This window comes from Paenibacillus sp. 01T424, assembly GCF_056398745.1.
In genome coordinates this window covers 1-57,671 of record NZ_JBFTPZ010000021.1, presented here as the reverse complement: position 1 = coordinate 57,671, position 57,671 = coordinate 1, and the positions used below count along the sequence as shown (strand labels likewise).

The 57,671-nt window shown below is 43.6% G+C and carries 50 protein-coding genes (1 of these 50 running past the window's edge); 36 read left to right on the top strand and 14 right to left on the bottom strand.

Annotated elements, in window-relative coordinates; genetic code table 11:
• Window positions 1-336, top strand: the end of a protein-coding gene (locus AC1DPK_RS17095; protein WP_477511118.1) for a DUF1835 domain-containing protein. 699 nt of this gene lie to the left of the window's left edge; only the last 336 of its 1,035 coding nucleotides appear in the window; the start codon falls outside the window, past its left edge; its stop codon occupies window positions 334-336.
• Window positions 337-438: 102 nt separating this feature from the next.
• Here AC1DPK_RS17095 and AC1DPK_RS17090 read toward each other — a convergent pair whose 3' ends face one another.
• Window positions 439-1,332, bottom strand: a complete 894-nt coding sequence (locus AC1DPK_RS17090) for an AraC family transcriptional regulator (protein WP_441885353.1) — start codon at window positions 1,330-1,332, stop codon at window positions 439-441.
• 180 nt (window positions 1,333-1,512) lie between these two features.
• Here AC1DPK_RS17090 and AC1DPK_RS17085 point away from each other — a divergent pair, with 180 nt between their 5' ends.
• The 13 genes from AC1DPK_RS17085 to AC1DPK_RS17025 all read left to right on the top strand — a co-directional run bounded on the left by AC1DPK_RS17085 (window position 1,513) and on the right by AC1DPK_RS17025 (window position 18,155).
• The gene (locus tag AC1DPK_RS17085; protein ID WP_477511083.1) at window positions 1,513-2,370 is read left to right on the top strand and encodes a phytanoyl-CoA dioxygenase family protein; all 858 of its coding nucleotides are present in this window, start codon (window positions 1,513-1,515) and stop codon (window positions 2,368-2,370) included.
• 257 nt (window positions 2,371-2,627) lie between these two features.
• On the top strand, window positions 2,628-4,460 hold the full coding sequence (locus tag AC1DPK_RS17080) for a UbiD family decarboxylase (RefSeq protein WP_441885357.1): 1,833 nt from the start codon (window positions 2,628-2,630) through the stop codon (window positions 4,458-4,460).
• Between the two features lie 284 nt (window positions 4,461-4,744).
• Complete coding sequence (locus AC1DPK_RS17075; RefSeq protein ID WP_441885359.1) at window positions 4,745-5,722, top strand: ABC transporter permease; 978 nt, start codon at window positions 4,745-4,747, stop codon at window positions 5,720-5,722.
• A 67-nt stretch (window positions 5,723-5,789) separates the two neighbouring features.
• The gene (locus AC1DPK_RS17070) at window positions 5,790-6,650 is read left to right on the top strand and encodes a carbohydrate ABC transporter permease (protein ID WP_076270966.1); all 861 of its coding nucleotides are present in this window, start codon (window positions 5,790-5,792) and stop codon (window positions 6,648-6,650) included.
• 72 nt (window positions 6,651-6,722) lie between these two features.
• Window positions 6,723-8,411 carry a type 2 periplasmic-binding domain-containing protein gene (locus AC1DPK_RS17065; RefSeq protein WP_441885361.1) on the top strand — a complete coding sequence of 563 codons (1,689 nt, stop codon included), beginning with the start codon at window positions 6,723-6,725 and terminating at the stop codon, window positions 8,409-8,411.
• A gap of 202 nt (window positions 8,412-8,613) precedes the next feature.
• The gene (locus tag AC1DPK_RS17060; RefSeq protein ID WP_441885407.1) at window positions 8,614-10,251 is read left to right on the top strand and encodes an extracellular solute-binding protein; all 1,638 of its coding nucleotides are present in this window, start codon (window positions 8,614-8,616) and stop codon (window positions 10,249-10,251) included.
• 32 nt (window positions 10,252-10,283) lie between these two features.
• Window positions 10,284-11,861, top strand: coding sequence for a response regulator (locus tag AC1DPK_RS17055; protein WP_441885363.1), 1,578 nt, complete (start codon window positions 10,284-10,286; stop codon window positions 11,859-11,861).
• Between the two features lie 21 nt (window positions 11,862-11,882).
• On the top strand, window positions 11,883-13,727 hold the full coding sequence (locus AC1DPK_RS17050; RefSeq protein ID WP_477511082.1) for a sensor histidine kinase: 1,845 nt from the start codon (window positions 11,883-11,885) through the stop codon (window positions 13,725-13,727).
• Window positions 13,728-13,908: 181 nt separating this feature from the next.
• Window positions 13,909-14,646, top strand: a complete 738-nt coding sequence (locus AC1DPK_RS17045) for a phytanoyl-CoA dioxygenase family protein (protein WP_477511081.1) — start codon at window positions 13,909-13,911, stop codon at window positions 14,644-14,646.
• Between the two features lie 27 nt (window positions 14,647-14,673).
• Window positions 14,674-15,480, top strand: coding sequence for a sugar phosphate isomerase/epimerase family protein (locus AC1DPK_RS17040; protein ID WP_477511080.1), 807 nt, complete (start codon window positions 14,674-14,676; stop codon window positions 15,478-15,480).
• A 23-nt stretch (window positions 15,481-15,503) separates the two neighbouring features.
• Complete coding sequence (locus AC1DPK_RS17035) at window positions 15,504-16,358, top strand: helix-turn-helix transcriptional regulator (protein WP_477511079.1); 855 nt, start codon at window positions 15,504-15,506, stop codon at window positions 16,356-16,358.
• A gap of 43 nt (window positions 16,359-16,401) precedes the next feature.
• Window positions 16,402-16,998 (top strand): YdcF family protein, encoded by a 597-nt coding sequence (locus tag AC1DPK_RS17030; RefSeq protein WP_441885371.1) that lies wholly within the window; start codon window positions 16,402-16,404, stop codon window positions 16,996-16,998.
• Between the two features lie 377 nt (window positions 16,999-17,375).
• Window positions 17,376-18,155 carry a squalene/phytoene synthase family protein gene (locus AC1DPK_RS17025; protein ID WP_076270964.1) on the top strand — a complete coding sequence of 260 codons (780 nt, stop codon included), beginning with the start codon at window positions 17,376-17,378 and terminating at the stop codon, window positions 18,153-18,155.
• Between the two features lie 54 nt (window positions 18,156-18,209).
• Here AC1DPK_RS17025 and mprF read toward each other — a convergent pair whose 3' ends face one another.
• The gene (gene mprF / locus AC1DPK_RS17020) at window positions 18,210-20,858 is read right to left on the bottom strand and encodes a bifunctional lysylphosphatidylglycerol flippase/synthetase MprF (protein ID WP_477511078.1); all 2,649 of its coding nucleotides are present in this window, start codon (window positions 20,856-20,858) and stop codon (window positions 18,210-18,212) included.
• Window positions 20,859-21,097: 239 nt separating this feature from the next.
• Complete coding sequence (locus tag AC1DPK_RS17015) at window positions 21,098-21,316, bottom strand: hypothetical protein (RefSeq protein ID WP_441885375.1); 219 nt, start codon at window positions 21,314-21,316, stop codon at window positions 21,098-21,100.
• Between the two features lie 216 nt (window positions 21,317-21,532).
• Here AC1DPK_RS17015 and AC1DPK_RS17010 point away from each other — a divergent pair, with 216 nt between their 5' ends.
• The 5 genes from AC1DPK_RS17010 (at window position 21,533) to AC1DPK_RS16990 (ending at window position 27,485) form a co-directional block, all read left to right on the top strand.
• Window positions 21,533-21,985 carry a MarR family winged helix-turn-helix transcriptional regulator gene (locus tag AC1DPK_RS17010; protein WP_477511077.1) on the top strand — a complete coding sequence of 151 codons (453 nt, stop codon included), beginning with the start codon at window positions 21,533-21,535 and terminating at the stop codon, window positions 21,983-21,985.
• 80 nt (window positions 21,986-22,065) lie between these two features.
• On the top strand, window positions 22,066-23,478 hold the full coding sequence (locus AC1DPK_RS17005) for an MFS transporter (protein ID WP_477511076.1): 1,413 nt from the start codon (window positions 22,066-22,068) through the stop codon (window positions 23,476-23,478).
• Between the two features lie 225 nt (window positions 23,479-23,703).
• A complete protein-coding gene (locus tag AC1DPK_RS17000; RefSeq protein WP_477511075.1) occupies window positions 23,704-24,360 on the top strand; it encodes an SDR family NAD(P)-dependent oxidoreductase in 657 nt (218 codons plus the stop codon).
• A 151-nt stretch (window positions 24,361-24,511) separates the two neighbouring features.
• Entirely contained in the window at window positions 24,512-25,636 is a 1,125-nt protein-coding gene (locus AC1DPK_RS16995) for an NADH-dependent flavin oxidoreductase (protein WP_441885383.1), read from the top strand.
• Window positions 25,637-25,862: 226 nt separating this feature from the next.
• Complete coding sequence (locus AC1DPK_RS16990) at window positions 25,863-27,485, top strand: MDR family MFS transporter (protein ID WP_441885385.1); 1,623 nt, start codon at window positions 25,863-25,865, stop codon at window positions 27,483-27,485.
• A gap of 67 nt (window positions 27,486-27,552) precedes the next feature.
• Here the strand turns inward: AC1DPK_RS16990 and AC1DPK_RS16985 are convergent, their stop codons facing one another.
• Window positions 27,553-28,017: a MarR family winged helix-turn-helix transcriptional regulator gene (locus AC1DPK_RS16985; RefSeq protein WP_441885387.1), complete on the bottom strand. Its 465-nt coding sequence runs from the start codon at window positions 28,015-28,017 to the stop codon at window positions 27,553-27,555.
• A gap of 106 nt (window positions 28,018-28,123) precedes the next feature.
• Between AC1DPK_RS16985 and AC1DPK_RS16980 the strand changes: the two genes are divergently transcribed.
• From AC1DPK_RS16980 to AC1DPK_RS16965, 4 genes are all read left to right on the top strand, one after another.
• On the top strand, window positions 28,124-28,540 hold the full coding sequence (locus AC1DPK_RS16980; RefSeq protein ID WP_076270900.1) for a MarR family winged helix-turn-helix transcriptional regulator: 417 nt from the start codon (window positions 28,124-28,126) through the stop codon (window positions 28,538-28,540).
• A gap of 54 nt (window positions 28,541-28,594) precedes the next feature.
• Window positions 28,595-29,341, top strand: coding sequence for a GTP pyrophosphokinase (locus AC1DPK_RS16975; RefSeq protein ID WP_477511074.1), 747 nt, complete (start codon window positions 28,595-28,597; stop codon window positions 29,339-29,341).
• Window positions 29,342-29,353: 12 nt separating this feature from the next.
• A complete protein-coding gene (locus AC1DPK_RS16970; RefSeq protein ID WP_144376882.1) occupies window positions 29,354-29,911 on the top strand; it encodes a hypothetical protein in 558 nt (185 codons plus the stop codon).
• A gap of 196 nt (window positions 29,912-30,107) precedes the next feature.
• Window positions 30,108-30,284, top strand: a complete 177-nt coding sequence (locus AC1DPK_RS16965; protein ID WP_161807520.1) for a hypothetical protein — start codon at window positions 30,108-30,110, stop codon at window positions 30,282-30,284.
• 45 nt (window positions 30,285-30,329) lie between these two features.
• Here the strand turns inward: AC1DPK_RS16965 and AC1DPK_RS16960 are convergent, their stop codons facing one another.
• Both AC1DPK_RS16960 and AC1DPK_RS16955 read right to left on the bottom strand, forming a co-directional pair.
• Window positions 30,330-30,998 (bottom strand): SIMPL domain-containing protein, encoded by a 669-nt coding sequence (locus tag AC1DPK_RS16960; protein WP_477511073.1) that lies wholly within the window; start codon window positions 30,996-30,998, stop codon window positions 30,330-30,332.
• A gap of 158 nt (window positions 30,999-31,156) precedes the next feature.
• Complete coding sequence (locus tag AC1DPK_RS16955; protein WP_477511072.1) at window positions 31,157-32,239, bottom strand: Gfo/Idh/MocA family protein; 1,083 nt, start codon at window positions 32,237-32,239, stop codon at window positions 31,157-31,159.
• A gap of 251 nt (window positions 32,240-32,490) precedes the next feature.
• Between AC1DPK_RS16955 and AC1DPK_RS16950 the strand changes: the two genes are divergently transcribed.
• Entirely contained in the window at window positions 32,491-34,206 is a 1,716-nt protein-coding gene (locus AC1DPK_RS16950; RefSeq protein ID WP_477511071.1) for an ABC transporter ATP-binding protein, read from the top strand.
• Window positions 34,207-34,213: 7 nt separating this feature from the next.
• Here AC1DPK_RS16950 and AC1DPK_RS16945 read toward each other — a convergent pair whose 3' ends face one another.
• The 3 genes from AC1DPK_RS16945 to AC1DPK_RS16935 form a co-directional block, all read right to left on the bottom strand.
• The gene (locus AC1DPK_RS16945; protein WP_477511070.1) at window positions 34,214-35,830 is read right to left on the bottom strand and encodes an ABC transporter substrate-binding protein; all 1,617 of its coding nucleotides are present in this window, start codon (window positions 35,828-35,830) and stop codon (window positions 34,214-34,216) included.
• 121 nt (window positions 35,831-35,951) lie between these two features.
• The gene (locus tag AC1DPK_RS16940) at window positions 35,952-36,944 is read right to left on the bottom strand and encodes an ABC transporter substrate-binding protein (protein ID WP_477511069.1); all 993 of its coding nucleotides are present in this window, start codon (window positions 36,942-36,944) and stop codon (window positions 35,952-35,954) included.
• Window positions 36,945-37,134: 190 nt separating this feature from the next.
• Window positions 37,135-38,040, bottom strand: coding sequence for an AraC family transcriptional regulator (locus tag AC1DPK_RS16935; RefSeq protein WP_477511068.1), 906 nt, complete (start codon window positions 38,038-38,040; stop codon window positions 37,135-37,137).
• Between the two features lie 168 nt (window positions 38,041-38,208).
• Between AC1DPK_RS16935 and AC1DPK_RS16930 the strand changes: the two genes are divergently transcribed.
• From AC1DPK_RS16930 to AC1DPK_RS16920, 3 genes are read left to right on the top strand one after another with little or no spacing between them, the layout of a single operon-like run.
• Complete coding sequence (locus AC1DPK_RS16930) at window positions 38,209-38,850, top strand: carbohydrate-binding family 9-like protein (protein ID WP_076270892.1); 642 nt, start codon at window positions 38,209-38,211, stop codon at window positions 38,848-38,850.
• 24 nt (window positions 38,851-38,874) lie between these two features.
• A complete protein-coding gene (locus tag AC1DPK_RS16925; RefSeq protein WP_441881781.1) occupies window positions 38,875-39,714 on the top strand; it encodes a sugar phosphate isomerase/epimerase family protein in 840 nt (279 codons plus the stop codon).
• 37 nt (window positions 39,715-39,751) lie between these two features.
• Window positions 39,752-40,762, top strand: a complete 1,011-nt coding sequence (locus tag AC1DPK_RS16920; RefSeq protein ID WP_339203770.1) for a Gfo/Idh/MocA family protein — start codon at window positions 39,752-39,754, stop codon at window positions 40,760-40,762.
• Window positions 40,763-40,881: 119 nt separating this feature from the next.
• On the opposite strand, the gene isdG is transcribed toward AC1DPK_RS16920, so the two are convergent.
• From isdG to AC1DPK_RS16905, 3 genes are read right to left on the bottom strand one after another with little or no spacing between them, the layout of a single operon-like run.
• A complete protein-coding gene (isdG, locus tag AC1DPK_RS16915; protein ID WP_477511067.1) occupies window positions 40,882-42,018 on the bottom strand; it encodes a heme oxygenase in 1,137 nt (378 codons plus the stop codon).
• Complete coding sequence (locus AC1DPK_RS16910; protein ID WP_477511066.1) at window positions 42,015-43,010, bottom strand: FecCD family ABC transporter permease; 996 nt, start codon at window positions 43,008-43,010, stop codon at window positions 42,015-42,017. Before AC1DPK_RS16910 ends, isdG begins: the two co-directional genes overlap by 4 nt.
• Before the next feature lie 20 nt (window positions 43,011-43,030).
• Entirely contained in the window at window positions 43,031-43,972 is a 942-nt protein-coding gene (locus AC1DPK_RS16905) for an ABC transporter substrate-binding protein (RefSeq protein WP_477511065.1), read from the bottom strand.
• A 340-nt stretch (window positions 43,973-44,312) separates the two neighbouring features.
• Here AC1DPK_RS16905 and isdC point away from each other — a divergent pair, with 340 nt between their 5' ends.
• The 6 genes from isdC (at window position 44,313) to AC1DPK_RS16875 (ending at window position 52,056) form a co-directional block, all read left to right on the top strand.
• The gene (gene isdC / locus AC1DPK_RS16900; protein ID WP_477511064.1) at window positions 44,313-45,335 is read left to right on the top strand and encodes a heme uptake protein IsdC; all 1,023 of its coding nucleotides are present in this window, start codon (window positions 44,313-44,315) and stop codon (window positions 45,333-45,335) included.
• Between the two features lie 12 nt (window positions 45,336-45,347).
• Window positions 45,348-45,773 carry an NEAT domain-containing protein gene (locus AC1DPK_RS16895; protein ID WP_076270885.1) on the top strand — a complete coding sequence of 142 codons (426 nt, stop codon included), beginning with the start codon at window positions 45,348-45,350 and terminating at the stop codon, window positions 45,771-45,773.
• 137 nt (window positions 45,774-45,910) lie between these two features.
• Complete coding sequence (locus AC1DPK_RS16890; RefSeq protein ID WP_477511063.1) at window positions 45,911-49,237, top strand: NEAT domain-containing protein; 3,327 nt, start codon at window positions 45,911-45,913, stop codon at window positions 49,235-49,237.
• A 115-nt stretch (window positions 49,238-49,352) separates the two neighbouring features.
• The gene (gene isdE / locus AC1DPK_RS16885) at window positions 49,353-50,300 is read left to right on the top strand and encodes a heme ABC transporter substrate-binding protein IsdE (protein WP_477511062.1); all 948 of its coding nucleotides are present in this window, start codon (window positions 49,353-49,355) and stop codon (window positions 50,298-50,300) included.
• A 12-nt stretch (window positions 50,301-50,312) separates the two neighbouring features.
• Complete coding sequence (locus AC1DPK_RS16880) at window positions 50,313-51,296, top strand: FecCD family ABC transporter permease (RefSeq protein WP_477511061.1); 984 nt, start codon at window positions 50,313-50,315, stop codon at window positions 51,294-51,296.
• Window positions 51,286-52,056, top strand: a complete 771-nt coding sequence (locus AC1DPK_RS16875; protein WP_477511060.1) for an ABC transporter ATP-binding protein — start codon at window positions 51,286-51,288, stop codon at window positions 52,054-52,056. Before AC1DPK_RS16880 ends, AC1DPK_RS16875 begins: the two co-directional genes overlap by 11 nt.
• An 865-nt stretch (window positions 52,057-52,921) precedes the next feature.
• Here AC1DPK_RS16875 and AC1DPK_RS16870 read toward each other — a convergent pair.
• The gene (locus AC1DPK_RS16870; RefSeq protein WP_076270881.1) at window positions 52,922-53,758 is read right to left on the bottom strand and encodes a helix-turn-helix transcriptional regulator; all 837 of its coding nucleotides are present in this window, start codon (window positions 53,756-53,758) and stop codon (window positions 52,922-52,924) included.
• 247 nt (window positions 53,759-54,005) lie between these two features.
• On the opposite strand from AC1DPK_RS16870, the gene AC1DPK_RS16865 reads away from it, so the two are divergent.
• Entirely contained in the window at window positions 54,006-54,977 is a 972-nt protein-coding gene (locus AC1DPK_RS16865) for a Gfo/Idh/MocA family protein (RefSeq protein ID WP_179089919.1), read from the top strand.
• 30 nt (window positions 54,978-55,007) lie between these two features.
• Window positions 55,008-55,946 carry an aldo/keto reductase gene (locus tag AC1DPK_RS16860; RefSeq protein WP_441881754.1) on the top strand — a complete coding sequence of 313 codons (939 nt, stop codon included), beginning with the start codon at window positions 55,008-55,010 and terminating at the stop codon, window positions 55,944-55,946.
• 42 nt (window positions 55,947-55,988) lie between these two features.
• Here the strand turns inward: AC1DPK_RS16860 and AC1DPK_RS16855 are convergent, their stop codons facing one another.
• Window positions 55,989-56,801, bottom strand: coding sequence for a helix-turn-helix domain-containing protein (locus AC1DPK_RS16855; RefSeq protein ID WP_477511059.1), 813 nt, complete (start codon window positions 56,799-56,801; stop codon window positions 55,989-55,991).
• Between the two features lie 134 nt (window positions 56,802-56,935).
• On the opposite strand from AC1DPK_RS16855, the gene AC1DPK_RS16850 reads away from it, so the two are divergent.
• Window positions 56,936-57,671, top strand: a 736-nt coding sequence (locus tag AC1DPK_RS16850; protein WP_477511058.1) for a phytanoyl-CoA dioxygenase family protein, incomplete at its 3' end; no start/stop codon positions are given.

Here is a 57,671-nt window from a genome sequence, read left to right as displayed (position 1 = left end):
ACTGGCGACATAAGGCAGCAACTGGTGAAGGAATGGCTAGCGCTTGCAGAGCATGATGAGGTGCTGCGTATTTGGAATCAAAGTAAAATTCAACATGTAGATGAAGATTACTTGGATGATTATTTGTTCGAAACGGTAGAGTCGCTGCTGCAGCATAAACCAAAAGATGAATTTATAAAGGCGGCCAGAGTAGTTGGCCAAGCATTGGGCTATTATGAGCAATGTATTGGAGACAGCTATTTCGAATATAGACTGCGCGAGCTTATTTACGCAGGCAAATTAGAAATCAAGGGAGTGCCTCGTGCAATGAGGTTTTATAGTGTAAGGCTGAAATAAGCTCGCATGCTTTCCCTTTTATTTATCCAGATGGAGCTTTCCCGTCATGTCGACGGGAAGGCTTCTTTGGGCTGTGTATCAGAGCAAAAGTCATGTATTTATTTATAGATTAGATTTTGTAGATTGGCGATAGAGAGTTGGCGTTTGCCCTGTAAATCGTTTGAAAAATATGCTAAACGTATGAATGGATGAGAATTGCAGCTCTTCTGCGATTTGCGAGATCGCTTTCGACGTGCTACGTAGCTCGGACTTCGCTTTATCCAAGCATAAGTGACGAACATATTCTCCGAGGGGAATGCCAACGGCATTTTTGAATTCCCTTGCGAGATGCGAGCGGCTAATATGGATAGACTTTGCTAGCTGCTCGGGATCATAGTTATAGCGAACCTCACGATGCAGCTGATTCATTACTTCAGTAATCGCGTCGTTAAGCGGCCTTGGAGGGGCCTCTGCTGCTAATGCTGGATCAAGAAAATGACGGAGCGTCGTCACAAGCAGCTGTTGAAATAACCCCTCCACCATGGGCAAGCTTAAATAAGCTTTATTTTTAATTTCGGTCATTATATGCTCGAAAAGTGCTTTTACTCGGCTATCTTGATCATGAGCGATTCGTTGAAGCCCAATGCGATAAAATTCAGGATACAAATGGTGGAGCCTCTCCAGCCTAAACCCGATGTAATAGAGCTTGAAAGGCTTATGTTTTCCTGCTAATCCAAAATGGATTTCTTCAGGCTTAGTAAGCAGGAGCTGGCCTTTCTCAATTTCATAAACCGTTTTATCGATTTTGTATTGACTGTACCCTTCATCCACGTAGCACAATTCGAAATGATCATGATAATGAATCGATGTGCTCCAGTTTTCATAATGATTCACACCGAGATAATAAATATGGCTCGCATCAGAATCGAAGGGCAATTCGATTCGAAACTCACCATCGTTTTCAATAACAAGATGCTGTTTGGGCACCTCGTTCTTCAATGAATTATTTTCACTCATTCGCGTATCCCTTCTTCTCTTCAAAACAATTACCTTCGATTATACCTTTTCAGCACAAAATCTCAACAAGCAATAATGATCAAAAACTTTAAATCTATGCATGGGATTAAAAAATACAACGTAATTTAACCGGTTTATAATGATCATATGTTTAAAATATGAATTCATGAGGTGCTTAATATGTCTATGAATGGTCAACTGCGTAAAGATTGTCTCCCTGTACAAGAAGATGTCACATTTTTTGCTGAAAATGGTTACTGGATTTCGCCTATTATTTTCTCTGAGGATGAGCTAGCGGAAATCGTCGCGCATCAGGATCGTCTATATCGCGGCGAATACGAGACTGGAAAAGCACCGGTATGCAATTGGCTGGAAGGACAGGATAATCCGCGGGCTCTGAGGAAAACAGATAATTCGCATTGGTCAGATCTGACACTTCGTAACGTAGCAGTAAACGCTACAATCGGAGGAATTGCCGCTGCCTTGATGGAGACGGAAACGATAAGGTTGTTTCATGATCAGCTGCTGTATAAACCAGGAAGAGGTACAGGCAAGGAAACAGCAAATGTAGGCTGGCATCAAGATTACGCTTACTGGCAATGCTGCGCGGGTCCGACGCTCATTACGGCTTGGGTTGCATTTACGGATGTGGATCTATCGAATGGCTGTATGCAGATGGTGCCGCGCAGCCACCAGTGGGGCTTGTTGAATGTAAATGATTTCTTTGAGCAAAATTTGGAGAAGCAGCAGCAAGCAATGGACATCCCGGAAAATGAAAAGTTTTCAACGGTACCTGTTATAATGAAAGCCGGGCAAGTAAGCTTTCATCATGCATTGACCATCCATGGAAGCGGGCCTAATACGAGTGATCAAGCACGCCGCTCAATGGCGGTTCATCTCATGACGGGTGAAACCAAATATAAATATGATGCTAAGGGCAATAATCATTTTAATGCACAGATGATGAACGGCAGAGAGGGAGAAATATACGAGGGCGAAGCTTGGCCTGTATTGTATACTACAAAAAACGAATTGTAAGGCAAGGGAGGCGCTTTTTAACGGCTGCCTGCCTATACTTTTGTAGTAGAGTAAGTATATAATCAATACTATAAACTTCGTTAATAAGATGATAAAAGTACGCCATTTATGGCGTATTTTTGTTTTTTGCTAATACTTGGCTGCATATAACATTTGATTTTTGATCGCGTTTGACAATAGGCAACAATATGAATTAATTTTAATAAAAAGAGCGTGAGTTTTGATCACCCTATCAGGCTGAGATTGGAGAATTTCAAATGTATCGCAATTTAGAAGAATGTGTCATTGATTTAGAGAAAAACGGACATTTGGTTCGTATAAAAGAAGAAGTTGACCCGTATCTTGAGATGGCTGCTATCCATATGAAAGTTTATGAGGCTGGCGGTCCAGCGCTGCTATTCGAAAATGTAAAAGGCTCTAAATTTCGGGCAGTTTCTAATTTGTTCGGAACGGTAGAGCGCAGCAAATTCATATTCCGCAACACTTGGGAATCGGTGCAAAGTGTGATGGAGCTGCGCAATGATCCCATGAAGGCATTAAAAAATCCGTTTAAGCATGTCAGAACCGGTTTGGCCGCTTGGAAAGCTCTTCCGGTTAAGAAGTCGGGCAGTCTGCCAGTAACTGCGCAGGAAATACAAATTTCGGATTTGCCGCTTATTCAAAGCTGGCCAATGGATGGCGGTGCATTTGTAACCCTGCCTCAAGTCTACACGGAAGATCCAGACAAGCCAGGAATTATGAATTCAAATTTGGGTATGTATCGTGTACAGCTGAGCGGCAATGATTATGAAATGAACAAAGAAATTGGCGTGCATTATCAGATTCATCGCGGCATCGGCGTGCATCAAGATAAAACGAATAAAAAGGGTATCCCTTTAAAAGTAAGCTGTTTTGTAGGCGGCCCTCCAGCACATACGCTTGCAGCTGTTATGCCGCTGCCGGAAGGGCTGACAGAGATGACTGTTGCCGGAATGCTGTCAGGACACCGTTTCCGCTACAGTTATTTGGATGGGTTCTGTATTAGCAACGATGCTGATTTTGTTATAACAGGAGAAATTCATCAAGGCGAGACGAAGCCTGAGGGACCATTTGGTGATCATTTGGGGTATTACAGTCTTACTCATCCTTTCCCTGTCATGAAAGTTCATAAAGTGTACGCGAAGCCGGGAGCGATTTGGCCATTTACCGTTGTTGGCCGTCCGCCGCAAGAGGATACAGCGTTTGGAGAGCTCATTCATGAGCTGACAGGTGATGCGATTAGACAAGAAATTCCTGGTGTAAAGGAAGTGCATGCTGTAGATGCAGCGGGTGTTCATCCTCTGCTTTTTGCAATAGGCAGCGAACGGTACACCCCGTATCAGCAAGTGAAACAGCCGGCAGAGCTGCTCACCATTGCTAATCGGATTTTGGGTACGGGACAACTGAGTTTGGCCAAATACCTTTTTATTACAGCTGAAGATCAAAGGCCGCTGGATTCACATGATGAAGTGGATTTTTTAACGTATATACTAGAACGTATCGATCTTAGCCGTGACATTCATTTCCATACAAATACGACGATTGATACACTCGATTATTCGGGTACGGGATTAAACAGCGGCAGTAAAGTAGTCATCGCAGCATATGGGGACAAAAAGAGAGACTTATGTACAGAAGTGCCCGATGTTTTCAAAGAAATAAGCGGATTTGAGCATGCGCGTATGGTCATGCCGGGAGTTGTAGTCATCCAAGGCTCTACATTTATGAGTTATGCCAGTGCTAAGCAGGAAATGCAATTGTTATGTGATGCTATACAAGAAAAGGGAGCTCTTTCTTCATGCCCTATGATTATAGTAGGTGATGATAGTCATTTCATTAGCGAGACGATTAAAAACTTCCTATGGGTTACCTTTACGCGCAGCAATCCATCACACGATATGTATGGCGTGAATAGTCATTATGAGAACAAGCATTGGGCTTGTGACAATTTGATTATTGACGCTCGTATTAAACCGCATCAAGCACCGCCATTAATTCCAGATCCTTCGGTACTGAAGAGCATCGAGCGATTATTTGTTAAAGGTGCCAGCTTGGGTGGTTTGAACATATAGCTTTACAACACACGACACGCCTTTTAAGGCGTGTTTTTTTTGTCATTTTAAGGCCATTTTTGAAACCATCCTCACCAATTTTGTTTGCAAAAATCAATAAAATGATCGAATTTATCATAAAAGCCTGTGAAAGTATAAAAAATCGGGTTTTTATTATATAGTTTCAACATTTTGACAGAGTTAGAATGTAAATGAGCCTAATGAACGGCATTTGCTGCTGAAGATGCAGGACGCTTCAGTACTAATTTGCAAAAATTATATCAATTTATTATGGGAGGATGAGCATGTCGCAAGCAACAACGAAGGTAAAGTACACAGCGACTCCGCCGGAGAACAGCCCGAGAAAAAAAACCTTTTTCAACCGCCTGATGAAGCAAATGGATGTGCAATTGATGGTGTGGCCGGGTATTTTGCTGATATTCGTATTTGCCTATATACCTATGTATGGTGTATTGACGGCGTTTATGGATTACAACCTTTTTACGGGATCGAGAATATTCGATAACCCTTGGGTGGGCTTTAAACATTTTGAAGCGTTCCTTACTGCACCTGATATCGCTACGGTCATGAGAAATACACTTGTGATCAGCCTTTTAAAGCTATTAATAGGTTTTCCAGCACCGATTATATTGGCGCTAATGCTTAATGAAGTCAGGCATATGGTGTTTAAGAGAGTCGTACAAACGATTACATATCTACCGTATTTCATGTCATGGGTTATTGTAGGCGGCATGGTTATGGCGTTGCTTTCAACTGAAAACGGCAGTGTCAATATGCTGCTTGAAGGTGTTGGAGCGATAGATGAACCGGTCAACTTCCTGTCCCTAAAGGAATACTTCTGGGGCATACTGGTTTCGACCACGGTATGGAAGGAAATCGGCTTTGGCTCGATTATTTACCTTGCTGCAATCGCAGGTGTAGATCCGCATTTGTATGAAGCCGCAGATATTGATGGAGCCAGCAAGTTTAAGCAAATTTATCTCATTACGATACCAACGATTATGCCGGTTATTATCATCTTTATGATTCTAGCAATGGGGAATTTATTAAGTGCTGGTTTTGAAGATATTTTGATCCTTGCCCAGAATCCAATTCTAAGACCGGTGTCGGATGTTATTGATACTTATGTATATCGGGTCGGCCTGCAGAATGGGAAATTTTCTTACGGTGTTGCAGTTGGTTTATTTAGAGCAGTGATCAGCGTATTGCTCTTGACGGCGGCTAACTACCTAGCCCGTAGGTCCGGCAACGGCTTATGGTAGAACATTACTTCATAACTGGGGGCGAAATCAATTGACTTTCAAGCGTTTGAGCTATAACGACCGAGCTATGGTTGTATGCATATATGTATTCCTCATTTTGTTAGCTTTCTCCGCATTGTATCCGTTCTGGAATACACTCGTTGTATCGTTGAATGAAGGAACAGATACAGCCAAAGGCGGCATTACATTTTGGCCAAGGATGTTTACATTTGCAAATTATGAAATTGTTTTTCAAGATGACAAAATTTTAAATGCATTTTACATTTCCTTTAGCCGAACGATCATTGGAACCATATCAGCAACATTTTTGACAGCATTGCTCGCGTATGGCATGTCCAAAAACTATTTAATGGGTCGTGGCTATTATTCCTTTTATTTCATCTTTACGATGTACTTCGGCGGAGGGTTGATTCCAACTTTTCTATTGATTAAATCACTCGGTTTGATGAACAGTTTCCTTGTTTACATTATTCCCGGTCTAATCAGTGTATGGAACATGATCGTATTCCGAACCTTCTTCAAAAGCTTGCCAGTGGGATTAGAAGAGTCGGCTCAAATTGACGGCTGCAGCAACTGGGGAATATTTTTCAAAATGGCGCTCCCGCTGTCTATGCCAGTAATCGCCACACTTGGTTTGTTTACAGCCATTGCCCATTGGAATGATTGGTTTGCGCCATCGATCTATGTTTCTAATCAAGATTTGCTGCCTATTCAAACGATATTGCGGAAAGTATTGAACTCTAATGTTCTAACGGATGCGATCGGAAATGACAGTATTGCTAGTGAGAAAATGGCATCGAAAGCCCTTACCTCCAAATCTCTTATTAGTGCAATGATTATGATTGTGTCTCTTCCCATTATCGCTGTATATCCTTTTCTTCAAAGATTTTTTATGAAGGGTGTTATGGTTGGATCTCTAAAAGAATAGCTTGTTGACCAGCGGTTTAAGGCGAATGTCGCTTTGGACATATATATTAATCATGAGAGGGGTAAAATCAGCATGAAGAAAATGAAAAAGCCGCTGTTAATGGTAGTCTCTGCGGTGTTTCTACTGGTAACTGTACTTGCAGGATGCAGCAATTCGGGGGGCAATGATCCAAAACCAGCAGCAACAGATTCAGCAACGAACACAAATAAAGGGAGTGAGGCTACAGACGCTCCAGCAGATCAAGCATGGGTATTTGGTTCTAGCCCGATTGAATTCTCAGCTTATACGCACTACAGCTGGCAAGATTTTCCTGACACCATGGATGCAAACCCTTTTTGGAAATACCTGAAAGAAAATAAACAAGTAACGATCAAACCGATTCACGCAAAAGGGAACTCTGCACAGCTGATGCAGACCTTTATGGCTGACTCTAGTCAAATGCCAGATGTTATTTATGGTGATCGTTACAATCCGGATATTGAAAGACTTATTGCAAATGATCAGCTCGTAGCGCTTGATCCTTATCTTGATAAGTATCCGAATTTGAAGAAATATCTTAATCCTAAGTCCATGGAACTTCTTCGTTCCGCGGATGGCAAGCTGTACAAATTCCCTAACTGGTACACAGATAAACCAACTAGTACAGCTGGTTATGTAGTGAACAAAAAAGTGTATGCTGAGCTTGGATCGCCAGCACTTGAAACATTTGATGATTTGTACGCATACCTAAAATTAGTAAAAGAGAAATACACTGATATGATTCCATTGGAACTGGATCGTGGTTCTGAAATTCAAGGACAAGGCGTTGTTTACGCAGGATTTGGTGAAAACAACCTCTACAAATCATTGAGCAGCGATGTACAAGGCGTAATCAAAGAGGATAAGCTCGTTTCATTCTTTACAGATCCTTCTTTCCGTGAGTCTCAAAAATACCTTGCAAAATTGTACCGTGAGAAGCTAATCGCACAAGATTGGTGGACACAAACAAGAGATGTCGTTGCGGAAAAAATCGTAACTGGTAAAGTAGCTGTTTATGCAGGATCAGGCGTTACTACGTTTGCTTCACGTGGAGATTCTGAGCTTAGAAAGGCAGATCCAAATGCTGGTTATTTCATGATTTGGCCTGTTCGCAAAGCTGGACTTGATAAGAACAAAATCTTTGCAGGTGGTTACGATGCACTTGGTTGGAACGTTGTGACGATTACTAAACATGCAAAAGATCCAGAAAAAATCTTCGCAGCACTTGATTGGATGACAGGACCTGAAGGTATGACAATCTCATTCTTCGGACCTGAGGGCGGCAACTGGAAAGGTTTCGATGAAAATGAACAACCAATCTTTACTGAAAACTACAATGAAGAGGAAGTAACAGCAATTCAGGCTGCAAACGATGTTGTTCACATCGTAGGAAACGTATCGTATATCGACCCAGCAAAATTGAAATACGTTAATTCACTGCCATTAGAAAAACAAAACTGGGCAGCACGTTGGCAGAGAGATATTACTTGGCCGTCATCTAATGATACAACAGCGCTTACCAACATTAATATTGAGCCGGATTCTCCATACGGTGATACCAGACAACAAATTGTTGATCTTACTCTTGAGACTCTAGCAGAATCAACTACAGCTAAGAGTGATGCAGATGTTGATCGTATTCTAGATGCAGCTGAGAAGAAAGCTAATTCGTATAAATACAAAGAGCTTCTAGAATGGCGTACTGAAAGATGGCATGCTAACAGAACTATTCTTGGAGAATAATAAGGTTTAATAGTGAAAGAGATCATCCCAAGGGATCCATTTGGATCACTTGGGATATCTCTGTATTTTTGGTTATACTTAACTTTTATATATATAGCTTGCATTTATTTTGATATTATTAAAGGGAGATTTTTCAAAAAATGCTGSTCATATAAGGGGTGCTTGGTCAGTGTACGCGAAGAAAGAGAGGTTCCTGCGGTTCATGTTGGTCTATTTCATTGTTAGTATGCTTGTCGCCTGCAGTGGAGTAGACAGTAAACCAGTTCCAATAACTGATGAGGGAACAACGGAAGAAATACAAATAAATCTACCTCCCGATCAGCTCTATGAACTAGGCAAAGAAAGGCTTGATATTTCTTTTTATGGTCACTACAGTTATTATTCGATGCCGCAGTGGGGCGCAGATCCCTCTTCGAAGTGGATTAAGGATAATCTTAATATTCACATCAAAGGAATCGACGTAGAAGGAAACGGAAAGCAGAAGCTTCGAAAGATGATTGCCAGCAAGCAGCTGCCGGATATCATTTGGGGTGATCGCGGTTATGATCTGGAACGTTTGCGTGAAGCGGGCTTACTCGTACCGCTCGATAACTATATAGATAAATATCCAAATTTAAAAAAATGGGCAGGCACTAAAATTTTAGATTTGCTTCGAGCACCAGATGGACATATTTATTATTTTCCAAATTATTACACTAATAAACCGTACGGCAACGCAGGTTATGTCGTTAATAAACGAATATATCGGGAATTAGGTTCCCCTAAGCTATCTACGACAAATGAGCTTTATGATTACCTCAATAAAGTAAAAGCCAACTATCCTGACGTCGTACCTTTTGAAACAGGAATTGCCAGTGAGGGGCAAGGAATTGATCAATTATTTTCCGCTTTCAAGGAAAATAATTATAGCTTTACTCGCTACTACGCTGTAACGAGTGGAGATAAGATGACATCGATCTATAAAGATGAAGGATTTCGCGAGTCGGCATTATTTGTAGCAAAGCTTGTGCGTGAAGGATTGATTACCTCGGATGCTTGGACCCAAACGGATGATCAGGTAAGTGAGAAGCTTATGAGCGGTAAAGTGGCGGTTTATGCCAGTGCGGACCCTATGCGTCAAGTGATGTTGGCTAATGCAGAGCTTGTAAGGAAAAATCCGGAGGATGGTTATATCTTTATCGATCCTATTTATAAGGAAGGATTGGATCCGAATAAGATTTATCCTGGCACATACAATGTGCTTGGCTGGAATGTCTCTACAATAACGACAAGCGCAAAAAATCCAGAAGCGATATTCGCTATGCTGGATTGGATGACAGGGCCGGAAGGTTCTGCTGTTCAGATGTGGGGCCCGCCGGGGCCAAACGGGTACTGGGATGGCTTCAAAGAAGATGGAATAACGCCAAAATTTACGAGCAAATACACATCAGACCCGGATGGGCTGAGTGAAATACAAGCAATCTCTGGCGAGTTGATTTGGGTTGGCAACACGGTATATCTCGATCAAACCAAAAGCGATTATGAAAAAACATTGCCTGAGGACAAGCGAAACTGGTCTACATATTGGCAGCAAAAGGTAACTTGGGAATCTCAGGGGGATGCAACACCGTTTATCAATTTGCAACCGACACCAAATTCTGACGAAGGCAGAATCTTTGCGCGGGTGAAAGAAATATGGTTAAGCGCGCGCTCATATGCGATGTACGGGCAAACGGATGAAGAGGTATTAGAGATATTGGATTTAGCGCATAAGGATTCGATGGAATCAGGTTTTCAAGAATATTTAGATTTTATTACGTCGAAGTGGCAAGAAAACTTAAAAGTATTAAATCAAGAGTAACGTAAATTTGTTAACTTGAAGGAGCTGCTCTTATGTATAAGGTATTGTTAGTCGATGACGAAGAACTCGATCTGGAAGGAATGAAACGGTTTATTCCTTGGTCTGAGCTTGGAATGGAAGTGAAGGGCAGCGTAAATAATGCATTATCAGCATGCGAAATAATAGATGAGCAGCCCATCGATATATTAGTCAGCGATGTTAATATGCCTTATATGTCAGGACTTGAGCTTGCCCGAATTGCACTCGAACGCAAACCTAATATGCGTATTATATTCGTTAGCGGCTATCAGGAGTTCAGCTACGTACAGCAGGCGTTATCTTTAAAGGCTTACAATTATGTACTAAAGCCAATGGATGACAATGAATTGGTGTCGTCTTTGTTAAAGGTGAAGCAGGATCTTGATGAGGAGAACAAGCAGCGTGAAGTGGAAGAAGCCTATCAACAAATGATTCCGATTGCCAAAAGCGACTTTTTGATTCATGTGTTGGAAGGATTGGAAACAACGGAGGGCGTTTCCATGTCCAAGCTGATTTTACACTATGGCTTCGATCAATTGAACTGGCCTATCCGTGTTGCGATTATGGAACTGGATAATCAGTCGTTGAGACAAACCGAGAACGCATCTTCACAGAGAGAATGGTCGCGCAACTCTCTTCAAATTGTACATGAAACGATTCAAAAGATAGGCATGCTGCCATACTGCAAGCTGTCATCTCAACGCATTGCTATATTGCTGGAAGACAAAGCTATTGGTCAAACCGTCAAAACGTTATGCAATGCGCTTTCGCAGCATCTAACGGTATCGATAACAACCGGCCTCGGTGAAGCAGTTCATTCGATAGAAAAGCTGCAAGTATCCTACCGACAAGCGATAGAAGCTGTTGAAGGCAAGATGTTTCTTGGAAAAGGGGATATCATCAAATATGAAGAGGTCAGAGCGGAACCAGGCATGCTGGACGCTCGGATTCTGGATACACGAATGAAAGCACTATTAAAGGCTATGGAAGGATATGAGCTTGTTCGGATTTACGACGAATTCGAGAACTTGTTTGCATCGGCTTCTAGTCTTCGCTCCAGATTTACTGTTCATCATATGACCAGCTATATTATATGGAAGCTGGATCAATATTTAAGTGAAATGAATGAGGATTTATTTGAACTGCTAGGTATTGATATTCACCATCTCGAAGTTTTAATGCAATTCGAAACGATTAACGATATACGTTCATGGCTTGTAAAGCTCTTATATGAAATTTCTGAACGACTGCAGAAGAAAAACGTCATGAAAGACAGCAAGTTTATACGCAGCGTCACGAAGTCAATTAAGGAGAGGATGAGTGAAAATATTACCCTCAAAGATATGGCGCTGCAGTTTTCTTTCTCGCCTAGCTATATGGGGTTTTTAATAAAAGAAAAGTCAGGTCATACCTTCAATGAACTGCTCGTGCATCTGCGTATGGAGAAAGCATGTGAACTGCTCAATCAACCCGGGATAAAAATTTATGAAGTTGCCGATCAGGTTGGTTATCGTTATCTTCCCTATTTCAGCCGACAATTTAAGGAGAAGTTTGGCATGACACCTATGGAATATCGGAAGAGAGAGAATTGATCAATAATGGGGGAGCTTTAGATGAAAATAGTCCGGGAGAATAGAAAGAGACTCGGATATATGCCGATCGGATACAAGCTTATGCTGTCCTATATGATCTTTATCGTTATTTTGGTCGTTGTCAATTTCTATGTGTCTCATTCGATGTATGACTCTTCCATGCGTAAGCAGACGCGTATGAATATTGAAGGAACGATGGAGCAAATGCGCGACAACGTGAAGTATAAACTAGATGATATTGTCCGAATATCGTCTACACTCTATGATGATTATAATCTGGTTCAGAGCATTCGAGTTGATGAAATAGGCATTGCCAATTTAAATCGAATGAATCAGATCATTAGCCCAAAGCTGGAAAGCGCCTCGAAATCTATTGGGATGAATTTAAGGTTGTCTGTCTACTTTCATAATAAAACGGTGAACCAAATTTATGAGAATAGATGGAAGAAAGACAATGCTGCCGATAACGATGAATCCAAAGAGCAAACCTATGATATTTATCATATGAGCCGCATTCAGGATAAGTTATGGTACACATCCATTCCAAAAGAAGAATACGGCGTGACTATGGAGTGGAAACAGGTTGAAGAGGATGTACGAGATCATCGTATTTCAATGATACGACGTATCGTCGACACCGATAATCCATTGGAAGTTGAAGAGCTGGCTATTATGCGGTTTAGCGTTCAGATGAAGGAGCTGTTTAATAGCGTTGACTTCTCGAAGCTTGGCGACGGCAGCATGCTGTCAGTCGTGGATTCTACGGGGTACGTTATTTTCTCCTCTGGGCAGCTTCCGGAAGGCTCAACCAAACCAGTTTCGAAAATAAACAAAAATGTATCGACAAATGAAAATAGCGATAAGCAAGAATACTTAAGAATAGAAGAAAAATTGCTCAATCAGAATTGGACATTAGTGGCGCAAGTTCCACTTACCATTATCGAGCAGGAAGCTGCGAAGGTACGGGCATTTATTATTTTCATCTGCGTACTAAGCTTTGTTTTGTTAACGTTTGCGGGTGTCTTTATTTCACGTTATTTCTCCAAACGAATTTTGAAATTTGTATCGGTGTTGAATGCTTTCCGCGAGGGGGATTTGCATAAGCGAATTGCCTACAGAGGGAAGGATGAATTCTCTCAAATTGCAAYGGCGCTAAACGGAATGGGCGAGGATGTAGAGGCATTAATTAATAAGGTATATTTGACGCAGCTTCAGAAAAAAGAGGCTGAGCTGGAAATGCTGCAGCTTCAGATCAATCCGCACTTTTTATACAATACCCTTTCATCGATCAACCAGCTGGCAAAATTCGGGGAAAATGAAAAACTGCAAAAAATGGTGTTGGAGCTCGCGAAGTTTTATAGACTTACGCTGAATTCAGGCCGTACGATGATTCCAATCGCAGCGGAGATGGAGCAGGCCAACGCATATGTAAGCATACAGAAGGTGAAGTACGGGAAACGTCTGGAAGTATTATTCGAGATTGATGAGAATATATGGCCTTTTGAGACGGTGAAGCTTATTTTGCAGCCTTTCATTGAAAATACGCTTAAGCACGCATGGAGCGGAGATCGCATTCATATTCGGATTGTTACCTATATGGAAGAAAACACAGTGCATTATAAGATAATCGACGACGGGTTCGGAATGCCGCAGGAGCGAATTGATGAAATATTCAGCGGGCTAGATAAAGGGAACATTGGATATGGGATTCGAAATATCGATCAGAGAATCAAGCTTCACTATGGTTCAGAATATGGGGTTTCCATATTCAGTCGTATAGGTATTGGAACAACTGTCCATATAAGGATTCCAGCAAGGAAAAGGAATCTTATTATTCAAGAATGCATTCCAAATATTGCAGGATAAACAACGAAAAAGCCGCGTCCATTAGGAAGCGGCTTTTTACTTATTAAATTTATTTTCTGGATAAGCGAGCAGTTGGATCAGAAGATATGCATACTTTTGCCGATGGGATAAGAAGTAAGTTTGCTCCTGCTCCGTTATGATCATTTTATAGCAATACACCATTTTATTGGAGGCGATATTGATGGCGATATCTACATTGACGGAGCAAGAAGTACAGTTTTATAAGGAAAATGGTTATGCGCTGCATAAGAAACAGTTGTTTAGCGCAGATAAGATGACAGAGCTGACTAATATTTTTGAGGAGCAATGGGAGCTTGTGGGCCGGAAGCTGAACAGCGAGCTCGATACCCCGCATTTCCGTGATGAGCGACTACTTAAGTTTCTATTAAGCGATGAAGTGCTTGATCTGGTAGAGCCTTTAATTGGTCCTAACATTGGCTTGTGGTCTAGTCATTTCATCTGCAAAGAGCCGCTTATTGGCAAGCAAACGCCATGGCATGAAGACTCCGCATATTGGAACGGACGACTTAGCCGATTTGATAACATTGTGACCGTATGGCTGGCTATTGACCGCAGCTCTAAGGAAAATGGCTGTATGCGCGTCATCCCGGGAACGCATAACAATGGTTTCTCGGAGTACGAGCAGGTGGATGGCAATGACAACATTTTTGATACGGAAATTCGCAATAAGGATGAGTCAAAGGCCGTTTATTTCGAGCTTGAGCCAGGCGAGTGCTCTGTCCATGATTCTCGCATCATACATGGTGCAGCTCCTAACAAAAGTGAATTCCGCCGCTGTGGTTATACGATGCGTTATTTCTCAACGGATGCGCAAGTCTATACTGAAAAGAACCGTGGTCATAAAATCTGGCTAGCGCGTGGAAAAGATTTAGCCGGCAATCCTTTTGTCAATGTATAATAGGCTTAACAAAAGGGGGGACAGGTATTGGAATTGAGACGAATAAAAGCGTTGTGGGGAATGCAGGGTAGCTATGAGGAGCTTTTGACATATGCAGCAGAAGCAGGTTACTTTGGAATAGAAGCGCCGCTGCCGCCTGCCTCTGAAGAAAAGTCCTTTAAAGCGGCATTGGAAACAAATAAGCTGGCCTTCATCGCGCAGGTAAGTACACATGATGACCATCTCGATAGCTTCGAGAAACAAGTCATGCGAGCAACGGATTTTAATCCGCTGTTTATTAACTCGCAAAGCGCTAGAGACAGCATGTCAGAAGCGGAGCAGGATCGTTTTTTTGAAGGAGCACTTACAATTGAAGCAAGGTCTGGCCTTCAGGTCGGGCATGAAACCCATCGCAGCCGAGCGATGTTTACACCATGGACAACTGCAAGATTGCTGAAGCGTTTTCCTGACTTGCGCATCACTGCAGACTTCAGCCATTGGGTGAACGTATGTGAGTCGCATCTGGATAATCATGCGGATGAGCTTGCTCTTGCTATTGATCGCAGCATACATGTTCATGGCCGTGTCGGATTTCCACAGGGACCTCAAGTGCCACATCCTGGCGCACCTGAATACGCATCGGAGCTTGCTTTATTTACAGGCTGGTGGCAGCGGATATTTATGAAGCAAGCTGCGAAGGAAAGAGCTTGGACAACTTTTACAGCAGAGTTTGGTCCACCGAATTATATGCCGACGGTGCCTTTTACCAATAAGCCTATTGTTGATTTAATAGAAGTAAATCAATGGATGACCGATTTTATGGCTGCCAAATATGCCGAATGGTTTGACCATTAAAAGTCTGATAGGGGGAAATCGTCATGAAGTATGAATTAACGCCTGAGAGATTGCTTGGTAAAAACTTTTTGACCTTGTCATCCCCCTATAAGATTTTCAAACATGTGATCGATAACAAAATTGCTGCCCATTGGCATGATTTTTTTGAAATGGGCTTTGTTGTGTCTGGTACAGGAACTCATGTTATAAACGGAGAGCCTTTTCCTTTAGAGAAAGGAATGACTTTTCTGCTGACAACGGCAGATTTCCATGAGATCATCCCAGATGAAGGACAAACGATTCATTTGTTTAATCTTATTTTTGATGAATCATTTATCCGCCCAGAGCTGACAGAAATGTTATTTGAACAGGTATCGCTTCATTTGCATACTTTTCGTGACGAAAGTGCTAGTGAAATTGAAATGGAATTTACTCGGATTTGGAATGAATCACAGATGTGGCAGCTAGGCAGCAGCATGCTGGTGCAGGGAAGTTTTGAGAGAATACTCATCCATCTCTATAGAAATAACGGGCATCAGCGCTTGCTTGACGACTATGTAGCCATTAGCGCAATCCCTTCTTCCATTAGAAAGTCGATCATCTTTATTCAACACCATTTTCGAGAGCCGCTTTCATTAGATGAAATAGCGAGATATGCTGGAATATCAGCCAATTATTTTAGCGAATGCTTCAAAAAGCATACAGGTACATCATTTCAAGAGCATCTACAAGGAAAAAGGCTTCAGTTCGCCTCTGCATTGCTCAGCAGTTCAATCTTGCCGATAACGGAAGTATGTTATGCCGCGGGCTTTAATACACTGCCTAACTTTGAACGAGCGTTTAAAAAAAAGTATGAGAAATCACCTCGAGAGTTTCGGAGAAAATATATTCGGCCATAAATGTGACGTATAAACCTATATGCCATGTTAGGAGGGTACAGCAGTGCGAAGGAGACTTATACAAGGCACAGCAATTGCTGTGCTTTTATGTTTTGTTTATATTCTCTATGCAGTATGGAGCATTATTTCGTTTGCTAAGGTGAATGAGCTCATTTACACAGATGCCGCAATTGTGCTTGGGGCAGCAGTCTGGGACGATAAACCGTCGACAGTTCTAAAGAACAGATTGAATCATGCCATTTGGCTCTATAACAATGGATACATAAAGAAAATAATCGTTACTGGAGGCACAGGTAAGGGAGATTCCTTGTCTGAAGCGGAAGTGTCAAAACGATATGTTATGCAGTATAAGGTTCCAGGTGAGGATATTGTTCTTGAAGAGCATTCAAAAATCACGGAACAAAATTTAGCTAATGCCCATGCGATAGCACAACAACAACAAATCAATACCTTTACCATCGTCAGCGATCCTTTGCATATGAAGCGTGCTCTTCTTATGACTAGACACTTAGGGATGGATGCTTACTCTTCACCAACTCAGACGTCAGCCTACAAGAGTTTGGGTACTAAGCTTCCTTTTCTTTTAAGAGAAACGTTCTTCTTAACAGGTTATCAGCTGAAAATATTATTTTTAAAGTAAGAGAATAAAAGAAGTAACTTATGATAAATAAACTGCTGTTTCACAGCTCATCTTTTTTGCAGCCCGAAAGTTAAACACTCAATTGGATGAGTTTAACTTTCGGGATTTTGTATTTTATTAAGGGTATCGTTTCAGGAAGTAAGGCTGCGTTTAAATGAAAGGAGAGGGAAATGTGTCATCCTAACTGAATAATTATGCCAAAAGCCTCCGATATTAAGGATACGGTTACAGGTTCTTCCTAAATCAAGAAGGATAAACGCAGGAAATCACAGTTGCGGTGCACATCTAAATCCATGTATGGTATTATAATATTAACGATTAAAACAAGTTAAAAGTAAAGCTGCCATAATGAAGGAGTTTTTATTTTGAATGATGCGATGATCATGTTAAAGCAAACAAGTCGTACTTTTTATATTCCCATCAGCAGGTTGAAGTCAGGTTTAAAGGATGCAGTTGCATCCGCTTATTTGTGTATGAGAGCAATTGATGAAATTGAGGATCATGAGACGCTAGCAGATGAGGTGAAAGCAGAATTATTGCTTGGCATTCATGATGCGTTTAGTTCCGATGATGTGATTAATGAATCGCAAAAACTCCTTTCTCCTTATGCAGAAACACTGCCGGAAGTTACGATGAGAATTCATGAATGGGCGCTTTTATGTCCTCCGACGGTTACGAATGTCGTTTATAACCATACAGCGACAATGGCCAAGCAGATGGCTGATTGGGTTCATGAAGGCTGGGATATCCGAACGGAAGAGGATCTGGATAATTATACTTATAGTGTTGCCGGTATGGTAGGGGAAATGTTGTCTGACATATGGTTCTGGCACGATGGCACGAAATCAGACCGAATCAAAGCAGTTGCTTTCGGAAGAGGCTTACAAGCCGTAAATATTCTGCGTAATCGCACAGAGGATCTTGAACGTGGCGTAGACTTTTTCCCTGAAGGCTGGGGACAGAAAGAAATGATTAAGTACACGCGCCGCAACCTGAAGTTGGCGGATTCGTATATATCTGATTTAAAAGGCGGTCCTGCGCTAGAGTTTTGCAAAATTCCGCTTACGCTGGCACATGCAACCATTAACCTCATTGCTGTTGGCGGTAACAAATTAACGCGAGACGCCGTTATGAAGCTTGTAGGCAGCATTAATTAACGAGCTTATTCTATAAATAAAAGCAAAGCCCATGGGATTCCATGGGCTTTGCTTTTATTTGTTTTTATTCGGGTGCCGTGAGATTAACCGTACCAGCTCGACTAGCAATAGCGGTAATGATACTGTCGAAGGATACGCCAAATAGCGAGGCTCCCAATGTGGTGAGAACTTGTCTTTGTATCGCCGGAGGCCAACAAAGCCATACCAGCTTCCGCCATACTCGAACAGAATGCGTGCCAGCTTCTCTTCTTTTATTGCGTTTTGGCTCTGGCCTACACTCGAAAGTGGAGCCATCCCTAAATTAAATTGCGCATATCCTTCTGTTTTTGCCCACTCCATAAGGCAAATGAACAATTGATCCATCGTTCCATTTGGGGTGGATTTTAAATAGCGCATTAAATCTACAGATAAGGTCGTACCATCATAGGCAGGCGTCAAAGAAGCGAAAGCAATAATTTGATCATCTGAATTTTTTAATAGCGCAATGGGCGCGAGCTGCAAATAATCTTCATCAAACCATCCGAGAGAATAACCCTTCTCGTGTTTTCCGTCCAGCCATTGGTCAGAGATGAACGACAGTTTCTTTAACAACTGCTTATCATGAGGCGGATGTACGATTTCAAATTGAAAATTCTCACGTTCAAAGCGGTTTTTAACCGCCCGAAGACTGGCATTTTGTTTTCCGACAAGCGTGAAATTGTCCAGATGAACCAATGCTTCCTCACCCAGTTTAAAAAAGCGATAGCCGTTTTCGTGATAAAACGGTAAATAGTCAGGTGTCGTTTGATAAAATACGACCTCTACCGCAAACTGATCGGCAAATTGCTGAAACTGTTGAATCGCTTCGCTAATCATGCTTTTGGGACCTAAAGGATCACCGAGCACAACAAGCTTATTTCGAATTTTCGCATAGGGTATTAACACTTGATCCTTCATCGCCCAGAAGAAGCTCTTGTCACCGGTAAAGAGCATATGCGTCAATAAATTTCCTTGTTCCTTTTCAAGAAAAGCTTTTAATTTCAACTGCTCATCCTCAGCTGTTTCTAAAACGGCGAGCGGCTTAGGACGAAACATATAAAGCAAGGATAGGAAGAGCCAAGCAACCAAGAGACCAAATATCGCAGCTATCGTATGCTGGCTTGGATCTATCAGCCATGTGGTGTGAGCCTTTCTTGGCAGATGTTTGAGAAATGCCGGATACGAATGGGATGCGATGAGGTAATAACCATAGGTGATTAAGAGTGTAATAAGCCCCCAGCCTAGCACATTATAAATCCCTACGGGTATAGCCAAACGATAAAATCGATGTCTTGAAATCCATAACAGCAACGCGACAATGAGTAGAAATATAGCTTCCTCGTAATCAAACGCTTTGGCAAGTGCGAAGAAGGAACCAGCACAAAGCAGGAAAAGTGTCCAGTAATAGGCTCGCTTCACTCGAAGTGAAATACCGCGAGACAGCATGATAAGCATAATGCCGATGATGATGCTTAATTGATGAGACAGCCTCATAATCTGAAACGAAACCAATTCTTCCGTAAAATGTATCCTGTAAAGTAAAGCGGGTGTCGCTGCGGACAGCAGCAATATGACCCCACTCGCAAATACAAGCTTACCGAGTGACCATGCCCCAACCTCGCCGATAAATGCAAATTGTCCCGGCCAGCGCCAAACACTTTGCCAAATATTTAATGCTCGATCCATGATGCCGCTATCAGACTGCTCCGATCGTTTCCGGTTCATAGGAAACTCGAATGCTGCCATCATAAGGCCGATTAACCATGGCACAAAATAATACAGAATTCTAAACAGAACAAGGATGACCGCGCATTTATCAGGTGGAAAGCCGAGCAGCTGTAAGCCTAATATAGCCGTTAAATCAAAACCACCGATACCGCCAGGTGCCATGCTTATAATGCCGGCTATTGCTGCTAACGTATAAATTCCAAGCGCGTTTGTAAATGTAAGTTCAGGAATAAATGTTGCTCCAATAAGCCAGAAGGTCATACCAGCAAAAAACCATTCCAAAAAGGAAGAACCAACGGATGCGGTCATAATGCGCCAAGTCAATTGTCCTCGATTCCGATTAATCCATTTGGAGAAAAGCGAGGTTCTTTGAAGCAGCACGAATAGCGGTAAATACAGTGCGATTGCCCACATCGCATAGGTAAGCCATGGATGAGCATTCAGCAATGCTTGAACAGGGAAAATGCCGATAATACACAGCCATGCTAGCAGCGATAGACCTGTAAAAGTTATCGTCGAAAGAAAGGCAACAGAAGCAGCAATACTCCCGATGGGAACCTCTCGATTTCGATATAGAATTGATCGCAGCCCTGCTCCTGTAAGACCCGCAAAACCAATCAAATTGTTTGAGGTGTTTGCAATCCATCCATAACGAATCGTATCCCAAATCCCAATCTTTAAATGAAAATGCTTGCGAATCAACAAGTCATAAGTACTCATGACAGAGACAGCGAGCATGGAGAAGCTGAGCAGAAGAAAAATTGTAAAGGGGTGCATGTGATGAAACTCATGGATCATTCTTCCCCAGTGGATCTCACGGAACTGTTTTTTTCCTTCGAAGTAAACAAAGGCGATAATAGCAACTGGCAGTAGAAAACGCAGTACTCTTGCACGGTATAGGATGGATACAAGCTTAATTAGATGCAGCTTGTAAGCTATTTCGCGAATCCATTTCATTAATATTCCCCTTATGTATGGTTTGTCCCTTACTATTCATTATTTTGCCATGTGGGACACATAAAGTATAGCCTGCTTACTCATTAATGTTTCCTCAATTAGGAAATTAAACCGAAATGTGAACGACGTGGAACATCTTTTTTAGGGGAAAAAGAAAATGTCCAGCGCTCAGAGGCTTTAAAGTTTTTAAACTTTAGTTTCCCTGAAGCTGGACATTAGGTTTAGGCTTGTACATTCGTTTATCCAGTTATAGATGAAGGCAATAATGAATAAACGTTTTTCAGCATAAGCATTTTAGGGCTGAGCTTGAATTTTGAACCAGAGAACGTGCAGCGATCATAATTAAAACGCAGTGATGTTATATGAATCGTGCAGTCTATAAATGAGCAGCCAATATAATGAGAGCCGTCAAAGTATACATCCACGTTTTTAAATGTTTTGTTAATAATATAGTCCATGATTGAATCCTCCTTGTAATGTGAAACAAGCTATTTGATTATATGCAGTTAATTCTATTGTTTATAACCTCTTTTATATGAAATGAAACAAGAGAATTGAAGTTATAGACTAGAAAAAGGAGATTAACGAGCGCAGTCCAGTTAATTTTCGTTGACAAAGCAATCTTACATCCTTATTATTAGTTTGAATTCAAACTAGTTTAGGCGGTGCTCTGAATGGGAAAAGACAATCACATTACTCGTTTTCCTTGGGAGCAAGAGGACAGCAGTACATTGCTTATAAAACTGGCATTTACGAATATTCGGCGTGCAATTGAAACTTCGCTTCGACCGCTCGGCCTCACTCCTCAGCAATCACAGTCTCTTCATTTGCTCGCTATGAAACCAGGCGTGATGAACTCCGACTTGGAGAAGCTGCTATTTATAGACAAATCGAGTGTAACCAGCTTAATCAACGGGATGGTGAAGAGAGGCTGGGTTGTAAGGCGTGCGCATGACTCGGATGCAAGAATGAAAAGAATTTATTTAACCGAGCAAGGGGTAGAAATGTCCTTGAAAGCTTCAAATGCTGTTGCACAAGCGAAAGAGAAATCGGACCATTTGCTAACCAAGGAAGAAGCGGCACATCTACATGTTTTACTCAGAAAAATTATTAAAGCGTATGAGTAAGCGATACGCTTGTTATATTCGGACATATAGTTTGAATTCAAACTATATGTAGTCTAAAACAGGAAAGGACGTAACGGGATATGGAAGTTACAGATAAACAAAAAATAGGCGAGAAGCTGCTGCCTATATTAGCTTTTACATTAGTCTTCTCTATTATGAATGCTTCAATGTTTAATGTTGTTATGCCTGTCATCAGCAAGGAATTTGGCATTACCGCCTCACAGGTGAGCTGGCTGATTACGGGTTACATGATCGTTTTTGCAGTAGGCTCCGTTACATACGGAAAGCTCGCGGACAAATATCGGCTAAAGGATCTATTGACCTTCGGATTAATTATCTTTGCACTTGGATCGATCGTAGGTTTGCTCGCTTCTGAATATTGGATGATCGTGCTTGGGAGGGTGCTGCAAGCAAGCGGTGCAGCCGTTATCCCAGCTACAGCGATGATTGTCCCAGTACGTTATTTCTCTCCTGAGAAGCGTGGCAGGGCGTTAGGTACGGTTGCGGCGGGTCTTGCTCTTGGAACCGCACTCGCGCCCATTGTTGCTGGAATCGTTACAAGCTTCATCAACTGGAGATTTTTATTTTTAATATCAGTGATTCCGCTGATTGCACTTCCGTTCTTTAGAAAATATTTGGACAACGACAGAGGAAAAGCTCAAAAAATTGACTATTTGGGCGGCATTCTGCTTGGAGGCTCCGTCGCATTATTACTGATGTCCATCTCAGTTGGAAGTTGGTTTATTGCTCTAGGCGGTGCTGTAACACTCGTTTTATTTATTGTTCGCATTCGAACAGCGACTGAGCCGTTTATCCAGCCCAAGCTGTTCAGCAATAAGAAATATACGTTTGGTTTAATCATGACTTTTCTAGCTACATCGTTAAGCTTTAGCATGCCTTTTGTAACCCCACAGTTTTTGGCGGGTCTTAACCAGTTGTCCCCTGCCATTATCGGCTTTGTTATGTTTCCTGCAGCTATTACCTCTGCATTGATGGGGCGACGAGGGGGCAGGCTTGCAGATGAGAAAGGCAACTCATTTTTAGTATACCTTGCGATTTCATTAAGCTTTACTTGTTTTATTTTGTTATCAGTATTTGTTGGATTATCACCATATCTAATCGTGTTTTTGTTAATATTCGGAAATATAGGTCAAACCTTTATGCAAATTGCGATGTCCAACACGATATCAAGAACGCTTGCCAAGGAGCAAATAGGAGTAGGAATGGGACTCATGTCCTTGCTTAACTTTATCTCGGGAGCAATGACAACAAGTATTATCGGAAAAATGCTGGATTTGAAGCAAACAGCGGTCCATTTTAACCCATTTGCCATTCATAACGGGGCATACCTATATAGCAATATTTTCTTTTCCTTAGCAATCTTGGCTGCAATCATTGTTGGCTTGTATTATTTGTTATTCAGACCATCGCGTGATAAAGCAGCTTTGCAGACAAAGCTTGAGAAGTCCAAATCATCTTCAACAACCGCTTAGAAGCCAATTGTAAAATAAACGAGGCTCTCTATATTCAATTACATGCAGTGAATGCTGCAATGTAGTTGATTATGGGGGGCTGTTTGTTTTGAAACAGAGCGATTTCATAATAAGGATATAAAATATTTGAATTAGATGAATGATGCGAAAAATGATAAAATTTGACTCTACCTACAAGTGTAATAAACTGGAAATTATATGATTTAACTAGAAGGAGAGAGCGAGATGAGCAAACCTTTAGTCGTAATTGTCGGGGCTGGACCAGGTGTAAGTGCGGGTGTTGCAAGGAAATTCGGTAACGAAGGATTTCGCGTTGTACTTGCAGCGAGGAACACGGATGCTCTGGAAACCTATGTGAAGGAGCTTAATGAAGTCAAGATTGAAGCCTACAGCATTAAGGCTGATGCAGCCGATTCATCATCATTAACTTCTGCATTTGAACAAATTAAGCAGCTATATGGTTCCCCTGATGTTCTGGTTTATAATGCGGCTGTCATATCCAAGGCTACACCCACACATTTAACTGAAACGCAACTGCTCGAGGAGTTTAAAGTAAATGTTGTTGGAGCGTTAACGAGCGCGAATCAAGTCATTCCTAATATGATTGAGCATAAGAAAGGGGCAATATTGTTTACTGGCGGCGGATTGGCGCTGGCACCAGCTGCTGAATTGTCGTCATTGTCGATTGGTAAAGCGGGCATTCGCTCTCTTGCTTTCTCACTTTCACAAGAACTACAACCGCATGGCATTTATGTTGGTACCGTAGCGATTGCTGGTTTTGTTGCCAAAGAAAGCTTCTATGATCCAGATGAAATTGCGGATCAATTTTGGAATTTATACATCAATAGAAGTGAAGTCGAGTATTTATATAAGCAAGACTAATGGGGAAGAGTAGAAAAAGCATGCCTAATCTTTATGGTTTGGGATGCTTTTTTTGCTGCTTGACATTTCTAACTGTATGAAATAATATTACAGTATACAAAAAAGTTACAGTTAGTTAGATAAACAGAGGATAACGGGAGAGATGAAATAAATGAAATCAACTTATATGCCATTGTTTGAACAAATGACCTTTAAAAACGGTATTGAATTAAAAAACCGGATTGTTATGGCACCAATGACGAATTTCTCAGCAAACGAAGACGGAACGGTATCGGAGACGGAGCTGAGCTATTATAGCCGCAGATCGGGTGGAGTGGGCCTAGTCATTACAGCTTGTGTTTACGTTTCACCAAACGGAAAAGGATTTCACGGCGAATTTGCAAGCGACAGCGATGACATGATTCCGAGTCTACAGCGCTTGGCAGCAACGATTAAAGAAAAGGGCGCTAAAGCGGTGCTTCAAATTTTTCATGGCGGCAGAGAATGTCCAATTAACCTCGTGCCCAATGGTGATGTGGTAAGTGCGAGCGCTGTAGCTTCTGAGCAGAACGCTGGGGTTACACCTAGAGCATTATTAGATGAGGAAATTGAATCGATTATTCGCGACTTTGGAGAAACGACTAGAAGAGCGATTGAGGCAGGGTTCGACGGTGTTGAAATTCATGGCGCAAACGGTTATCTTGTCCAACAATTTTTCTCTCCGCATTCCAATGTACGTGATGACCGTTGGGGAGGCAATATAGAGAACAGATTGCGTTTCCCATTAGCCGTCGTTGATGAAGTGAAGCGAGTTGTTGCTGCCTATGCGGAAAAACCTTTTCTAGTCGGTTACCGCTTCTCCCCTGAGGAGGCGACTACGCCTGGTATTACCATGTCGGATACATTTAGGCTTCTAGATGAGCTTACCAATAAAGAACTTGATTATCTTCATGTATCGTTAATGGATTTCTGGTCATTGCCTAAACGAGGTGCTGAAGAAACGAAAACGCGTATGCAATGGATAAAAGATCGTGTAGGTCACTCCATACCGATTATTGGCGTGGGCTCCATTCATACCCCAGAAGATGCTGTAAAGGCATTGGATATCGGCATTCCACTTGTAGCGATTGGCCGTGAAATTATTGTTGAACCGGATTGGGTCGAGAAAGTGCAAGAAGGCCGCGAATCGGAAATAAAAACAACGCTCAGCAAGGATGATCAAGATCGGTTGGTCATTCCTACCCCGCTCTGGCAAGCAATTGTTCATACGCCAGGCTGGTTCCCGCTAGGCGATTAATATAGATGACAGGAAAACAGGTCAAGCATTTCTTGACCTGTTTTTTTTGCGTCTTTAATCGATTTAATCTTTTTTTAGTGTATCCAGCACGACAATGAATTGGCAGTTGTTTTAGTACTAAAGTTATTGTATCATTGTCTAATAGGTAGGCAACCTAACTATTTCGCGAAGTAGTTTGGCGGCCAATAGGCCATAATAAATAAAAATGTTTAGGAGTGCAGAGCATATGGAGCAATTGAGTCAGAAGAAAAAGTTAACAATCATGATTGCACTGATGGCAGCTATGTTTTTCGCAGCTATCAATCAGACAATCGTAAGCACGGCTATGCCGCGCATTATTGCCATCTTGGGTGGCATCGAGTATTACACATGGGTTATTACCATCTATATGCTCACATCAACGATTGCTACTGTACTTGTAGGAAAGCTTTCGGATATTTACGGAAGGAAGCCGTTTTTGTTAGTCGGTATCGTGTTATTTATAATCGGAGCCTTCTTATGCGGTACATCAACTACGGTATTCCAGCTTATCACTTATCGTGGTATTCAAGGGATAGGCGGCGGTATTCTTATGTCAGCAACCGTGACGGCGGTTGGTGATTTGTTCGCACCTAGGGAAAGGGCGAAATGGACTGGATTAATGATGGCCATATTCGGCTTCTCAAGTGTAATTGGACCAACATTAGGCGGCTTTATGGTCGATCATATCGCTTGGAAGTGGATTTTCTGGATTTTCCTACCGCTTGGCATTATTGCATTTGGTATGATTTGGTCCATGTTTCCAAAAACAGCGCGTAAAACAACGGAATCCATTGACTATTGGGGTTCATTATTGCTTTCACTGATGCTTATTGCATTGCTGCTCGGCTTCTCATGGGCAGGTACAAAATATGACTGGGGCTCGCCACAAATTATTGGCATGTTCGCCTCTGCAGCGGTGTTGTTAGTTCTATTGATTCTTGTAGAACGTCAAGCCAAAAGCCCTGTATTGCCTTTGTCGATGTTTAAAAACAGCATTGTAACGATCTCCAACTCCGTCGGTTTCCTTATGAATGCCGGCATGATGGGCGCAATGATGTACCTGCCATTCTTCGTGCAGGGTGTGCTTGGTATTTCACCAACGAACTCGGGTTTTGTAAATATGCCGATGTCGATCGCCATGATCTTCCTAAGTGCAATGTCTGGTCGTTGGATTTCCAAATCAGGGAAATACAAACGATTCGCCCTCATCGGTATGCCATTCATGGTCGCGGGAATGCTTATGATGGCATTCATGACTAACGTTGGCGTTGCGGTTGCTGCGATGATCGTATTTGGTATTGGACTTGGTATTTCGATGCCAGTATTTACACTAACCGTTCAAAATGCAGTAGAGCCTTCACAGCTTGGTGTGGCTACAGCTACAGCTACGTTGTTCCGTAACCTGGGCGGTACGATTGGTATTGCAGTTATGGGTACGGTTATGAACTCCACTTTGACCAGTAAGCTGAAGGATGCTGTCGCAGCAGGTCAAGGACCTGATTTAAGTCAAGTAGATGCGGCTACAGCTGAGAAACTGTCTAGTTTCCTTAACCCGCAAATGCTGCTTGATCAACCGAAGCTTAAAGAGCTTCATGCGACGCTGCCGGAACAAATTCAGCCTTTGTTTACACACATCATCGAGATGGTTCGCTCGGTACTGAGCGACTCCTTGACGGTTGTATTCTTGTTCGGTATGTCCTTGCTGATCGTCGCATTCGTACTCGTGTTCTTCTTGAAAGAAATTCCGCTTCGCTCTTCTGACAAGAAAGAAGCAGTTAGCGTAGAGCCATCTGAAAAGTTGAAAAAAGAGCCTGCTCTTAATAATTAATAAGAGCGGCTCCTATAGGAGGGATTTCGCTTCCTGCAGCTTGCAGGAAGCGAAATCCCTTTGTTTATTAAAAGTCTTCATTCGTTTTGGCTGAGTCCAAATAGTCGAATACTTGGTTTAACATGACGACAAGCTGATCGCTTTGCTCCTTACCTAAATGATCGATCATGCCTTTGAACATGGAGATAAAACGGTCTATTGCTTTTTGAGCAATTTCTTCGCCAGTGTCCGTTAACGTTATTTCGGTAATTCTTCGATCTGTGTTATCGGATGTACGAACCACATGGCCAGATGCAATTAAGCTATTAAGCATCTGTGTAACGGTTGGAGAGGTGACTTGCAGCAATTTACTGATTTCTGTAACCGTCGTCCCTGTTGAACCTTTATCATTGCTTTTTTTCACACAAACGAGCATACGAACTTCGCTCGCTTTAAGACCGCCCCACATCGTTTTTTTCCGCCAGTCGGCTTTAGCGAACTTTTGGAAAACATCGATTAAGTCTGTTACATTCTCATATTTATCTGCGGACATTGGATTCACCTCGGTGAACTTATTTTATAAAGTAATTAGGTTACCTAAGTAATTATAGTTATTATGATGACAGGAAGTCAACAAAACAACAGAAATGAGGTGGAACATGAACAACTATGAGGAATGGAAAGAACTGTTTCCGCAATTAAAGGTTGTTTACAAAAAATTAAAAACCGAATGGTATAAAGGAATAGATTGCAGCTTCTCCATTAATCAAACAAGAATGCTTCAACATTTAGATAAACAAAGTCCCATGAAGTCGACGGATCTAGCTGAATTGCTTTTGGTTACTGCAGGCGGGGTTACGCTCATCGGGGACAAGCTCGTGGAAAGAGGGCTTATTCGAAGAAATCGCAGCGAGGATGATAGACGAGTCGTATATTTGGAAATTACAGATGAGGGCAAACAATTTGTGAAGGCTTTTAATGAAAATGATGATGCTATTATCCGATATATGAGTGAGAGGATCTCGCAAGAGGATTTGGAGCATTTGAGACGAATATTTACATCGCTTGATGATTAGCGGGATCTAATCGAAACATTTCAGCAGCAAGAATTGGAAGGGGAATACGGAAGTATGGTTATGGATCAAATGCAAAAAATGAAAGACATGAAGCAGCAAATCACTCGTTTTCTAATGATGTACAAATTTGCGATTCAAGAGCTTGAGACAAAAGTCGAAATATTAAAGGAAGAGTTTCATTTATTGCATGAATACAATCCGATTGAGCATACAAGCTCGCGCCTAAAGTCGCCCAAGAGCATTGTCGAAAAGCTTTATCGAAAGCAAAGCGAGCTTTCTTTTAACGGCATTCGGAATCACATTAAAGATATAGCAGGCCTGCGAATAACTTGCTCTTTTATTTCTGATATTTACCGGATTAGTGATATGTTAAGCAATCAGAGCGATTTGACCTTATTGGAGGTTAAAGACTATATAAAAAATCCGAAGCCAAACGGCTACCAAAGCTTGCATCTGCTCATTGAGGTGCCGGTGTTCATATCGGATCGAGTGGAAAATGTGTGTGTAGAAGTTCAAATTCGAACGATAGCGATGGATTTCTGGGCGAGCCTGGAGCACAAAATCTATTATAAATATAAACAGGCGATACCTCCTCGCTTACTGAATGAACTAAAAGAAGCGGCAGATTCCGCATCCGCGCTGGATCAGAAGATGGAGCGACTGCATAATGAGATCGCAGCCATTAAAGAAGAGCGTGAGGATGATCTGGGCGATGAGATGCTTCGGCTGATCATGAACAATCAAAGCGGCTCCATTCCAAACATGCTGTTAGAGCTTTTTGAGGATGGAGCCAAAAAATAATAGTCGTGAACCATGCATCAGCAACATAAAGTGAGAGTAGTGCCAAAAAGTGCTGCCAAACGAGTGTTGTTGAAAGGTGGTCATGCGGCGATGGTTATTTCAAGCTTTCAAGCCTTTATTCAGGTGTTTGGCTTATCAATCTCCATGAGCTTAGTAGGCGGCCTCATCGGACATTTTGTGAAAAATGGGATTATCGAAATGCCGAAACTCGTCATAGAATATGATGAAGAAGGATTATCCCTTTCTTCAAATTGGTTAGTAAAGTGGATTCAGCGCTGTTATTACTTTGTTATTTTTGTCATCGGCTTTAGAGATCACAGTAATGCGAAAAAAAAGATTTTTTTTGATCTCGGCTTTCTCGGCGATTTGCTGATCGCAATCGGAACGGGCATATTAGCAAAAACAGCGCTGGCTATGGCAAATACATCGGACAACTTTGCAGTCGTGAGCAGTTCATTGCTGGCAGGCTACGCAGGCTTATCTTACCTGAAGAGCAAGCAGAACAAAGAGTTTGCTGATTTGTTTCCTGAAGAAATAGATGATTCAAATCCGCAAACGCCACCGAAATAACATGCAAGTTTACTTAAGTTTTGCGTATAATGACCATAGCTGATAAACCTTTTGCTTAAATATAAGAAAGTATATCATTTTCTCATACTTATCTTATATTTCACCGTCAAAGCTACTTCAGCGTCTAAAGGACGCCGAAGGCGTTTTTGCTTGACTAATCGATTTTTCACAAAAATATCGAAGGAGGGTGGAGCGTGTGGGGAAAATAACGGTCAAAGTGACAACTGAGGAAATGCATGAGCTTAAGAAACTAGCCGAGATAGTCAAAAATCCTCAGCTTCCCATGTCTGACCGTCGCATTGCTAAAACGCAATATGAGTCCATTATCAACTTCGCAAAAAATAGTAACCGCGGCATTATTTCATCTGTATAATTAGAATGGGTTGAAGCCGCTCCGGGATGGAGCGGCTTCTTTTTTTTATGTGATTTGCGCGAACCATACACGAACAGCCGCAAAAATCTTCTGTTGTCCAGGCTCGATTGGTGTGACCATAACATCGGATTGGAAGGTTCTTTGGACAGGGAAGGGTTCAGATGATCTGGAGACTTCCTGAACTTTGCTGGGAACTCCAGAAATGGATGTTCCTAATGCATTTGCGATAGCAGCAGCTTTCAGTCGGGCGTTCTGGACAGCAAGCGACAGGGCCTCATTTTCCAACTGTTTTCTATCGGTAACCGAGAACTGAATGGAAGTGACTGTATTGGCACCGTGAGAAACGGCGGTATCTACTACAGTACCAGTAAGTGAAATTTGATCGATGGTGATTTGCAGGAGATGAGTTACTTTGTAGCCTTGAAAGACTTGCTTCCCGTCCGGGAAATCATACATCATTTCGATTCGATAATCATTCGTTTGGATATGTTCGCGCGGGATGCTTAGCTCGAGAAGGGATTGTATGATATCTGCTGTAATTTGTGCATTTTCGGCTTGTATCGCTTGCAGCTCCTTGCCTTCGGTAACAGCACCAAGGATGACCAAGGCTGTATCTGGAGCAGCCGTAACGATCCCTTCGCCCAAAACTTCAATCGTGGACACGCTTTTGCAGGGAATGGGAATAGCGGTATAGTAGATTTGATTGCCGTACATTGCAGGCTCCTTTCCGTCTTACAGGTTATAGATTAATGTATGGAAGGATACCCGCCGAAATGATTGCTTCTTATTTTCTGCTTGCGGATGAAAGCTTAGAAAAGAATACAAAAATGGCGGGCAAGAGTAATCTTGCACCGCCATTTTTTGTGATGAGCTTAAGGAAGCTCTATTGTAACTTCACGCTTGCTTGCAGCTGAACGGAGCACACCGTCGATAATCGCTTGGTTGTACAAAATTTCTGCTCCAGGAATAGGAGCTGGACGATTTTCTGCGATTGCTGCAACAAAGTCTCTTACTTTCTCATCAAACAAGTTTAGCCCATGTTGGATGACAGGAATAGTCGAATGGATATGCTGATCAACGACATCGTGATAAAGCGTCATGCTGCCTACGCTACCATCCCAAACACCGCTCCAAGGGCCTGTGCCTGCTGGAGTGACTTTAAGACCGCCGTCAGTTCCAAGGAACATTGTCGCACCTAATGAATCCATGTGCATAGCCCAGCTGATTTTGTAATTGAGAACGATGTCGCCCTCAAGACGGATCATCGCTACGCCAAAATCCTCAACTTCAAAGTTGGCCGCTTCACGATGGTATTTCGGGTTTGTTCCAAAATGATTTGATGTATAAGCCGATACAGTAAGCGGCTTAGGATAGCCGAGCGCATTAAGCGCCATATCAAGCGAATAGCAGCCGATATCAGCCATTGCGCCAGCACCTGCAAGCTCTTTGGAAATAAAAGTGCCGCCAGGCATACCGCGCCGTCTGCCGCCGCCTGTTTCAACAAAGTAAACGTTACCAAGTTTTCCCGATTGAACAATTTCTTGAATCAACGACATATTGGGATCATATCTCGGCTGGAAGCCTACCGTCAATATTTTCCCACTGCGTTCAGCGGCTTCGACCATATCGATGGACTGCTGGAGTGTGACAGACATCGGCTTCTCTACGAGCACGTGCTTGCYTGCATTCAAAGCGTTTATTGAAGTTTCAGAATGTGCAAAGTTTGGTGTGCAAATGCTGACGCCGTCTAGGTCAAGCTCTAATAGTTTCTTATGATCATCAAAAGCAACGGCTTTTACGAGTTCCTCTTGATCAATAAAAGCTTGTGCTTTTCCTGCTATGCTGTCTRCCACCGCCACGATTTCCACGTGAAGAGGCATTTTTTTATAAGCTGAAGCATGGGCTCTTGCAATACCGCCGCTTCCTATAATTCCGATTCGGATCGTTCTTGTCATTTCAATATCCCTCTTTTCATTGTAGTGATTCTACTTTAGCACAGCTGTATTAGGCATGAAATGGTGAGAAAAGGACATGACATCTACAAAATCATGACATCTGTCCGGATGATGTTGCTTCATTTTGTACAAAAAAATGATCACATTTGTCCATTGCCTCCCCTTGCCCTTTTGTTCTACGATAGATTAGCCACAAATGATAATGGTTATCATTGAATGTGTCATAAAATAGATTAGGAAGGAAGCTGGATATGCTGCGTCGTTTTTTTGCTTATTACAAGCCCTACAAGAAGCTGTTTATTTTAGATTTTTCATGTGCCATTTTGGCTGCATTGCTTGAGCTTGCTTTTCCACTTGCCGTTAACCGGGTTGTGGATGATCTTTTGCCGAGCGGCAACTGGAAATGGATTTTGTATGCTTGTATCGGACTATTAGTCATTTATGTGTTCAGCTCTGCACTGCATTATGTCGTTACCTATTGGGGACATAAGCTCGGAATCAACATCGAGTCCGATATGCGCAAGCAGCTGTTTGATCGTGTACAGAAGCTGAGCTTCCGTTTCTTCGACAATAACAAGACAGGACATCTGGTATCCCGGATGACAAATGACTTGATGGATATTGGAGAGATCGCCCATCATGGGCCGGAGGATTTGTTTATTGCTTTAATGACGCTGACTGGTGCGTTCGGTATTATGCTGAGCATTAACTATCAGCTTGCGTTAATGACCTTTATTATTATTCCGCTGATGATTTATTTGTCGCTGTATTTCAGCCGTAAAATGTCAGCAGCCTTTAATCGGATGTTTTCTGATATCGCTGACTACAATGCACGCGTTGAAAATAACGTGAGCGGCATTCGTGTCGTTCAAGCGTTTGCGAACGAAAAGCATGAAATGGCACGTTTTGCTGAAAATAACGGTCGTTTCCGTTTGACGAAGCTCATTGCATATCGCGTAATGGCATGGAACTCGTCAATCAGCTTTATTCTAATGAAGCTCATTTCTTTGTTTGTACTCGTATGCGGAACTTGGTTCGTTATTCAAGGCGATATGAGCTATGGTGAGTTTATCGCATTTGTTATGCTCTCGAACGTATTTTTAGGTCCGATTAAACAGATTAATTCTGTCATTGAGACGTATCCAAAAGGAATAGCAGGATTCAAACGTTATTTGGAACTACTTGAAACGGAACCTGATATTGCCGATGCGCCGAATGCACAAGTGGTAAGCCATCTCAAGGGTGATATTCGGTTTAACAAAGTGACGTTTGGTTATGAGAATAAAGACAAGGTGCTGCAAGGTCTCAGCCTATCGATCCGCGCAGGAGAGACGGTAGCTCTAGTAGGTCCATCGGGAGCGGGGAAAACAACGTTATGCAGCTTGCTTCCGCGTTTCTACGATGTCGAAGAAGGCTCGATTACGATCGACAACATTGATTTGCGGGATATGACGCTTGAATCACTGCGCTCCAACATTGGGATTGTGCAGCAGGATGTGTTCCTCTTTGATGGATCGATTCGAGAAAATATTGCTTACGGCAAACTCGGAGCGTCGGAGGTAGAAATTATGCAAGCCGCTCGTCAGGCGCAGCTGGAGGAGCTCATCTTGTCGCAGCCTGAGGGATTGAATACAATGATCGGCGAGAGAGGGGTTAAGCTGTCGGGAGGACAGAAGCAGAGGCTCTCCATTGCACGAATGTTTCTGAAGAACCCGCCGATCCTTATTTTGGATGAGGCGACATCCGCGCTGGATACCGAGACGGAAGCGGCGATTCAGCTAGCGCTTGCTGAGCTGTCCCGCGGCAGAACGACGCTTGTTATCGCTCATCGTCTTGCCACGATCAAAAATGCTGACCGCATCGTAGTTGTAGCTGAGCAAGGGATTGCCGAGCAAGGCAATCATGATGAATTGCTCGACGCGCGTGGTGCTTACAGCAGGCTTCACCAGGCTCAATTCGGCGCATAAGGGGGAATTATGAGGTTTGGTTCAGCAGCTCGGGGAGAAGCAATAGCAGCTTATCCCTTGCTGAAGCATCCTCCTGATTCCAGTCGCGTTCGTCGAGCACGTAACTGAAGCCATTTTTGACAGCAGGAAGGTTTCTCCAGATTGGGCTGTTCACTAATTTCTCCATGGCTGCTTTGGACTCCTCATTTTCGGGCAGCATCATGAATACGCGGTCGCCTGCATATTGTTGGATCGTTTTTTCTGTGATTTCCTTATAGGGTCTGCCAGATTTCAGAATGTCTTGAACTTTCCCTGTAGGCCGGAAACCGTCTGGATGGTACAGTATAGAGGATAAACCGATATTGCCCATGACAAATAAACGTTCTCCCCGATGATAGATAAAGACAGAAGCTGTTTCGTTAGGCCGAATGCGCGCCTGAAGCTGCTGCCACATCAATAACGTACTGCTATTATAATGAAGAAGCCATTGCTGGGCTTCTTTTTTTTTGCCCAGCCACTCTCCAAGCATGAGCAGTCTCTCATCAAGTGACCCGCGTGAATTATAGGTAAGCGTAGGGGCAAGCTCTGACATTTGTGCGTACAAGCTTTCATCAGAATGGTCGAATATTATTAAGTCAGGCGCTAGTGCAGAAGCCTGTTCCGAATGAAAAGGCTCGCCTTTGCTGATCATATGGCTTCCTACTAGCTGAATGCCAAGCGTATTCATATCTCCAATACTTTCACCACAATAAAAGATGCGATTGGGCTGAGCGGGAATGCTAACCTCGTGACCGTCCCAATCCTTAACGAGTATATTTTGGCGCATCGATAGGGCATATTGCCTTGGAGAAAAGCCGGTTATAAGACGGAAGCGGCGGCTGAAATAATACTCATCGGTAAAGCCGACACGATCTGCGATATCGCGCAAAGTATTGTCGGTATGGATCAGCCAATCCTTGGACCGACTGATACGAAGCTCATTCAAATAATCAAGTGGTTTCTTGCCAGTCAGCTCCTTGAATATTGAAGTGAACTGCCAAGCAGGTACGTTGGCCATATCGACGAGCTGCTTGACCGTTATTCGGTTCTGAAAATGATTTTGCATATATTGAATGGTTTGTTCAACCGTTTGCGTGGAGCTGCTCATCGAGTCGAATTGCAGGTTATGTTCAAGAACAAATCCGATAAGCTTCTGAAAATGCGTTTGCTGACGATGCGCTTCAATGTTATCGCAGTCCGTAGTTCCGGTATAAAGCTGGCTCAGCAAATCCATCCATTGTGCGAGCGGATAAACGCGCAGCTCTTGACGGTTCGGAAATAGCTGCTCCGTATAAAGCACAGGACCTTGGCTTAGCAAATGAAGGATGTGGAAAGAGATGAGGTAATATTCCAATTTGCCGTCGCCTATATTTTCAAATTGATATGCGGTGTTCGGGGATAGAAGGAAAGAACTGTATGACGAGAAAAGGGAACTTTCATTACCCATAAACAGTCTGCCTCTGCCGCTCTTGGATATAAGCATCGTATAGCAGGAAGTCACTTTCTCCGCTAATACTTCGCCCTCTGTATGGCTGTACAGCTTCATATCTACAAAATGGAAGCTTAAGGAGCGCAGAGGTAAAGTCTGATGCGTTAAGTTAGACATGGCTGTAGCCTCATTTCAGTATTGAGAATCGTTATCAATTAATTTCATTATAAACAAATAGAAGAAGCTTATCAACCGTAGTTGAAGAGCTTCTTCTATTTCAACAGACGTTAAGCAGCATTTATTTTTTAATAAGTGCTTTTGGCAGCTCTTCTAACAACCATTCTCTAGAAAGTGCGTCGCTGGAAGCTTTGAGCAAATCAAAATTGTACACTTGTCCATTTTTCACGGCAGGGAGCTTGAGCCATAAATCGCTTTTCATAAGCTCGTTCGTTGATTGCTGCGCCTCAGGAGCGACTGGATTCAGAATGAAGATGCGGTCAGCCGCATACTCTGGCAGCAGCTCAGAAGATATTTCTGCAAAACCTTGTTCTTTATCAATAAGATCCTGGATGATTGGTGTTGGCTTTAAACCGCCTTTCTCGTATAAGAATTGCGGTAGCCCAGTACCAGCCATAATAAAGAGGCGGTTGCCAGGATACATTGTAAATACGGCTGCTGTTTCACTTTCTTTAATACCGCTATCGTGAATTTGTTTCCACATATCTGCTGTTTTGACCGCGTGCTCTGCAAGCCAATCCTCAGCTTCTTGCTTCTTATTTAACAAATCCCCTAGCGTACGCATTCTGTCCTCCAGCGTGGCGAAGGAGTTGAATGTTACCGTTGGAGCAACCTTTGAAATAACCTCATACTGCTGTTCGTCCGAATTCGAGAAAATAATAAGATCAGGCTGCAGTGTTAATGATTTCTCGACGCTTAGCGGAAAACCTACGTCCTCGACACCAGTGAGCTGCTGCTCAAATACCGTCCCTTTAATCATATCCTGTATGACGCCGATCGGCTTAACGCCTAGCGCAAGTAAATCACCTGTAGTTTCACCATGAAAGATAACACGCTGCGGAGTAACAGGCACTTCTACCTCATGCTTCGACCAATCGGTGAAGGAGCGGGTGGTATCGGCTGCTTGTTCCGTTGCTGCAGGTGCTTTTGTTGCTTCAGCAGCGGGACTCGCTGTATTGCCCGAATTTGCTGAATTGCTGCCACAGGCTAGCAATAGGGTTCCCATTAGTGCGAATGTAGCCAAAAGTGCGGCTGATTTTGTTCCTTGATACATGTTAATTCTCCCCCAATAGATATTATAAGATAATGATAATCATTATCGATATACATTATCGTAATAGATACACGAGCTGTACTCAATGGACAAAGCAAAGAAGTGTTTTTTAGTTTGTCCAAACATGAAGAAAAGTTAAAAGCCGAACACCACTGTAGGTATTCGGCTTTCATTAGATAGAGCTCATTTTTTATAAAATTTTGGACAATTTCCGATATTCTCGCGGAGATATTCCTTCATGACGGCGGAATATCCGGCTGAAGTAGTGGATATCGGAATAGCCGACGATGCTGCCGACGTTTTCGATTGAAAGCTCGGATTCCCGAAGTAGCCTTCTAGCTTCTCGGTGACGTATCGATTGAACATATTCGCTAGGAGGCATGCCGGCGATTTGCTTAAACAGCTTCGCGGTATGGTCGATGCTCAAATTCAGCTTTGCGGCGATCGTTGTGTTTGTCCAATTGGCAGCAGGTGATGCCTCTATTTCCTCCATTAACTCGGCAATCCTGCCGCCGTGAAGTGAGGATTGTCCAGCGGATCGAGATGAGGGCAAACGCAGCAAATGGGCCAATATATGTAGCATTAGACCTTTGCAAACCAGCTCATACCCAATAGGACGCATAGTGAATTCATGAACAAGCTGCTCCATTAATTGTACGCATACGAGAGGCGGCGTGTAGACTGGATGGTCGGATAAGGGAGCCAACCCTTCCACATAAGGCTCATAAATGAATTTATGCGGCAAAACAGCAGCTTCGTTCACAACCATGTCAGCCTCTGTCTGAATATCGAGCTCGTCAAAAAAATCAAAATGAATGCCGAGAAATCGAGCGTTTGGGCTGGAAACGACTTCATTTTGGTGATAGACGCCAGAGGGCAAAAAGATAAGCTGACCAGCTTCAATTTTATAGCGCTGCCCATGCATGGTCGTCGCTGCTTCGCCATGGTACACGTACAGGAGCTCGTAATCATACAATCTACGTCTTGGCAGAGCACCCGTTGGCAAGCGCTGGAACTGCGCATAATGGACGCTGGGCGACCACTCACGAAATGGAGTTGAACGAATGCGTGGAAAGGGAGATTCAGACTTTTCCAAGCGGTAGGCTCCTTTCATTAAGAAAATAAAAAAGAGAACGGAATTGTCCAAAAAATCGCTATTCTAGCTAAATAAATTTCAAGAATAATCGTTTATTATAAACGTATTATCACATGTTGTTGCAGCAAATTCAATATAACGTAATTATCTAAAAAGGAGTTTGAACAAATGGAGGTTCCTGCGTTTCAAGAGAGTAAAACCTATCTTTGCAGGCAAGTGCCGATCAGCATCGAAGACGCCGGTTTTGGCGCTATCCATTGGGATAGCTTCGATGCGATTGAACTGGTTGATACGGTCACTGCCATGCAGCCTAAGGAGCGTACGGAAGTAAGAGCATGCTGGAGCCAGAACTATTTGCATATTCGCTATTTATGCAAGGATTCACATGTTGTATCTGATTTTACCATACGCGATGAGCCGCTTTATGAGCAGGATGTCGTTGAGCTGTTTATCGATGAGGATGGAACTGGGCATCGTTATCTAGAGCTAGAAGTTAGTCCGAACAATGTTGTTTTTGATGCTCTGATTGCGAATGATGGTGAAGCTGAGATCACTTCGACGGACTTAGCATGGAGGTTTGAGGGTATCCAGACGACTGTTGAAACGAGTGGCGATGCTGAACGGATTTATTTTGTGCATATTCCGGTGGAGAATTTCAAGAAGCCTCTCGAGCAAGGATTAAGCTGGAGAGTGAATTTTTACCGGATTGATGAGGATAAACACGGCAACCGTGAATTCCAGGCTTGGCAGGCTACCAAAGCGATAAACTTTCATCTTCCCCGTAAATTTGGCAGGCTGTTATTTATTTAAAACATAAATATAGGAGGGCTTAACATGAAAAAAGGGATTAATATTTGGTCTTTCAAAGGTGATTCAACCATTGCAGAAAACATTCGTACAGCAAAAAAAGCAGGTTTTGACGGAATCGAGCTGTCATTGAACGAGACGGGTGAGCTTAGCCTAGCAGCATCCGACAAAGAGATTCAAGAAATCAAAAACGAACTGCAGCAAAATGAACTGGAAATTGCAGGTTTAGCAACAGGCTTGTACTGGTCCTATCCAATGACGAGTGAAAACGTGGCTACACGCGAGAAAGCAATCGATGTGTGCAAGAAACAGCTGGAGCTTGCTGCGGCTCTCGGCGTGGATACCATTTTGGTCATTCCAGGCGCTGTAGGCGTTGACTTTATACCAGGCAGTGAAGTTGCTGACTACGAATATGCATATGACCGGGCGCTGGAAGCGATCGGGAAGCTTGTTCCGTTTGCTGAGAGCGCGGGGGTCTCGATTGGCATTGAGAATGTTTGGAACAAGTTCTTATTATCGCCGCTTGAGATGCGTTCCTTCATTGATGCGCATAACTCGAGTTTTGTAGGCTCGTATTTCGACGTTGGCAATGCGCTGCATAATGGTTATCCTGAGCAATGGATTCGTATTTTGGGTCATCGCATCAAGAAAGTGCACTTCAAGGATTACCGCCGTCAAGCAGGCGGATTGCATGGCTTTGTTGATCTATTAGCAGGTGATGTTGATTACCCAGCTGTCATGCAGGCGCTTCATGCGATTGGTTATGACAATTATGTAACTGGAGAAATGATTCCGCCATACAATCATCATTCCGAACAAATCATTTTCAACACTTCAAAAGCGATGGATGCCATATTAGGACGTTAGAATTCATCTACTCAAAAACTATTAGGAGGTTTTTAATATGTTAAAGGTTGGTTTAATCGGTTTTGGATTTATGGGTCGGATGCACTTTGACAATTATGTCCGTCTTGCTAAGGAAGGAGCTCCTGTGCAGCTCGTAGCGATTTGCGATTTGCTGATCGAGGAGTTGAAGGAAGGAAAAGCGTCAGGCAACATCGCGACAGAGCAGGACGTCTATGATCTTGCRCCTTACCGTTTGTACGATAATATTGCTGCAATGCTAGAGAATGAGGAACTAGATATCGTCGATATTACGCTGCCTACTAATCTGCATGCTGATTTAACCTGCTCGATGCTTGAGAGAGGGTTGCATGTATTATGCGAGAAACCTGTGGCAGGAAGCTCAGAGGATGGCTGGCGCATGGCACATGCAGCAGAGCGCACAGGAAAAACGTTGATGATCGGCCAATGCCTGCGCTTCTGGCCAGCTTATGAATACTTGAAGGCTTGCGTAGAGGATGGTCGTTATGGAGCTGTTACGGGCGGTTATTTCTTCAGAGGTTCTGCCGCGCCAAAGGGTTGGTTTCTGGATGGCAGCAAAAGTGGAGGCTGTTTACTGGACATGCACATTCATGATGCAGACATGGTTCACTGGTTATTCGGCAAGCCTGAGAAGGTATCAACGATTGCACGCAATGTCATTCCAGGCAGCGGCTATGATGTCGTGTCTACTCATTATATTTATCCAGATGGCAAGGTGCTGAATGCTCAGGCAGATTGGACGCTGGAAGGCGACTTTGGCTTCGCCATGACGTATCGCGTTAATTTTGAAGGCGGAAATCTCATTTTTGAAAATGGGCAAGTGAAAGTTAATCCAAATGATGCGCCGGGCTTTATCGCTGAATTGTCTGAGGATATGGGTTATTATCGTGAAATCAAATATTTTATTGAATCCATTCATGCGGGGCAGCCAGTTTCGATCTGCGCACCTGAGAGCGCGGTAGGCACGCTTGAAATTATTGAAGCAGAGCTGCGCTCTGCAAATGAAGGCGGGACGCTAGTATCCTTGTAAAAGGCCTAGCATTCACTTAGCAACCGGATAGGCTCGTTAAAATGAACAGACAAAAGCAAGACAGCCGCCGCCTCGTTTAGAGGAGGAATGGCAGTCTTGCTTGTTTGTTAAGAAGGAATTTATTGGGCAAGCCTTTCATCGCTGCGTTCCACGGGAGGGAGCGGAGTACGCTTGACTTTGACTTCCTGAAACATAATTTTGTTAGATAGAATGTATTCCGGCGTTTTACGGTGGGAATGAGATTCACGAAACGCCTCGCTTTTTGTCCATTTGTTAAAATCATCTCTCGATTGCCACCTTGTAACGATGGAAACCTCGTCATAGTCCTTTAGGTTTTGCGTGAGAAGCACCTCAAGCCCAAGAAACCCTTCCATTTCCTCGACTTTGCCTACCCGATCAAAACGTTCAACAAGCTTTTCTCCTTCGCCCTTCGTAATTTGCGATACATTCGTCACAATGATCATCGTTTCTTCCTCCTCATCGGTTTTGGGTATAGGAATGATTATGGGATAACGTTCAGCAAAGCTAATTCTCGCATCCAAATCAAATACGGAGCGCATGAAACGAGGCGTAATGATGGTTCGTGGTTCTCCAGCGTCAGCAAGCTCCCCTTCTTTCATGGCAATCATATAATGGCAATAAGAGGCTGCCTGCTGCAGATCGTGCAGAACCATAACGATCGTCGTTCCATATTCCCGATTTATTTTGGCGAGTGTCTCCAGCACCTCGAGCTGATGACACATGTCCAGATAGGTAGTTGGCTCATCTAATAAAAGAATTTCGGTCTGCTGCGCTAAAGCCATGGCGATTCGCGCCTTCTGCTGCTCGCCTCCGGAGAGGGTGTGAAACATTCGGTCTTCGTGCCGCCGAATGCGCATTGCCCGCAATGCCCAATCAATGATACGTTCATCCTCCGTAGTTAGCCGCTGACGGAAGCTTTTTTGGTAGGGAGCACGCCCATAAGCGACCAGCTCGCGAACGGTCAGCGAAGGAAGCATATCTTTGGCTTGCGTCAGCATGGAAAGACTTTTGGCATATTCGGATCTTTTATAATCGCTCGTACTCTTCTCATTAATGAGAATGCTGCCGCTATCTGGAGTCAATAGACCCGAGATTAATCTAAGCATCGTTGATTTGCCTGAGCCGTTTGGCCCGATTATCGCAGTTATTTTACCTTTAGGGATTTCTATATTAACATCGGACAGCTTGAACATGCCTGCTTCAAGCATTAACGAATGGGTTTGAATCGCCTTCATCGCCAGTTACTCCTCCTCAGCAAATACAAAAAGAACGGTGCGCCGATGCAAGCTAATAAGATGCCAACCGGCAGCTCAACAGGGTCGAATAAGGAACGAGCCGCGGCATCGGCAATGACGACCAGAGCAGCACCGGTTATTATGGATACTGGCAGCAAATAACGGTAATCGTCTCCAATTAGAAGGCGGACCATATGAGGCACAACCAGCCCAACGAAGCCGACAAGACCTGCGGCGCTTACTGCAATTCCTGCAAGCAGAGCAGATAAGAGAATAAGCAGAAGCCGCTGCAACTCCACTTTTTGTCCCAGCAAGCGAGCAGAATCGTCGCTGAGCAGCAGCAGATTGGCTGATTTGATCGCTGGTATCGTAAGAAGGAGGCCAACGAGCGCGTAAGGCAGCATAAAGCTGAAATGATGCCAGCTTCGTCCATTTAATCCGCCGGAAAGCCAAGGAAGCACAGCTTGAACCCGGTCGCTGTAAACGACCATCACACCATTCATAACGGCCCCCACGAGCGCGTTTACTGCAACACCGGCTAATACAATCTTAATAGGCGAAGCACCTTTATCCCATGAAAGAAAATAAATAATTAGACTTGCAGAGAGGGCGCCAACAAAAGCAGCAGCTGGCAATAAAAAGCTGAATTGCGGCAGCATCACCATCGTGATGACAGCAGCGAGACCGCCACCTGCCGAAACGCCAATAATGCCGGGATCGGCAAGTGGATTGCGCATGACACTTTGCAGAATTGCTCCGGATGCAGCAAGGCATGCGCCTGTCAATAAACCAATTAATACTCTAGGGAGCCTAAGATCAAGCAATATTACGGAGTGAGCCGATGAATCGCCTTTGATAAGAATGCTCCATATCTCGTGCAGTGGAATCGTGATTGATCCAGATATTAACCCGATAAGAACGCTTAAAAGCAGAAATATGGGTGAGATGATGAAGGCCAGCTTACGTCTTTTTGTACGTGTTTCTTTATTCATAATCCTTATTTAGCATCCTTTCAGTTAGGCACTTCTTTCAGCAAGCGATCCATAAGCTCAAGTGCTTCGATTACACGAGTTCCAGGGTTAGTACCGAACAGGTCCTGCGGCAGCACTTCAATACGCTGCTGCTTGACGGCGGATATGCTGCTCCATGCAGAATTAGTCTCCATTTCACGAATGAAGCTGTTCTTGATTTCCTCGGGATTGCCATGCGTCATGAAAAAAATGATGTCGGGGTCTGCTTCAACAACACGTTCTGCGTTTAGCTGCGCGTATTGCGGGAAGCTCTGCAGCCTCGGATAATCCGAAGCGATATTTACTCCGCCAGCGGTTTCGAGTATGTTGCCGCTCAAGGAATTAGGGAGTGCTGCCATGAATGTACCTGGTGCTCCATATACAAGCAGCGCTCGCGGCTTGTTGGCTTCATCGGTAGGTTTATAAACAGCAATCTTATCAACAATGTTGGCGATAATTGCTTGTGCCTGCTCTTCTTTGCGAAGAAGTTGGCCTATCAGCTCAATCTGGCGGTTAATGTCGTCGATGGAGTTGGCACCCGTCAACAGGAGCTGTACACCGATTCCTTGAAGAACGGGAATATCCTTCTCATTCATTGGATAATTGCCAAGCACGACATCAGGGCGAAGCAATGCTATTTTTTCCAAATCAACCTCGTGAGCATTTCCGATTTGTTCAGCTTTGAGGACTGCCCGATTAACGGGCTGAGCGGATGTTGTAGGCCGGCCGACTAGATTTCCTCCTAAAGCTGCCACAATATCAGCTTCGCCGCTGCCCAGTGCAACAATTTTGGCGGGAGGTTCCTTAAAGGCAATTTGGCGTCCTGCAAAGTCTTTTACTATCAGACTTCCATCGCTCATTTCTGAAGAGCTGCCTTTGCCGATACTGCATCCTGTAAAAACGAGTAACAGAAGCACAGCAAATAGGGGGAGACAAGTTCTCATAACAATTGCAGTACCTCCAAGCTAAATGCTATTGATAATCAGTCTCAATGATCTCTTCGAGAGTATAATGCTTAAAAACAGAGGACGTCAATACCTAAAAAGGAATTATATAGAAAATAACTAATTTTCTTTTTTTGTGTTGACAAAATGTGGGCATGCATGATAGTTTCATTCCTGAGAATGGCGTTTCCAGAAATGGGGATGCATTCTGCAGCAGATTGCTTTTTTTTTAATTGTACAATGATAATGATTATCATAATCAAAATAACTTTTTATTGATAATGATTATCATATTCATGATGTGAGAGAGAGCCATTCGGATAATCTGCTGCGAGCTTGGATGTCAGGAGTAAAGGAGGAGAAGAGAATTATTCGCAAGTTTGGAGTGCTGGCTTTCTTCATCATGATTACTTTACTCGTTGTTCCGTTTGCACCTGAAGCACATGCGGCTGAACTGGCTGATGGTACGTACTCGATAGACTATGTTGTCAAGAAAGCCGAAGATGAATCGGTATCGATGGCAAATGACTATTGGGAAAAACCAGCCAAGCTGATTGTGACCAAAGGAGCTTTGCAGGTACAACTGCAAATAAACCATAGCTCATGGGTAACGGAATATAAAGTTCCGAGTGACGGCGGGTACATAGATACGGCTATTGTATCTAGCAACGAAGCTGACAATACGAGAATTGTTAAGTTCGGAATTGCTGATCTTACAACGCCGTTAGAGTCCAAGATCCACGTAACGGTAGAGGATATTGATTACGATCACAGCTACACGATTCGTCTAGTTTTCGATTCTAGCAGTCTGAAGCAGATCAGCAAAGCGGAGGCCCCTGTCAAAGAAGAAAAGAAACCAGCAACAACCACGAAAGAACCAAAAAAAGAGACCGATGCAAAGACAGGTACAACAGCTCCTCAAACCACAAATAAGGTGACAGAAAAACCAAAGGTTGAGGTAGATAAGCCGAGCTCTGAAACGGTCGATTCTAAAAAAGAAGATTCTAAGAAAGAGATACAGGTCGAAGCTTCGCCTGCTCCAACCGTTAGTCCGATAGCGGCTGAAGCTGAAGGGCAATCATTGCCTAAGGAGACTTTAACCCCATCTACACAAGAGTCAAGCTCTTCAGAGGATACCCTAGCAGTGGACTCTGCGGAGACAGCTGTTCACGAAGAGCCGAAGGCCGATGTTCAGCTTATTGGGGCTGATATGGATACACCTGCACCAGGTGAAGCTGCGCAGCAGTTGTCAGATGCGGCTTCTTCTAAGCGCGTGTTGTCACCGCTTGTTATTTCCCTAATCATTATTGTTGTCGGAGTAGCCTTTATCTTATTGAGCAAAACCAAATTCGCTAAAAAATAAGGAGTGTTCTAAATGGTAAAATCGATGAAAAAAACAAGTTTCGTTATGTTAATGCTCGTAATGGCTTTAGCTCTAGTTGTTCCATCTGCTTTCGCAAGTACTGGTGTAAGCTATGTCGTTCGCAACGCGGGAGATACAGCCAATTCTTATGCTGATGCCTATAAAGTAGGCGATGCAGTTGTAGCAAGCAATGGCACAACGACAACGGTTACATTCTCTGGTTCAAGCTTCATTCAATACTTGCAAGTGCAAGACCCTGCTACTGGAACATACAGCTATGCAGCTGCTAATTATACAGGCGGCAACGTTGAATTTACATTTGAAGTGGCTGATTTCACACCGAACCAAGTTGCCAAAATCCACGTTGTCGTTCCGCCATCACCAGGATTTGAAGGCTACAATACGGTTCATACAATCCAATTCAATTGGAGCGTTTAAGCATCAGCGAGCTCTACGGTTAGAATAGCGCTTTAAAAATAACAGGAGAGCAATGCTGCGGCATGTTTCGCTCTCCTGTTCAAAATGCAAGGGTACATAAGCGATAGCAGTTAAATGACGAAGGAGTGTTTTTTGAAATGCAAATGAAATTTCGCCGATTGACGGCGCTGCTCATGGCGCTCGTATTGTTGCTGTCGGCCTTTCCTGTGAGTGCAGCGGCGGGAGTAACGCCAAATGGGGAGTATAGTGTTCCTTATCTTTATGTGAAGGATGGGAGCAATGAACGATCAATCATTAACGATTATCTAAATCCAAGCACAGGCAAATTGATTATTACTAATGGCAGTGCAAAGTTTCAGCATGAGGTTACGCAGTATACTTCCTTTCATCATTTTTCTGCTAAGTTACCAGGTAAAGACAAAGCAGTAATCAATGGGAACACAATCAACGGCATAGAAGTGTATCAAGTCGTTGCTGCTCAGCCAGCAGGGGACGGCTTAGATCCGGATCACGTCGTTGTTAGCTATGATATTGAGAACATGCAAGAGAAACAAGAAATTTTGATTCATATCGTCATTCCTTCAGTAAATTATGACAATTGGTATAATGTTCAGCTTCAGCTGGATATCTCAGGTCTACCCGTTGATGGAGGCGGCAATGGGGGCGGAGGCGAGACGGGTGCTGTAACATTAGAGCAGCTTGAAGCTTTATTTACAACCTCGAATGAGCTGCTGAATACAACGACGGAGGGAACTGGCGATGGCTTCTATTTGCTAGGCTCCAAGGCTACTTTTCAAAATACGATCACTCAGGCAAGAAGCATTGCCGATAGCGCTGGCGTTTCCAATCAAGAGCTGATCAAGGCTGCTTACCTTGTTCTGCAAGAGGGAAAAAAGAAGTACGAGGCTGCTCGGCTTGTCGTGAATAAAGCGAATTTAGTACGTGCGTTAGAAGAGATTTCAGCTTTTGCGACAACGGTAAAAAATATAGGGACAGCAAATGGAGCTTCAGTCGCTCATGGGGTATTAACGGATGGTGAGTATTCGGTTGGAGCGAGCGTAAGGCTTGGGCAATGGATTGTGGACGCTCAGACTGTTGCTGCTGATCCGCAAGCATCTCAAACAGCCGTCAATAATGCTTTAAATGTTTTGACTGCGAATGTGGAGGATTTGAAAAAGCAGCAGTACAAGAAGGAGATATTACCGCTGCTTGTGCTGGACCCTGAAACAGGAGAAATATCCAAACACAATAAAGATTTCAAAACAGAAGTAAGTATGTTTACTCAATCGGCAGCGCCTTATTTTCAAGCGTATGCTCACGTTGTTTTTGCAGAGCCGATGGAAATTGCACCTGAATTAACGTTATATGGACAAAGCGCAAACGGCGAGATTTCCTCTAGTACGCTGACAGGTTATAAAACGCTTATTCAAAAGGGCTATGAAGGACTGATACAGGCCTATCAGTTTGCCGCAAGACATCAAAAGGCAGACGATTCTATTTATCAAGGCTTATCAAAACTAGAGTACACAATTGGAACAGAGAAGAGAACAGTACTATTCAGCTATAATGCCAATCATCTTAATGCCTTAAACGCTTCGATCACTACAGCGCGTCAACTACATGATTCCGCTGTTGTTGGAACGGCTTCTGGGCAATATGAGGAGGCGGCAAAAGAATCATTGCTTTCTGCTATTCAATTAGCTGAACAAACAGGGAAGAAACTCAATTCTACACGTCCAGAAATTGCTAATGCGGCAAAGATTTTAGAGAAATCTGTTCAAGTTTTCAAAGGAAGCCAGATTCGCAATATTTCTTTCGCAGCCCTGCATGCAACAAATGCAGCGTTATCGAGCATGGACAGTTACTTCCTCAAGCCGGCTTCTGTTACGTCCAATAACGGTGAGACTTATGTATCTTTTTCAATAAAGGACAGCAGCGTCGTTACAGAGTTTAAAGTTGCTCAGAACAGCATACTCACAGATGTGACCGTTGTCAGTGAAAACAAGACAGAAAATACGAGGGTTATCAAATTTAAAGTGGATGATTTAACGGCAATTGTGCCAGGGCAAGTTCGAATCATTATGCCAAACGTAATTGACCCGCGTACAGGCAAAYCTTATGATGCGACTCATAACATTCGTCTGTTGTTTGACAATGGCGATCCTGCAGTATTGAAGGCAGCTATTGCGGCAGCGAAGGCGGCTCATGATGGAGCAGCCGCAGGTACAGGTGTTGGGCAATATCCGCAATCAGCGAAAGACGCACTGCTTAGTGCAATTACAGCAGCGAACGCTGTCGCAAACAGCATATTGTCTACAAAGCAGCAGCTCATTGATGCAGAAGGCACGCTGGATCAAGCGCTTCGTGCTTTCCAAGCGACAAAAATTGTCGTTGTTGATCCGGTCAAACCGACAGAACCGGGAGCACTTGCGGACGGCAAGTATTTGATTGATATTCAGTTTTTAAAACAAGGTACTACACAAACATCGGTGATGGATGAATATGTAGCACATCCTGCTCGTTTGCTCGTGCAAAATGGTGTGAAGCTTGTACAAGTGAATCTAAAGCAAAGCAAGGAAATTACCGGATTTACGATTGGCGGCTCTACGCCAACAACGATCGAATCCGATGCTTCCGCTAACACAAGACGAGTACAATTTACAGTAGCCGATCTACCGGCTAAGCTGGATGGCTGGGTGAAAATAGATTGGCCAGAAGTGAAGTACCATCATGAATACAGCATTCAAATTCAGCTTGGGGCAATAACGCCAGTAGCAAGCTGGGACTCTGATTCATTTGGCTCTGTGGTGCCAAGAGAGACGTCAGAAGAAATTGAGAAAAAGAAAAAGGAACAAGAGGAAAAAGATAAGCTGGCTGGCAAAGATGCAACGGCTGCATTTAAAGATTTAGCAAACAACTGGGCGAAAGATGCCATTAATCGCGCATTGAAGCTAAACATCGTTCAGGGTTATCCGGATGGAAGCTTTAAACCGAATGCAACGGTCAATCGTGCAGAGTGGACGGTTATTCTCGGCAGAGCTCTGAAGCTGGAAGGCAAGAACGCTTCAACAGCTTTTGCAGATATGAAAAACATTCCTACTTGGGCACAGTCCTTTATCGAGCAAGCGGTAGCAGCAGGCATTATTAATGGCTATGAGGATCAGACATTCCGTCCAACGCAAAATGTAAACCGTACGGAAATTGCAGTCATGATCGTAAGAGCACTTCATTTGCCGCTGGAAGCAGCGGATTCGCTTAATTTTGCGGATGTAGCGGAAATTCCTTCCTACGCTAAGGCTTACATTGCTACGGCAGTGAAGTACGGATTAATTAAGGGACTGGATCAAAATCAGTTTGGAGCAACGAAGTCCGCAACAAGAGCTGAGGCGATTACTCTCGTTTTGCGTGCTGTCGATTATTTGGAAACGAAAGCAGCAGAACAAGAAGAGGCTAAAACGGCATAAGCAGCAGAAAGAAAGGAAGGACAAAGTTTGAAGCGGGTGATTTAAACAGATGGCATAGGAGGACCCTGATTAGCGGGTGTCCTCTGTGCTGTTTTTTTAAGGAGGTAAGAATGAAATGCGCTATCGATTTATGAAGGGGTTATCTCTGCTGTTACTTGCTGCGATGATGGCAGGCTGCGGAACGATTGGAGCGGGAAGCGGCTCGACAGCAGCGCCAACTGCTGCGCCGTCTACAAACTCTTTGGCAAAAGTAGCGGCTTCGGGCTCTGTATCCGAGGAGTCTAGCCAACGCATCGTGTCAACAACCGTAGCGATTACACAAATTATGGATGCGCTTGAGCTTGATTTAGTTGGTATACCGAAAAGTGTGAAAACGCTACCGGAGCGTTACACCAATATTACTAAAGTCGGAAATCCAATGAGTCCTGATATGGAAATGGTTAAATCCCTGAAGCCGACGGAGGTGCTGTCTGTCTCGACGCTGCAATATGAGCTGGAGCCTGTATTTGAGAGTGCAGGGTTAAAGGCTGATTTTCTGAATTTAACGAGTATCTCTAGCATGCAAGCTGAAATTACAGCGCTCGGAGAACGGTATGGGCGGGAAACTCAGGCTGCTGCAATCGTAAATGAACAGCAGGAAATGCTGGCTGCCATCACTCGGAATACAGAAGGAAGAGAAAAACCGACTGTGCTGATCCTGCTTGGTGTGCCCGGCAGTTATTTGGTTGCGACGGAGCACTCTTACATTGGAGATCTTGTTCGTTTGCTTGGGGGATTAAATATCGTGCAGGGCGAGCAGGTTGAATTTTTGGCTTCCAATACGGAATATTTGCAGAAGGCGAATCCGGATGTCATTTTGCGAGCAGCGCATGGCATGCCGGCTGAGGTAGTGAAAATGTTCGATGAAGAATTCAAAAAAAATGATATCTGGAAGCATTTTGAAGCGGTAAAGACGAGGCGTGTATATGATCTGGAAGAAACTTTATTTGGCACGACGGGCAATTTGGCTGTTGTCAAAGCACTAACCGCGCTCGCTCCAATGCTTTATCAGGATTATAAATAAGGATGTTTTTTCATGCCAAAAACAATATTCAGCTTCATCGCAATTACGCTGCTCCTTTTGGCAACCATCGTATACTCCATGACAACTGGAAGCATCAGCGTAGGATTTGTTGAACTCATGAAAGGGTTGCTTGGCTCGCCAAGTGAACAGGTGGAGGTTGTTCGCGACCTGCGGCTACCGCGTATAATCGTTGCTTTACTGACAGGGGCTGCGCTAGCCGTGTCTGGTGTACTGCTGCAAGCCGTAATGCGCAATCCGCTGGCGGACGCAGGTGTTATCGGCATTTCATCAGGAGCAGGCTTGGTTTCTTTGCTGCTCGTAACAATATTCCCGACATTGTTTTTTTGGATGCCGCTGTTTTCATTTGTTGGAGGAGCAATAGCTTGTCTATTGGTCTATTCGCTTTCGTGGCGCTCTGGACTCAGTCCGCTTCGGCTTATTCTGGTCGGTGTTGCAGTTAATGCTACATTTACAGGTTTGGGGCAGTCTTTTAATTATCGCGGCAGCTATGCGGTAACTAGCGTGAATCAAGCGATTTCCTCTATTTTTACAATGAAAACCTGGGATGATGTACATATATTGGCGCTGTATGGCGGTGTAGGCTTGTTACTCTCGATGCTGCTTGGCTCATGGTGCAATACGCTTGTTTTGCAGGATCGAACCGCTCAAAATCTTGGTATGTCTGTTATGAAAGTAAGGCTGCTCGTTTCGGTTGTTGCCGTGCTTTTGGCTTCTGTTGCAACAGCTATTGGCGGGTTAATCGTGTTTGTCGGCTTGCTCGTCCCACATATCGCGAGGCTGCTCATTGGCTCAGACCATAAAGTGCTGCTGCCTTTCTCTGCGATTGGCGGAGCATGGCTCATTTTGACTGCGGATACGCTTGGCCGTACTCTTTTAGCCCCGACAGAAATTCCAGCTTCGATTGTCATGACAGTTATCGGCGGTCCTTTTCTCATCTTTTTGCTGCGAAGGAGCGAACGCGTCCATGGACATTAATGAAATAAGATTTTCATATGACAAAAAAACTTTCCATTTGAACGGAATAACCAGCCGTATCGCGGAAGGTCGGATTACGACGATCATTGGTCCAAATGGCTGCGGCAAGTCAACTCTGCTTGGTGTAATGGCGAAAAATCTTCGGCCAAGCGAAGGTGAGGTGCTGCTGAATGGGAAGAAGCTCGCACAATTTAAGCCGAAGGAGCTTGGCAAGAAGCTGGCCGTGGTGCATCAGCAGCAGGAAGCACCTGCAGATTTGACTGTAGAGAAATTGGTTCGCTTCGGTAGATTGCCGCATCGGGGGCGGTGGGGACAAGAGAGCGAATTAGATGATGAAGCCGTGGATTGGGCGCTTAGCTGCACGAATCTGCTGAACAAGCGAAAGCAAAGTCTAGCTCATTTATCTGGCGGCGAACGACAGAGAGCTTGGATCGCAATGGCGCTGGCACAGCAAACCTCGCTGTTATTTTTGGATGAGCCAACGACGTATTTGGATATCTATCATCAAATCGAAATATTAGAGTTAGTAAAGACGCTGAACCGCAAGCATGGAATTACGATAGTAATGGTCCTGCATGATATGAATCAGGCCATTCGATACAGCGACCATATTATTGTGATGAAATTAGGATGCATCGTAGGAGAAGGTGCGCCTGAGACAGTCGTGACAGCGGAAACGATTAAGCAAACGTATGGCGTTGATGTTGTGATAAGAAATGACGGAGATACCGGACTATATATGGTTCCATTAGGAATTTAAGCGTGTGTATAGTACTTCTTATTTTCATGAAAGAGAGCATTAAGTGCATATGTGTTCTTACAGAGCAAAAAGTAACAATAGTAGGTGTCTGTAAGAACCAATAGGTTCTTACAGAGCATGGGTGCAGCCGGGTTACTCACAAAAGAGTGCATTAAGCGCATATGTGTTCTTACAGAGCAAAAAGTAACATTCATAAGTGTCTGTAAGAACCAATAGGTTCTTACAGAGCCCAAGTGAAGGGTGGTTGCCCGCGAAAGAGAGCATTAAGCGCATATGTGTTCTTACAGAGCAAAAAGTAACATTCATAATGTCTGTAAGAACCAATAGGTTCTTACAGAGCCCAAGTGAAGGGTGGTTACTCGCTAAAGAGTGCATTAAGCGCATATATGTTCTTACAGAGCAAAAAGTAACATTCATAAGTGTCTGTAAGAACCAATAGGTTCTTACAGAGCTCGAGTGAAGGGTGGTTACTCACAAAAGAGTGCATTAAGCGCATATGTGTTCTTACAGAGCAAAAAGTAACATTCATAATGTCTGTAAGAACCAATAGGTTCTTACAGAGCTCGAGTGCAGCCGGGTTACTCACAAAAGAGAGCATTAAGCGCATATGTGTTCTTACAGAGCAAAAAGTAACATTCATAAGTGTCTGTAAGAACCAATAGGTTCTTACAGAGCTCGAGTGCAGCCGGGTTACTCACAAAAGAGTGCATTAAGCGCATATGTGTTCTTACAGAGCAAAAAGTAACATTCATAAGTGTCTGTAAGAATCAATAGGTTCTTACAGAGCTCGAGTGCAGCCGGGTTACTCACAAAAGAGTGCATTAAGCGCATATGTGTTCTTACAGATCAAAAAGTAACATTCGTATTACACCCCGTAAAGCTGACGATATACCGTAGGTGTCATCCCCTCATGGGCCATAAATCTTTTGTTGAAGTAGCTGACGCTAGGATAGCCGGCATCACTAGCAATTTGTCCGATATTAACATCCTTGCGCTCCAGAAGCCATTGCTTCGCCATTTGAAGCCGGCAGCGTGTAATAAAGTCCATCGGTGTCATCTCCATCACATTTCGGAACAATTTGCAAAAATAGTAGGGGCTAACTCCTGCTTTTTCAGCCCATTGCTCGAGTATGAACGGCTCAGCCGCTTCCTGCTGCATTAAAGGGAGCAGCTTTAAGATGCGGTTGCCGGACGTACTAGCTTTGCTGCCGGATATCGGCACAGCTTGCTCGATGAACACGGCGAGTATGGCATACATGAGAGCAGAAAGCTTGGTCGGATGCAGCATGCGAGACTTTTCTGCCTCGACGAGCAAATCCTCATGCACCTGTTCCCAAGCGGTTGGCTGACGGATTGTCCAGAGCTGGCTTTTGTGAAAACCTCGTTCGATCATATAGTCTTGAAGCCCACTCCCATAAAAATGAACCCATCTTATATCCCACGGATCATCCTTGCTGCTATAGTAATGCTGTCTCTGCAAAGGAAAATACAGAACAGCTTCACCAGCCTCAAGGGTGTGCACCTCGCCATCCCATTCCACATAACCTTTCCCAGAAACGACGTAATGAATATTAAAGTTATTGAGCGCTCCCGCCATACGAAGCGTGTAATGATCAGGCTCATTCCAGTAATTCCCGACAGATTCAGGTAAACAGAAAAAAGGATTATTTGGCAGCGTAAGCAGATGTATTTGTCTTTGTATGTTGCTCACCTCAATGACAATATTGTTTTAACTTATAACAAAATAATATCATTTTATTTTTTGGTTATCTACTTTAAACTAGAGGCAAGCACAATGAAATCGTTTGATACTAATTTGTACCTCACGATTTAGGTGCAGCGCTCTGAACTGATGGTGTAGCTAGTTTCAGCTTGTAATCGCAATATAATAATAAAATAATGGTTGAGGTGACGATGGAGTGACGACGAAGAAACTAAAATGGGGCATCATGGGCTGCGCTGGAATTGCGAAAGGCGCAGTAATACCTGGCCTTCATCTTTCGGAATTAAATGAGGTAGCGGCTATTGCTAGCCGTGACGTGGACAAGGCAAAGAAGACGGCAGAAGAGCTGAATATCCCGACTGCTTACGGCAGTTATGAAGAATTGCTTGCGGATGCTTCTATTGACGTTATATACATTCCACTCCCAAATCATTTGCATAGAGAGTGGACGATCCGGGCTGCTGAAGCAGGAAAACATATTTTGTGCGAGAAGCCGCTTGCTTTGACTGCACAAGAAGCAGCTGAAATGTCTGAAGCTGCTGCGAAAGCAGGCGTGTTATTGTCCGAAGCTTTTATGTATCGCTATCACCCTCGATACGACATGATCAAGAAAGTGATCGCAGATGGGGAAATTGGCGACATTCGCGGCATTCGCAGCGCGTTTACCTTCAACAATGCAGGACACAAAGAAAACGTGAGATACCGCAAGGAGTGGGGAGGCGGCTCGATTTACGATGTAGGCTGTTATCCAATTAATGCTGCTCGCTTGCTGCTTGGCAAAGAACCTGAAGCCGTTACCGTTCAGGCTTTGTTCTCACCAGAGCATGATCATGTCGATATGATGGCCTCTGGATTAATCGAGTTTGAAGGTGCGGTTTCACTGACGTTTGATTGCGGCATGTGGGCAGCATTCCGCAACCCGCTTGAGGTGCTAGGTACAGAGGGTATTATCGAAGTGCCTTCCGCATTTGTGACTGGCGCGCCGGGCAGCGGTAATTTCTTCGTCGATGCAAAAGGAGAGCGCCGTGAAGTTGAGGTGCCGCATGTAAACGCCTACACTTTGCAGGCCGATCATATGGCAAATGCCATTAACGGTGTATCAGAGCTTCAGTTCGGCAGCGCTGATGGGGTTAACAACATGAAAGTAATCGATGCTTGCCTGCTTTCTGCTCATGAGCATACACGAATTAAAATATAACGAACCCATAATTAAGGAGGCAAAACAACGATGGAATATATTCAAATTGAAGGTTCACCCAAGCAGGTATCTCGCTTAATGAAGGGGTCGGATTATTTCTATAACGATTCCTACGAGAAAGCAGCAACTAATCTGGACGCTTTTCTAGCAATTGGAGGCAATTCAATTGACACAGCCCATATTTATTGCGGCGGGGAAAGCGAGGAAGTGATTGGCCGCTACATGCAGGAACGCGGCAATCGGGAGCAATTGGTTATTTTGACAAAGGGCGCACATCATGATCATACGGGTTCGCGTGTGAGCAAAGAGGCTATTGCTCATGATTTGGAGATTAGCTTAAAGCGTCTTCAGACCGACTATATCGACCTTTATGCACTGCATAGGGATGATCCGGCAGTACCAGCAGCAGAGGTTATCGATATTCTTAATGAGCATGTCAAAGCAGGAACTGTTCGAGCGATTGGCGTATCAAACTGGACATGGCAGCGTATTAAGGAAGCGAATGAATACGCAGCTGCAAATGGACTTGTCGGTTTTTCATTCAGCAGTCCGAACCTTAGCCTTGCGAAAGCTAATGAACCGTTCTGGCATGGCTGCGTATCTGCTGATGAGGAAACGTGCGCATGGCATGAGGAAGAGCAATTCCCGCTGCTTTCGTGGTCATCGCAGGCAAGAGGATTTTTCACAGGTAGATTTACTCCCGAAGTGAGAGATAATGAGGATCTTGTACGTGTGTTCTATAGCGATGAGAATTGGGAGCGTCTGGCACGTGCAAAGCAGCTGGCAGCTGAGAAAAACGTTACTGCTATCCAGATCGCGCTAGCATACGTGCTAAACCAACCGTTTCCGACTTGTGCCTTGATTGGCGCACAATCAGCGGAAGAGCTTCATTCCTGTGATGCAGGGTCGCTCATTTCGCTCACCAAGGAAGAGATGGATTGGCTTGATTTAGCCGTACAAAAGGTATAATGATCACTTCCTAATTAAATGGATGGAACCTTAAGGACAAAGCTACTCGTTAGGAGCGGCTTTGTCCTTTTTGTATGTTCGTGGGCTTACGCCATAACTTTTGCGAAACAAAGCAGCAAAATGATTGTAATTGTTAAAGCCGACATCAAGCGCAGCTTCGGTTGCCGAACGGCCCATATGCTCCATGAGAAGAGCCGCTTGCTGAAGCCGCAGATGATTCAGATGCTCGACCACGCTCGTTCCAGTCTCCTGCTTGAATAGATGGGATAGCCGCGAGAGAGATAAACCAACCGACCGAGCCAACTCTTCAATGCGTATCGGCTGCTCCATATGCTGTGATAAATACTGCAGGGCAAGCTCGATGCGAGGATCCAGTCGTTTATCTAGCTGCTGCGCTGTGAGCAATATCACTTGGCGCAGTGCATTCTCGCATAACATTTGCCAGAAGCTTGCCCGCTCTCTCGAATCACTCAATATATGATCGAAGGTGAGTTGTACTCTACTTCTCATATTGCCGTCTGGAATCGTGATGACGATGCTTTCATCCTTTGGCAAATAGTCGATTTCAGGTAGTTTCTGAAAATGTGCCCAATAAAAGTGCCAGCTGCTTCCCGCAATCGTCCCATACTCGTGGGGAATGCCAGCGCGCAGCAGCCCGATTTGTCCTTTGCGGCAGTGCCTCTCTCCAGCGGGTGTGCGTAAATAGCCTTCACCCTCTAAGGTATAAAAGATAAGCCAATCGCTTATTCCGTTTGGCCTGCGATAACGATAGGAGTCGGATTCATCAAATAGACCACTTAGAAACACACCGCCATGTGCTTCTGTTTCAGCTTCTTTTCTATGATTTGGAAGCATGCCAAACTCCTCCTTCATTTTCAAAATAGCATAATACAAGTAGTTTTCAGCAGTAATCATTCTTCCTTAAAAATAGCGAAACCACTATGATTATGTCAAGAACAATGATTAATTCAGTGAAGGAGCGTTATGCGATGACAGAAGCATTGATTGCACTAACAGAAGAGCAGGTTAATCAATTTCGTACTGAGGGCTACATTGTGATAAAAGGTCTTTTCTCTCAGGAAGACATTCGCATGATAGAGGATACTTTCGAGGAAATGAGTCATAAAGCAGTGCCGGGTTATTTTGAGCCAGATCTGACAGGAGAGACAGATGATCCGTTAAAGCGTTATCCGCGGGTCATGCATCCGCATCGCTTTAATGAGACGTCCAAAAAATATTTGCTCCATAAGCCGGTCATGGACGTATTAGCCGATCTTTATGGAGAAGAAGCGCTAGCAGCCCAAAGCATGTTTTATTACAAGCCGCCGGGCTCACGCGGTCAAGCGCTGCATCAGGATAATTTTTATTTGCAGGTGGAGCCAGGCAATTGTATCGCAGCTTGGACGGCGATCGATGCTGCAAATGAGGAGAACGGCAGCTTGCTTGTCGTTCCGAAGACGAGCGAGCATGAAATTAGCTGTCCTGAAATTGCGGATTCAACGGAATCGTTCACTTCCCATTTCGTTAAGCCGCCTAAGGATCACAAGGCGATGCCGGTAATTATGGATAAAGGCGACGTGCTATTTTTCAACGGGAACTTGATTCATGGATCATATAGAAACAAAACAAAGGATCAATTCCGCAGAGCCTTCATCTGCCATTATGCGAATGCATCAGCAACTCATATTAGCGATCATTATCGCCCTTTGTTTAGACAGGATGGAA

Coding starts and splice junctions, on each gene's coding strand:
- AC1DPK_RS17090 (WP_441885353.1), bottom strand. CDS start 1,332: ATGAGTGAAAATAATTCATTGAAGAACGAGGTGCCCAAACAGCATCTT.
- AC1DPK_RS17085 (WP_477511083.1), top strand. CDS start 1,513: ATGTCTATGAATGGTCAACTGCGTAAAGATTGTCTCCCTGTACAAGAA.
- AC1DPK_RS17080 (WP_441885357.1), top strand. CDS start 2,628: ATGTATCGCAATTTAGAAGAATGTGTCATTGATTTAGAGAAAAACGGA.
- AC1DPK_RS17075 (WP_441885359.1), top strand. CDS start 4,745: ATGTCGCAAGCAACAACGAAGGTAAAGTACACAGCGACTCCGCCGGAG.
- AC1DPK_RS17070 (WP_076270966.1), top strand. CDS start 5,790: ATGGTTGTATGCATATATGTATTCCTCATTTTGTTAGCTTTCTCCGCA.
- AC1DPK_RS17065 (WP_441885361.1), top strand. CDS start 6,723: ATGAAGAAAATGAAAAAGCCGCTGTTAATGGTAGTCTCTGCGGTGTTT.
- AC1DPK_RS17060 (WP_441885407.1), top strand. CDS start 8,614: ATGTTGGTCTATTTCATTGTTAGTATGCTTGTCGCCTGCAGTGGAGTA.
- AC1DPK_RS17055 (WP_441885363.1), top strand. CDS start 10,284: ATGTATAAGGTATTGTTAGTCGATGACGAAGAACTCGATCTGGAAGGA.
- AC1DPK_RS17045 (WP_477511081.1), top strand. CDS start 13,909: ATGGCGATATCTACATTGACGGAGCAAGAAGTACAGTTTTATAAGGAA.
- AC1DPK_RS17035 (WP_477511079.1), top strand. CDS start 15,504: ATGAAGTATGAATTAACGCCTGAGAGATTGCTTGGTAAAAACTTTTTG.
- AC1DPK_RS17025 (WP_076270964.1), top strand. CDS start 17,376: ATGATCATGTTAAAGCAAACAAGTCGTACTTTTTATATTCCCATCAGC.
- mprF (WP_477511078.1), bottom strand. CDS start 20,858: ATGAAATGGATTCGCGAAATAGCTTACAAGCTGCATCTAATTAAGCTT.
- AC1DPK_RS17015 (WP_441885375.1), bottom strand. CDS start 21,316: ATGGACTATATTATTAACAAAACATTTAAAAACGTGGATGTATACTTT.
- AC1DPK_RS17010 (WP_477511077.1), top strand. CDS start 21,533: ATGGGAAAAGACAATCACATTACTCGTTTTCCTTGGGAGCAAGAGGAC.
- AC1DPK_RS17005 (WP_477511076.1), top strand. CDS start 22,066: ATGGAAGTTACAGATAAACAAAAAATAGGCGAGAAGCTGCTGCCTATA.
- AC1DPK_RS17000 (WP_477511075.1), top strand. CDS start 23,704: ATGAGCAAACCTTTAGTCGTAATTGTCGGGGCTGGACCAGGTGTAAGT.
- AC1DPK_RS16995 (WP_441885383.1), top strand. CDS start 24,512: ATGAAATCAACTTATATGCCATTGTTTGAACAAATGACCTTTAAAAAC.
- AC1DPK_RS16990 (WP_441885385.1), top strand. CDS start 25,863: ATGGAGCAATTGAGTCAGAAGAAAAAGTTAACAATCATGATTGCACTG.
- AC1DPK_RS16985 (WP_441885387.1), bottom strand. CDS start 28,017: ATGTCCGCAGATAAATATGAGAATGTAACAGACTTAATCGATGTTTTC.
- AC1DPK_RS16980 (WP_076270900.1), top strand. CDS start 28,124: ATGAACAACTATGAGGAATGGAAAGAACTGTTTCCGCAATTAAAGGTT.
- AC1DPK_RS16975 (WP_477511074.1), top strand. CDS start 28,595: ATGGTTATGGATCAAATGCAAAAAATGAAAGACATGAAGCAGCAAATC.
- AC1DPK_RS16970 (WP_144376882.1), top strand. CDS start 29,354: ATGCATCAGCAACATAAAGTGAGAGTAGTGCCAAAAAGTGCTGCCAAA.
- AC1DPK_RS16960 (WP_477511073.1), bottom strand. CDS start 30,998: ATGTACGGCAATCAAATCTACTATACCGCTATTCCCATTCCCTGCAAA.
- AC1DPK_RS16950 (WP_477511071.1), top strand. CDS start 32,491: ATGCTGCGTCGTTTTTTTGCTTATTACAAGCCCTACAAGAAGCTGTTT.
- AC1DPK_RS16945 (WP_477511070.1), bottom strand. CDS start 35,830: ATGTCTAACTTAACGCATCAGACTTTACCTCTGCGCTCCTTAAGCTTC.
- AC1DPK_RS16940 (WP_477511069.1), bottom strand. CDS start 36,944: ATGTATCAAGGAACAAAATCAGCCGCACTTTTGGCTACATTCGCACTA.
- AC1DPK_RS16930 (WP_076270892.1), top strand. CDS start 38,209: ATGGAGGTTCCTGCGTTTCAAGAGAGTAAAACCTATCTTTGCAGGCAA.
- AC1DPK_RS16925 (WP_441881781.1), top strand. CDS start 38,875: ATGAAAAAAGGGATTAATATTTGGTCTTTCAAAGGTGATTCAACCATT.
- isdG (WP_477511067.1), bottom strand. CDS start 42,018: ATGAAGGCGATTCAAACCCATTCGTTAATGCTTGAAGCAGGCATGTTC.
- AC1DPK_RS16910 (WP_477511066.1), bottom strand. CDS start 43,010: ATGAATAAAGAAACACGTACAAAAAGACGTAAGCTGGCCTTCATCATC.
- AC1DPK_RS16905 (WP_477511065.1), bottom strand. CDS start 43,972: ATGAGAACTTGTCTCCCCCTATTTGCTGTGCTTCTGTTACTCGTTTTT.
- isdC (WP_477511064.1), top strand. CDS start 44,313: ATGTCAGGAGTAAAGGAGGAGAAGAGAATTATTCGCAAGTTTGGAGTG.
- AC1DPK_RS16895 (WP_076270885.1), top strand. CDS start 45,348: ATGGTAAAATCGATGAAAAAAACAAGTTTCGTTATGTTAATGCTCGTA.
- isdE (WP_477511062.1), top strand. CDS start 49,353: ATGCGCTATCGATTTATGAAGGGGTTATCTCTGCTGTTACTTGCTGCG.
- AC1DPK_RS16880 (WP_477511061.1), top strand. CDS start 50,313: ATGCCAAAAACAATATTCAGCTTCATCGCAATTACGCTGCTCCTTTTG.
- AC1DPK_RS16875 (WP_477511060.1), top strand. CDS start 51,286: ATGGACATTAATGAAATAAGATTTTCATATGACAAAAAAACTTTCCAT.
- AC1DPK_RS16865 (WP_179089919.1), top strand. CDS start 54,006: ATGGGCTGCGCTGGAATTGCGAAAGGCGCAGTAATACCTGGCCTTCAT.
- AC1DPK_RS16860 (WP_441881754.1), top strand. CDS start 55,008: ATGGAATATATTCAAATTGAAGGTTCACCCAAGCAGGTATCTCGCTTA.
- AC1DPK_RS16855 (WP_477511059.1), bottom strand. CDS start 56,801: ATGCTTCCAAATCATAGAAAAGAAGCTGAAACAGAAGCACATGGCGGT.